This window comes from Rhodococcus sp. ARC_M6 (assembly GCF_022810305.1).
Lineage (GTDB): Bacteria > Actinomycetota > Actinomycetes > Mycobacteriales > Mycobacteriaceae > Rhodococcus_F.
This window is the reverse complement of the sequence record NZ_JALGQH010000022.1, coordinates 57,672-105,868: the sequence shown is the minus strand read 5'-3', so window position 1 is coordinate 105,868 and position 48,197 is coordinate 57,672. Positions and strand designations below refer to the sequence as shown.

Annotated in this window: 47 protein-coding genes and 1 pseudogene (1 of these 48 only partly in view); 25 read left to right on the top strand and 23 right to left on the bottom strand. The window is 60.2% G+C overall.

Annotated elements, in window-relative coordinates; translation table 11 throughout:
* Positions 1 to 197 (bottom strand): annotated as a pseudogene (locus tag MTX36_RS20920) (HNH endonuclease); the annotation flags it as partial.
* 142 nt (positions 198 to 339) lie between these two features.
* On the opposite strand from MTX36_RS20920, the gene MTX36_RS20915 reads away from it, so the two are divergent.
* Positions 340 to 780 (top strand): hypothetical protein, encoded by a 441-nt coding sequence (locus MTX36_RS20915; RefSeq protein ID WP_243621598.1) that lies wholly within the window; start codon positions 340 to 342, stop codon positions 778 to 780.
* A gap of 8 nt (positions 781 to 788) precedes the next feature.
* Here MTX36_RS20915 and MTX36_RS20910 read toward each other — a convergent pair whose 3' ends face one another.
* Positions 789 to 1,439, bottom strand: coding sequence for an alpha-ketoglutarate-dependent dioxygenase AlkB (locus MTX36_RS20910; RefSeq protein WP_243621597.1), 651 nt, complete (start codon positions 1,437 to 1,439; stop codon positions 789 to 791).
* Between the two features lie 88 nt (positions 1,440 to 1,527).
* On the opposite strand from MTX36_RS20910, the gene MTX36_RS20905 reads away from it, so the two are divergent.
* From MTX36_RS20905 to MTX36_RS20895, 3 genes are read left to right on the top strand one after another with little or no spacing between them, the layout of a single operon-like run.
* Positions 1,528 to 1,872: an ArsR/SmtB family transcription factor gene (locus tag MTX36_RS20905; protein WP_374230512.1), complete on the top strand. Its 345-nt coding sequence runs from the start codon at positions 1,528 to 1,530 to the stop codon at positions 1,870 to 1,872.
* A gap of 2 nt (positions 1,873 to 1,874) precedes the next feature.
* Positions 1,875 to 2,360 (top strand): SRPBCC family protein, encoded by a 486-nt coding sequence (locus tag MTX36_RS20900; RefSeq protein WP_243621596.1) that lies wholly within the window; start codon positions 1,875 to 1,877, stop codon positions 2,358 to 2,360.
* Positions 2,361 to 2,400: 40 nt separating this feature from the next.
* Entirely contained in the window at positions 2,401 to 2,829 is a 429-nt protein-coding gene (locus MTX36_RS20895; protein ID WP_094270328.1) for a VOC family protein, read from the top strand.
* Here the strand turns inward: MTX36_RS20895 and MTX36_RS20890 are convergent.
* Entirely contained in the window at positions 2,792 to 3,085 is a 294-nt protein-coding gene (locus MTX36_RS20890; protein ID WP_243621602.1) for an Ada metal-binding domain-containing protein, read from the bottom strand. The two genes, MTX36_RS20895 and MTX36_RS20890, sit on opposite strands and share 38 nt — an antisense overlap.
* Complete coding sequence (locus MTX36_RS20885; RefSeq protein WP_243621594.1) at positions 3,075 to 3,794, bottom strand: 2OG-Fe(II) oxygenase; 720 nt, start codon at positions 3,792 to 3,794, stop codon at positions 3,075 to 3,077. The genes MTX36_RS20890 and MTX36_RS20885 overlap by 11 nt, the downstream gene beginning before the upstream one ends.
* A 107-nt stretch (positions 3,795 to 3,901) precedes the next feature.
* Here MTX36_RS20885 and MTX36_RS20880 point away from each other — a divergent pair, with 107 nt between their 5' ends.
* From MTX36_RS20880 to MTX36_RS20860, 5 genes are all read left to right on the top strand, one after another.
* A complete protein-coding gene (locus tag MTX36_RS20880) occupies positions 3,902 to 5,311 on the top strand; it encodes an AarF/ABC1/UbiB kinase family protein (protein ID WP_243621593.1) in 1,410 nt (469 codons plus the stop codon).
* 78 nt (positions 5,312 to 5,389) lie between these two features.
* Positions 5,390 to 7,102, top strand: a complete 1,713-nt coding sequence (locus tag MTX36_RS20875) for a CdaR family transcriptional regulator (protein WP_243621592.1) — start codon at positions 5,390 to 5,392, stop codon at positions 7,100 to 7,102.
* A gap of 28 nt (positions 7,103 to 7,130) precedes the next feature.
* Positions 7,131 to 8,786: a GMC oxidoreductase gene (locus tag MTX36_RS20870; protein WP_243621591.1), complete on the top strand. Its 1,656-nt coding sequence runs from the start codon at positions 7,131 to 7,133 to the stop codon at positions 8,784 to 8,786.
* A 122-nt stretch (positions 8,787 to 8,908) separates the two neighbouring features.
* Positions 8,909 to 10,024, top strand: coding sequence for an NDMA-dependent alcohol dehydrogenase (locus MTX36_RS20865; protein WP_243621589.1), 1,116 nt, complete (start codon positions 8,909 to 8,911; stop codon positions 10,022 to 10,024).
* A 114-nt stretch (positions 10,025 to 10,138) separates the two neighbouring features.
* Entirely contained in the window at positions 10,139 to 10,996 is an 858-nt protein-coding gene (locus tag MTX36_RS20860; RefSeq protein WP_243621588.1) for a hypothetical protein, read from the top strand.
* 46 nt (positions 10,997 to 11,042) lie between these two features.
* On the opposite strand, the gene catC is transcribed toward MTX36_RS20860, so the two are convergent.
* From catC to catA, 3 genes are read right to left on the bottom strand one after another with little or no spacing between them, the layout of a single operon-like run.
* Positions 11,043 to 11,324 carry a muconolactone Delta-isomerase gene (gene catC / locus MTX36_RS20855; RefSeq protein WP_243621587.1) on the bottom strand — a complete coding sequence of 94 codons (282 nt, stop codon included), beginning with the start codon at positions 11,322 to 11,324 and terminating at the stop codon, positions 11,043 to 11,045.
* Between the two features lie 11 nt (positions 11,325 to 11,335).
* Positions 11,336 to 12,457 carry a muconate/chloromuconate family cycloisomerase gene (locus MTX36_RS20850; RefSeq protein WP_243621585.1) on the bottom strand — a complete coding sequence of 374 codons (1,122 nt, stop codon included), beginning with the start codon at positions 12,455 to 12,457 and terminating at the stop codon, positions 11,336 to 11,338.
* 30 nt (positions 12,458 to 12,487) lie between these two features.
* Complete coding sequence (catA, locus tag MTX36_RS20845; protein WP_243621584.1) at positions 12,488 to 13,327, bottom strand: catechol 1,2-dioxygenase; 840 nt, start codon at positions 13,325 to 13,327, stop codon at positions 12,488 to 12,490.
* A 197-nt stretch (positions 13,328 to 13,524) separates the two neighbouring features.
* On the opposite strand from catA, the gene MTX36_RS20840 reads away from it, so the two are divergent.
* From MTX36_RS20840 to aztD, 9 genes are all read left to right on the top strand, one after another.
* Positions 13,525 to 14,295, top strand: coding sequence for an IclR family transcriptional regulator C-terminal domain-containing protein (locus MTX36_RS20840; protein WP_243621583.1), 771 nt, complete (start codon positions 13,525 to 13,527; stop codon positions 14,293 to 14,295).
* Positions 14,296 to 14,477: 182 nt separating this feature from the next.
* Complete coding sequence (gene benA, locus MTX36_RS20835; RefSeq protein WP_243621582.1) at positions 14,478 to 15,890, top strand: benzoate 1,2-dioxygenase large subunit; 1,413 nt, start codon at positions 14,478 to 14,480, stop codon at positions 15,888 to 15,890.
* A gap of 11 nt (positions 15,891 to 15,901) precedes the next feature.
* Positions 15,902 to 16,411, top strand: a complete 510-nt coding sequence (benB, locus tag MTX36_RS20830; protein WP_243621580.1) for a benzoate 1,2-dioxygenase small subunit — start codon at positions 15,902 to 15,904, stop codon at positions 16,409 to 16,411.
* A gap of 35 nt (positions 16,412 to 16,446) precedes the next feature.
* The gene (gene benC / locus MTX36_RS20825; protein WP_243621579.1) at positions 16,447 to 18,054 is read left to right on the top strand and encodes a benzoate 1,2-dioxygenase electron transfer component BenC; all 1,608 of its coding nucleotides are present in this window, start codon (positions 16,447 to 16,449) and stop codon (positions 18,052 to 18,054) included.
* A complete protein-coding gene (locus MTX36_RS20820) occupies positions 18,051 to 18,833 on the top strand; it encodes a 1,6-dihydroxycyclohexa-2,4-diene-1-carboxylate dehydrogenase (RefSeq protein WP_243621578.1) in 783 nt (260 codons plus the stop codon). Before benC ends, MTX36_RS20820 begins: the two co-directional genes overlap by 4 nt.
* A gap of 56 nt (positions 18,834 to 18,889) precedes the next feature.
* Complete coding sequence (locus tag MTX36_RS20815) at positions 18,890 to 20,260, top strand: aromatic acid/H+ symport family MFS transporter (protein ID WP_243621576.1); 1,371 nt, start codon at positions 18,890 to 18,892, stop codon at positions 20,258 to 20,260.
* Positions 20,257 to 22,959, top strand: coding sequence for a LuxR C-terminal-related transcriptional regulator (locus tag MTX36_RS20810; RefSeq protein WP_243621575.1), 2,703 nt, complete (start codon positions 20,257 to 20,259; stop codon positions 22,957 to 22,959). Before MTX36_RS20815 ends, MTX36_RS20810 begins: the two co-directional genes overlap by 4 nt.
* A gap of 3 nt (positions 22,960 to 22,962) precedes the next feature.
* A complete protein-coding gene (locus tag MTX36_RS20805; protein ID WP_243621574.1) occupies positions 22,963 to 24,204 on the top strand; it encodes a benzoate/H(+) symporter BenE family transporter in 1,242 nt (413 codons plus the stop codon).
* A gap of 74 nt (positions 24,205 to 24,278) precedes the next feature.
* Positions 24,279 to 25,520 (top strand): zinc metallochaperone AztD, encoded by a 1,242-nt coding sequence (gene aztD / locus MTX36_RS20800; protein ID WP_243621573.1) that lies wholly within the window; start codon positions 24,279 to 24,281, stop codon positions 25,518 to 25,520.
* On the opposite strand, the gene MTX36_RS20795 is transcribed toward aztD, so the two are convergent.
* Together MTX36_RS20795 and MTX36_RS20790 are read right to left on the bottom strand one after the other, a co-directional pair.
* Positions 25,517 to 25,945: a hypothetical protein gene (locus MTX36_RS20795; protein ID WP_243621572.1), complete on the bottom strand. Its 429-nt coding sequence runs from the start codon at positions 25,943 to 25,945 to the stop codon at positions 25,517 to 25,519. The genes aztD and MTX36_RS20795 overlap by 4 nt on opposite strands.
* Positions 25,946 to 26,002: 57 nt before the next feature.
* Positions 26,003 to 26,950, bottom strand: a complete 948-nt coding sequence (locus MTX36_RS20790; protein WP_243621571.1) for a D-cysteine desulfhydrase family protein — start codon at positions 26,948 to 26,950, stop codon at positions 26,003 to 26,005.
* A gap of 53 nt (positions 26,951 to 27,003) precedes the next feature.
* Here MTX36_RS20790 and MTX36_RS20785 point away from each other — a divergent pair, with 53 nt between their 5' ends.
* Positions 27,004 to 27,687: a dienelactone hydrolase family protein gene (locus MTX36_RS20785; protein ID WP_243621570.1), complete on the top strand. Its 684-nt coding sequence runs from the start codon at positions 27,004 to 27,006 to the stop codon at positions 27,685 to 27,687.
* A gap of 12 nt (positions 27,688 to 27,699) precedes the next feature.
* Here the strand turns inward: MTX36_RS20785 and MTX36_RS20780 are convergent, their stop codons facing one another.
* The 3 genes from MTX36_RS20780 to MTX36_RS20770 are packed head-to-tail and all read right to left on the bottom strand — an operon-like array spanning position 27,700 to position 31,259.
* Positions 27,700 to 29,133, bottom strand: a complete 1,434-nt coding sequence (locus MTX36_RS20780; protein WP_243621569.1) for an amino acid permease — start codon at positions 29,131 to 29,133, stop codon at positions 27,700 to 27,702.
* Positions 29,134 to 29,187: 54 nt separating this feature from the next.
* Complete coding sequence (kynU, locus tag MTX36_RS20775; protein WP_243621568.1) at positions 29,188 to 30,453, bottom strand: kynureninase; 1,266 nt, start codon at positions 30,451 to 30,453, stop codon at positions 29,188 to 29,190.
* Positions 30,454 to 30,509: 56 nt separating this feature from the next.
* Positions 30,510 to 31,259, bottom strand: a complete 750-nt coding sequence (locus tag MTX36_RS20770) for a cyclase family protein (protein WP_243621567.1) — start codon at positions 31,257 to 31,259, stop codon at positions 30,510 to 30,512.
* Between the two features lie 55 nt (positions 31,260 to 31,314).
* Between MTX36_RS20770 and MTX36_RS20765 the strand changes: the two genes are divergently transcribed.
* Positions 31,315 to 31,806, top strand: a complete 492-nt coding sequence (locus MTX36_RS20765; protein WP_243621566.1) for an Lrp/AsnC family transcriptional regulator — start codon at positions 31,315 to 31,317, stop codon at positions 31,804 to 31,806.
* Positions 31,807 to 31,887: 81 nt separating this feature from the next.
* Here the strand turns inward: MTX36_RS20765 and MTX36_RS20760 are convergent, their stop codons facing one another.
* From MTX36_RS20760 to MTX36_RS20750, 3 genes are read right to left on the bottom strand one after another with little or no spacing between them, the layout of a single operon-like run.
* On the bottom strand, positions 31,888 to 32,742 hold the full coding sequence (locus tag MTX36_RS20760) for an acyl-CoA thioesterase II (protein ID WP_243621565.1): 855 nt from the start codon (positions 32,740 to 32,742) through the stop codon (positions 31,888 to 31,890).
* Positions 32,739 to 33,176 carry a cupin domain-containing protein gene (locus MTX36_RS20755; RefSeq protein ID WP_094270350.1) on the bottom strand — a complete coding sequence of 146 codons (438 nt, stop codon included), beginning with the start codon at positions 33,174 to 33,176 and terminating at the stop codon, positions 32,739 to 32,741. The genes MTX36_RS20760 and MTX36_RS20755 overlap by 4 nt, the downstream gene beginning before the upstream one ends.
* Before the next feature lie 50 nt (positions 33,177 to 33,226).
* Positions 33,227 to 34,060 (bottom strand): fumarylacetoacetate hydrolase family protein, encoded by an 834-nt coding sequence (locus MTX36_RS20750; RefSeq protein ID WP_243621564.1) that lies wholly within the window; start codon positions 34,058 to 34,060, stop codon positions 33,227 to 33,229.
* 122 nt (positions 34,061 to 34,182) lie between these two features.
* On the opposite strand from MTX36_RS20750, the gene MTX36_RS20745 reads away from it, so the two are divergent.
* Positions 34,183 to 34,578 (top strand): RidA family protein, encoded by a 396-nt coding sequence (locus MTX36_RS20745; RefSeq protein ID WP_094270352.1) that lies wholly within the window; start codon positions 34,183 to 34,185, stop codon positions 34,576 to 34,578.
* 60 nt (positions 34,579 to 34,638) lie between these two features.
* On the opposite strand, the gene MTX36_RS20740 is transcribed toward MTX36_RS20745, so the two are convergent.
* Together MTX36_RS20740 and MTX36_RS20735 are read right to left on the bottom strand one after the other, a co-directional pair.
* Positions 34,639 to 35,490, bottom strand: coding sequence for a PaaX family transcriptional regulator C-terminal domain-containing protein (locus tag MTX36_RS20740; RefSeq protein ID WP_243621563.1), 852 nt, complete (start codon positions 35,488 to 35,490; stop codon positions 34,639 to 34,641).
* Between the two features lie 57 nt (positions 35,491 to 35,547).
* Positions 35,548 to 36,909: an aromatic acid/H+ symport family MFS transporter gene (locus MTX36_RS20735; RefSeq protein ID WP_243621562.1), complete on the bottom strand. Its 1,362-nt coding sequence runs from the start codon at positions 36,907 to 36,909 to the stop codon at positions 35,548 to 35,550.
* A 301-nt stretch (positions 36,910 to 37,210) separates the two neighbouring features.
* Here MTX36_RS20735 and MTX36_RS20730 point away from each other — a divergent pair, with 301 nt between their 5' ends.
* From MTX36_RS20730 to MTX36_RS20715, 4 genes are read left to right on the top strand one after another with little or no spacing between them, the layout of a single operon-like run.
* Positions 37,211 to 38,833, top strand: coding sequence for an AMP-binding protein (locus tag MTX36_RS20730; protein WP_243621561.1), 1,623 nt, complete (start codon positions 37,211 to 37,213; stop codon positions 38,831 to 38,833).
* Positions 38,830 to 39,261: a thioesterase family protein gene (locus MTX36_RS20725; RefSeq protein WP_243621560.1), complete on the top strand. Its 432-nt coding sequence runs from the start codon at positions 38,830 to 38,832 to the stop codon at positions 39,259 to 39,261. The genes MTX36_RS20730 and MTX36_RS20725 overlap by 4 nt, the downstream gene beginning before the upstream one ends.
* Before the next feature lie 9 nt (positions 39,262 to 39,270).
* A complete protein-coding gene (locus MTX36_RS20720) occupies positions 39,271 to 41,649 on the top strand; it encodes a bifunctional salicylyl-CoA 5-hydroxylase/oxidoreductase (protein WP_243621559.1) in 2,379 nt (792 codons plus the stop codon).
* Positions 41,650 to 41,701: 52 nt separating this feature from the next.
* Positions 41,702 to 42,469 carry a S9 family peptidase gene (locus tag MTX36_RS20715; RefSeq protein WP_243621558.1) on the top strand — a complete coding sequence of 256 codons (768 nt, stop codon included), beginning with the start codon at positions 41,702 to 41,704 and terminating at the stop codon, positions 42,467 to 42,469.
* A gap of 30 nt (positions 42,470 to 42,499) precedes the next feature.
* On the opposite strand, the gene MTX36_RS20710 is transcribed toward MTX36_RS20715, so the two are convergent.
* The 6 genes from MTX36_RS20710 to MTX36_RS20685 form a co-directional block, all read right to left on the bottom strand.
* The gene (locus tag MTX36_RS20710; protein ID WP_243621557.1) at positions 42,500 to 43,126 is read right to left on the bottom strand and encodes an MBL fold metallo-hydrolase; all 627 of its coding nucleotides are present in this window, start codon (positions 43,124 to 43,126) and stop codon (positions 42,500 to 42,502) included.
* Complete coding sequence (locus MTX36_RS20705) at positions 43,123 to 44,211, bottom strand: S-(hydroxymethyl)mycothiol dehydrogenase (RefSeq protein ID WP_243621556.1); 1,089 nt, start codon at positions 44,209 to 44,211, stop codon at positions 43,123 to 43,125. Before MTX36_RS20705 ends, MTX36_RS20710 begins: the two co-directional genes overlap by 4 nt.
* Before the next feature lie 114 nt (positions 44,212 to 44,325).
* On the bottom strand, positions 44,326 to 45,363 hold the full coding sequence (locus MTX36_RS20700) for an ABC transporter ATP-binding protein (protein WP_243621555.1): 1,038 nt from the start codon (positions 45,361 to 45,363) through the stop codon (positions 44,326 to 44,328).
* Complete coding sequence (locus MTX36_RS20695) at positions 45,360 to 46,922, bottom strand: iron ABC transporter permease (RefSeq protein WP_243621554.1); 1,563 nt, start codon at positions 46,920 to 46,922, stop codon at positions 45,360 to 45,362. Before MTX36_RS20695 ends, MTX36_RS20700 begins: the two co-directional genes overlap by 4 nt.
* Positions 46,923 to 46,942: 20 nt before the next feature.
* Complete coding sequence (locus MTX36_RS20690; RefSeq protein WP_243621553.1) at positions 46,943 to 47,992, bottom strand: iron ABC transporter substrate-binding protein; 1,050 nt, start codon at positions 47,990 to 47,992, stop codon at positions 46,943 to 46,945.
* 126 nt (positions 47,993 to 48,118) lie between these two features.
* Positions 48,119 to 48,197, bottom strand: the 3' portion of a protein-coding gene (locus MTX36_RS20685; RefSeq protein ID WP_243621552.1) for a response regulator transcription factor family protein. 1,187 nt of this gene lie beyond the right edge of the window; only the last 79 of its 1,266 coding nucleotides appear in the window; its start codon lies beyond the right edge, outside the window — the gene reads right to left on this strand; it ends in the stop codon at positions 48,119 to 48,121.

Here is a 48,197-nt window from a genome sequence, read left to right as displayed (position 1 = left end):
TAACACAGCACTTGCTCGTCCGGATGAAGGGCTAACGCATCGACCGCGGCAACCCGGATGGCTTCCAGCCGTAGGATTTCCGCTGATGCCGTGATGGCGACTTCCCGCACGTCGCACGGCCGCAGTTTCCACAGCATGCCGCGCACATTAATTGCAGAACCAGCTACAACATCGGCAACTACGGTATCGACGCTCATCGGATCCCCCATCCTTGCCCCCAATTGTACTCGAACATCTATTCGAGTCAAGGGAAACTTCACCACCAACAGAGACCCGATGCCGACGCCCCAAACGGGGTAAATAGTCTTTTTTGACGACAGATCGTGAGACTCTGGAGTTATGCATGCTGCCGCCCCCGGAACCGAGGCACCGATCGAGCCCTACGGCTGGAAAACCATCGCAGCCAGCATTTTCATCGTGGCCGCAACGATCGTCACTGTGCTCTCCAACTGGACAGGCACCGCCCCGATTGCGCTCGGTTCGTTGACCGGAATCGTCGGAGGAACACTCCTGATCATGTCGGTGTCGAGAACTCTTCGAGAGAATGCCGGCCAACGAATTCCGCATTCTGGGCACCCGCCAGTACGGCCGCGCCGTGGCGATCTCCTAGCTGGAATCGGCCTTACGCTGGTCGGACTCGGGCCTTGGGCAGCATTCCGAGCATCCGACGCATCATCAGGAACTCCGCTGTTTCTTGCTCTCGCAGCTTTCGTGCTTCTCGTGTCTATTGTCCCGAAAGTTGTCCACAACAGACGCATTGAACCTGCGGGTGAAGCGTAAGACTTTCGTCACGACATACCCGTACATCGCAAAGTGATATTCAGCCGCCCGGCCGGCAATCCGCTATCCGGATCTGCACTCCCTGCAATCACTTTCGGCACACCGTGATACGCAAACCGTGATTGCCCACCGAAAACAAAAAGATCACCGGACTGCAATTCAAGATCGATGTACGGCTTGTTTCGACTCGACGTGTTCCCGAATCGAAAGATGCAACTCTGCCCGATACTCAGGGACACGACGGGTTCGTCAGTGCGCTCGTCTTTGTCCTGGTGCATTCCCATGCGGGCGTTCTCGTCGTAAAAGTTGATCAGCGCAGTATCTGGCATGTACAACCTTCCCGAATCTGCATACGCCTCGGTCACAGCGTCTCGACCCAACTCGATCAGCCAATCAGGGAGTGGCGCAACCGGAGCACCGTTCACGTCGTCGGCTGTGCGCGTGTATTTGTACGGTTGCCAGTGCCAGCCAAGGCAGACGGTTTGCACCGACATCTTGTGTCCACCAGGCACAACCGCCGAGCGCATCGGAACGGGCGCACTCGCCCACCGCCGACATTCGCTCACCAGCGTGCGCTGCAGACCCGAGCTGAGCCACCCTGGGACGTGGACGGCCCCGGGTGCCACCTCCATCCGAGGACGGGGAATCAGCGCATTCATGATTTCCACGCTACCCAAACTCTTGACGTCCTCCACCTCGACTCGTATCGTAATCAATAGATTGGTTGATAAAGGAGATGGTTGATAAGTGATCCTGGATCCGGCGGCCGACGAACGCCTCGACAAAGCGTTCATGGCACTCGCAGACCCGATACGGCGGCGGATCATCGCTCGCCTGAGCACGGGCCCCTTGACGGTCAACGATCTGGCCGAGCCGTTTGAGATCACCAAACAAGCTGTCTCCAAACATATTCAGGTACTGGAATCTGCCGGCCTGGTAACTCGCAGTCGCGATGCCCAACGGCGCCCGGTACATCTCAACGCTGCCGCACTCGAGGCTCTGACGGCCTGGATAGATCGCTATCGACTGGTCCACGAACAACAGTTTCGCAAGCTCGATCACATCCTGAACACCACGCAGAAGGAGAGTTAGCCATGGGCACCACCACCAACCCTGTCATCATCACGGCTCCTGAGGGAGTGCCGTTTATCGACATCACCCGCGAGTTCGACGCACCCGTCAGTGCGGTGTTCCGGGCACATTCGGATCCTGACCTGATCAAGCAGTGGCTCGGCCCGAACGGATACGAGATGGAGGTCGAGGAATACACCTTCGCCAGCGGCGGCCGATACAAGTACATCCACCGCAACCCCGCGGGCGAGGAGTACCGGTTCAACGGAGTGTTTCACGTGGTTCGCGACAACGAATTTGTCATCCAAACTTTCGAATACGAAGGCTTCCCCGACGTAGTCAGCATCGAATCCCTGACGTTCGAAGACCTCGGAAACGGCCGTACTCGCCTCTCCGGCCATTCCGTGTACCCGAGCCTCGAAGCGCGCGACGGCATGATTGCGAGCAACATGGAACTCGGCGTCCGTGAAGGTTACGAGCGTCTGGACAAGATCGTCACACAGCTCTGATCGACTATTTGCCCGAACACTCACTGCGAAAGGCACTCTCATGGACTGGACCCTCGAAGTTGTCATCGTCCCCGTCAGCGATCTCGAACGCTCCATCGCGTTCTACCGGGATCAGATCGGCTTCAACCTCGATCATCACACGGTGAACGAGCACATGACGGTCGCTCAACTCACCCCGCCCGGTTCGGGTTGTTCGATAGTCATCGGCAACCTCCCGTCACAGACCGAGATGGCACCGGGATCCTTGAAGGGACTCCAACTCGTGGTTGCCGACGCGGCGAAGGCGAGAGCGGAACTCATCGAGCGCGGGGTCGACGCCAGCGAGGTCACCGTCTTTGACGAGCGTGACGGCGGTACCTTCTTCGGTTTCGCTGATCCCGACGGCAATACCTGGGCTGTGCAGCAATTGAAGGTTCGCGGCGAAAAGCCGCTCATCCCTGTCGAGTACCGGGATCGGTTCGGGGCCTAGCGGGCGTCTTCCACACCACATACGCTTCGGGCATACACACTGCGCAGGGACGATAGCCGGCCGCAATCGCGGTCGGCTCATCTGCGAAGAAGACACGACTCGCCACGTAGCCGCCTCGCGCAATGGCCTGCGCTGCGCCGCGGCAGTCGAGTCTGCCGTAGATCTTGGTTTTCCGGTGTCCTCCCAACAAACCGGGAGTCTCGCTGTCGTATGGCTTGTTATCCGGCCCCCGGAGTACATACGTCCTATTCGGCATCATGAAGCACCAGCCCCAAAGTTCGACGAAAACCTGATCGTACGACGCTCACCCCATGCCGCACAGGCACTCTCGACCACCCACGAGATCCGAGAACGGGTCGATCACGGGTCGTGAAGATCAGTGCGTGGCCCTGCTCGAGAACTGTGACAGTACCTTTCGACTGTGCACGCGGACGCTGCTCGACAACCATGAACTCTCCTCCGGCGTGATCGACTCGCGGCCGATCCAGTCCGATTACCACTTGCAGCGGGAACACCAACTGTCCGTAGAGATCTCGATGCAGGGCATTCCAATCTCCCGGCCCGTACGTCAGAAGAATCGGCGTCGGCCGCGTTTGGCCGGCACTGTGGCACTGCACAATCCAATCGTCGAAAGCATCCGGCCAGGGCGCCTGGTCGCCGAGCTTGAATGCCCACTCCCGTGCCAACGGCAGGAGCTTTCGGTAGAACGCACCCCGTAGTGCCGTGATCGGTACTGGTACAGGCTCACCGAAGTATCGATATTCACCTTGGCCGAAGCGATATCGAGCCATGTCGATCGTGCTGCGAAAGCGACCAGCTTCCCCGTACCACGACGCGATCTCCGCGCACTCCGACGCAGTGAGCAACGGCCCGCCCTGCGCGCAGCCGATTGCCTCGATTTCGTCGATCAGTGCCGGCCAATCGAGGGAATCGACACGAACGGGCAGATCGCTGAACTGGTCCATACTTGATAGACGACCGGAAGGTGCAGTATGTGAGCCACCGGTCTTCCACTTCCGAGATTTAACTGTAACTTGGCATACTGACTACCCGCGAAGAATGAGGGAGAGCCGTGCCGGATCCAACGCAACGTCCTGTCGGGCCTTACTCGTCAGGCGTGCCCGCCGGTGCCCTCGACGTGCGCATGCCGGACTTGGAGCGCTTCGGCCTCCCCCAGTTGTGGCGATCGGCCATTATTGCAGTGGTCCTGTCGACGTCCATCATCTTGGCTTTGATCGTCTGGCCGTTCCGCAGACGTGGACGCACCATTGCCGACGCCGCTTCTGACGGACTGGTGGACGGCTTCATCACCCTCGGTCCGACGTTCGTCAAAATCGGGCAACTCGTTGCGTCGTCGTCGGGTATCTTTCCCGCCCCACTGGCCAATGCGTGCTTGCGTTGCCTTGACGACGTTCCGCCGTTTCCCGCTGACCAGGCACGTGGCATCGTCGAATCAGACCTCGGTTACTCGATCGCCGAACTTTTTGCGGAATTCGACGACCATCCACTCGCGGCTGCGTCCGTCGCCCAAGTACATGCGTGTGTCCTGCACGACGGACGCGAAGCCGTCATCAAGATTCAACGACCAGACATTTACGCGCGCATGTTGATCGATCTTCGGGCCGCGTACTGGGGTGCGAATATTCTGGAAAAGTTTGTCGAGTTTCTTCGAATTGCCAACGCTACTGCCATTATTCGCGATCTACATACGGCTACGATGACTGAGCTCAACAGTGCCGTCGAAGCTGATCGCCAAACAACCTTCCGAAACAACATCGGAACATTCGGCGACAACAAGGGCGTTACGACGCCGGAGGTGTACTGGGATTACTGCGGTCCCCGAGTCATCTGCATGGAACGTATGCGCGGAGTGCCTCTCGATCGATTTGTCGCTGGTCCGGACGGCGTCGACGAAGCCCGCATGCTCGTTCGTCGCGGCGTGAAAGTCTGGCTCGAATCCGTCATTGTCCACGGTCCTTTTCACGGCGACGTCCACGCCGGGAACCTGTGGGTGCTCGACGACGGCCGCATTGCGATGCTCGATTTCGGCATAGTCGGCGTTCTCCCCGAAACGTGGCGGACGATCCTCTCGGATATGTTCCGCGCAACGTTGATCGACGGTGATTTCGCCCGCGTCGCACGAGGTATTCGCGCCTTGGGATATGCCACGGACTACGAGGTGGACGACGACCAGCTCGGCTTACAGGTTGTCACCGCGCTGGCACCGATTCTGGGACGTGATCTGGGTGAACTCAAGCTGAGCGAACTCATCATGGCACTCGTCAACCTGGGCAAGCAGTGGGGTGTCGCGAGTCCTGAGGAGTTGGTCCTTTTCGGCAAGCAACTGGGGTACTTCGAGCGGTACGCAACGGCTCTCGCTCCTGGCTGGGTGATCGGCCAGGACCTCTATCTCTTCAAGAATGTCTTCCCCGAAGACGTTGCCACCAAAGCGCAGCAATTGGGTATCACAATCCCTGATTGACCGCTGTTGCACTCGATCATCGCCGACATTCCCGGCGCGGGCGCTAATCTGAAGCAACACTCGCGCAAGGAGCTTCCAGTGCATCCAGCACCCGTCACGATGACAGAGCACGAACCAGCCGACAATCGAGTCGGTACTGGTGCCGCAACCCTCGGTACGCTCGTCAGCTCTCTCGACAGTTCCGTGATCGAGTTGCTCGACAGCCCGGACGGTCTCGGGGTCGAGATACGCTCGATGACACTCCTCGAGACTGGCGATATCGAAGATTCGGAAACCATCGGGGCAATTGCCGATGTTTATCTGCCGGTCGGAATTTCCGTTGATGTATTGATCGCCTGGTTGCAGGTATTCGAAGGGCGCCAACATCGCCCGAAGCTGATGTTGGTCAAAAACGCGCGCCCAGAAGTTGCGCTCCGGAATGCGGCAAAGAAATCAGGGATCGCCCTTGCAGCCGTTCACCCGAAAGCCAGCTCCGGACATATCTATTCACTGATACAGAAGTTACTGACGCAGAGCACGTATCGCTCGCGCTCCGCCGAGAGTTCTGCGCCTACCGGCGATTCCGACCTGTTCACACTCTCCGAAACCGTCGCAGAACTGACCGGCGGTTTGGTGACAATCGACGACAACGCCCTCCATATTCTGGCGTATTCCGCAGGCCATGAGGGCGAGGACGATCTGCGACAACGATCGATCCTCGGTCGAGAATGGCCGAGCGCGTATACCCAATGGCTGGACGAGCAAGGAACCTTCGAACATCTACGACGCTCGGACGCCGTCGTAGATGTACCTGCTGAACCGAAAATCGGTGCCGCTCAACGATTGGCAGTGAGCATTCGACGTCCGGATCAAAGAGCTGAATCCACATCGGATACGCAACAACAGCATCTCGGAACGATCTGGGTACAGAGCACAGACAAGCCACTCGCCGACGATTCCGATGAGGTACTGCGGGGCGCGGCGGCAGTAGCGTCACGCATCCTGATCAGAACGCTCGACGCGTCCAGCCGCGAGAACACACAGGTCCAGCGCTTGTTCGGAGCCATGGGCGGCGGAATCGACGTCACATCCCTGGCCGACTCACTGTCATTATCCATCGAAGGCCCCGCAGCTCTTGTAGGTTTTTCGACCGATAAACAGGAACCGGCCGATCTACAGCGACTGACGAACTCACTGCGCCTGCACGCCAGCGCTTTTCGACGCGATGCCGTCACCACGCACATCGTCGACCGGGTGTATGTACTCTTCCCACACGCGGAAGAAGACGCGCTGATCGGCGAATGGGCCGCTGATACCATCCAGCACTTGGAAATTCGTTCGCAGGTTGTCGCGCGTGCTGCGGTCGCCGTGATGATTCCACGCTTGTACGGAGTCCCCGAGGCCCGCAGAGAAGTCGACCGCGTACTGGACGTTCCCGGGGACAAGCCTTCTCGGGTAACAACACTGGCGGCGTCCCGCACGGCGGTCCTGCTCGGCGAGATCCTCGATTTGGTGGGCAGTCACGACCGACTTCGTGATCCGAGGGTTGATCGACTACTTTCCTACGACGACAAGAACTCTTCCGACATGCAGTTCACACTCGCGACTTATCTCGCTGCATTCGGTGACGTGAAAAAGGCTGCGGCGCTGCTGAATGTTCACACCAATACGTTGAGATACCGCGTCCGGCGCGCCGAGCAAATCATGGGTATCTCGCTCGACGAATCGGATACACGACTCCTGACAGAGCTACAATTGGCACTCCTCGCTCGTGGCCCGGCCGAACCCGAGCGCCTGAGTTCCGATGCTTGAAATCTGATTTTCGCGTATGTTTCCTCAGATGACCCGCACCGCAGCGCAGCGCCCGAACCGCCGATCCGTTCTACGCAGTGCCGCAATCGGCCTCGGTGCAGTCGCTGCCGGTTCTACTCTGGGGCCGCTGTCTTCTCTCGGACCCCTGTCTGCGAAGGCAGGGGCCTCCCCAACCCAACTGACCGGCAAGACCGCAGTGGTAGTCGGCAGTGGATTCGGCGGCGCCGTCGCGGCGTTGCGTCTCGGCCAGGCAGGCGTGCAGACCACAGTCCTCGAACGGGGTCGACGGTGGCCGATCCAAGCTGATGGCAACACCTTCTGCACAGTCAACGAGCCCGACGGTCGATCCGCTTGGTTCAGCGACCACCCGCCCATCAACCAGTTGACCCGGCTACAGACCATCCCCCGGTATCCCGGTCTCATCGACCGGATCACGGGCAACGGCATCGACGCCGTCTACGGGGTCGGAGTAGGCGGCGGCTCCCTGGCCTTCGGGGCATTCACCCCGCAGCCCCGGCGCAAGGATTTCACCCAGGTATTCCCCAGTCAGATCGATTACGACGAACTCGACCAGACCTACTACCCGCGCGCCAAGAAGATGCTCGGCACCTCGCCGCTACCGGCCGATCTCCTCGCGGATCCTTCCTACAAGGGCGCCCGAGCTTGGCTCGATTACATCAAGGATTTCGGCGGAGAGCCTGTCCTGCATGACTTCTGCGTCGACTGGGATGTTGTGCGCGAAGAGCTTGCCGGTCGCAAGCCCGCTTCCTATTCCGCCGGAGAGGGCCCTTACGGCACCAACTCCGGCGCCAAGAACAGCGTCGATCACAACTATCTGCCGTCTGCCGAGGCCACCGGCAACGTGAGTATCCTTCCGCTGCACGAGGTCACGGAGATTCGCGAGATCTCCGGGCAGGACGGGTTCGAGGTTTCGGTCAAGCGGATCGACGAATCCGGCGCGGTACTCGAGACAAAAACTCTCGTCGTCGACTACGTATTCATGGCGGCCGGCTCCTTCCATACCTCCTCCTTGCTCGCGACTGCCAAAGCCAAAGGGTCGCTGCCACGGCTGAACGATCAGGTCGGCAAGGGTTTCGGCAACAACGGCGATTTCCTGATCGCACGCGGCTTGCTGCGCCGCGACTGCGGCGCCAAGCAGGGCGGTCCCGGTGTCGCCTTGATGTACGACGACGACAACCCTTACGGCCCGATCTCGATGTCCTGGGAGGCCTCACCGTTCCCGGACATCGCCGGCGGATCGATGATGGCAAATCTGATCCAGGTCATCTCCGACGAGCGCGGCTCGATCGACTACAACCCCGCATTGGGCCGGGCCGAGTTGAACTATCCGCACGGTGAGGCCGACAGCGACGTCGACGCACGCGGTCGCAACTTCGCGGGCCGTTTCCACGAGCGCACCGAGACCCGGTTCGGCTCCCCGGCAACCGGTGTCCCGATCTATACCCGGCTCGCGGACTTCGGATCCGGTTGCACCTGGCACGGTCTCGGAGGCATGGTGATGGGCCAGGCCGCCAGCTACGAGGGTCAGGTCCACGGCTACAAGAATCTGTTCGTCGTCGACGGATCTCTCTTGCCGGGGTCGTCGGCTCTGGTCAACCCAGCACTGACCATTACCGCTGTCGCGGAGCGGTGCCTCGATCACTTTGTCGAATCCCGCGCCTGAACCCGAACTCTCTTTCCTTCCATCACGTTTCCGATCAACGAGACAACTCGCCAAGTAATGGGCCATTCATGGGTACATAACATTCGTACCCGAATTGAATACCACTTATCTCAGGAGCCCTCTTGCGCACTCGTGGAGCCGTAATCCGTCAAGCGCCCGGCAAGTACGAGGTCGTCGACCTCGAACTCGATTCACCCCGTACCAACGAACTCACCGTCAAGATGGTCGCCTCCGGCCTATGCCATTCGGACGACCACATCGCCACTGGTGATCACGGTGTCGGCCGCTACCCCATCTGTGGTGGGCACGAGGGCGCGGGCATCGTCGTCGAGGTCGGCCCGCACACCCAAGGCTGGGCCGAAGGTGACCATGTCATCTTCTCGTTCCTCGCCGCGTGCGGCCGCTGCCGCTGGTGCGCAAGCGGAATCCAGAACCTCTGCGACAACGGCGCAGCCATCATGACGGGTGGCCGTCCCGGCGACGTCGAGAGCTTCCGCATGTCCTTGGACGGTGAGCCTGTTTCACAGACCTGCGGTCTGTCCACTTTCAGCGAATACACCACTGTCAGTACTCTTTCTGCTGTCAAGGTCGACAAGCACCTCCCCTTGGAAACACTGTGCCTGCTCGGCTGCGGCGTCGGTACCGGCTGGGGCGCAGCGGTCAACTCGGCCGAGGTCTACCCCGGCCAGACTGTGATCGTCATGGGTGTCGGCGGTATCGGGATCAATGCCGTGCAGGGAGCCGCTCATGCCGGAGCCGCCCACATCATCGCCGTCGATCCTGTCGAATTCAAGCGTGAAAGCGCCGTGAAGTTCGGTGCCACGCACGCGGTGTCGACGATGGAAGAAGCAACCGAGATCGCCCGCTCCTTCACCAACGGCCAAGGCGCGGACTCCGCCATCGTGACTGTCGGCGTCACCACCGGCGAACATGTGGCACAGGCGTTCTCGTCGATCCGCAAGGCCGGAACGTGCGTCGTCACCGGACTCGGCAAGATGACCGATATCGGGATACCAGTGAGCCTGTTGGAACTCACCCTCTACCAGAAGCGAATTCAAGGTTCCCTCTTCGGCGCATCCAACCCCACCGCCGACATTCCCTGGATGATCGATCTGTACACCAGCGGAAAGCTCAACCTCGACGGATTGATCACCAACCGCTACACACTGGACACCATCAACGACGGTTTCGCGGACATGCATGCCGGCCGTAACCTGCGCGGAGTCATCAACTTCTGACACTCCCGAGAAGTTGCGGAGCGTGCGGAAAGCGCCCTCCGCAACTTCTGTCGGTGGCAACCGAGACAATGGACACCGGACCGTGTCCACGGCCCCGGTTCAGGAGGGCAAACGATGACTGCGAACGGTTACGTAGACGTGCGGCCGCTGCGGCCTGATGCCTTGTTCAAGCAGATCGCGATGCCCGGGTGGGTTGAACTGCACGTCAGGCAGATCAACCTCCGTACCCCCTCCGCCACACGGTATGCCGCCTGCGCGGTGGATGCCTGGCAACGTACTCCAGAAATAGCGTCGGCCGAACCGGATCGCAGTCGTATGACCATCTGGGCGATACGCAAGGCCGAAAAGGCGACGCGCTTGGCACAGGAATCCGAGGCTGCAGCCACACTCGAGCGCCGCAGGTCACCTCGACTGTCCGACGAAGACATGAAAGCACTTCGCTCCATGCATGATTCAACCGAAGGCAAGTTGGCCTATTCCGCCGCGGTGGTCGCCGCCGATATCGAAAACTCCCCAGCCTGGACGGATCCGCACTTCGCACGCCACCACACTCATGTCGACCTCTTTCGCCAGGTCACGGATATAGCCCTCAGTGCCCGCGGTCTCCTGCGCGCCAAAGAGGAGTTGGGGCCGAAACCACCACAGGCCTTGGAAAAGGACAGCGACGTGATCGAGGTGTTCCGTCACCATACTCAATTGCACCAGCGCAGATTGGAGGCGATCACGCAACGGCTACAGGGATTGCTCCGCTATCGCGAGAACGTCTTAGCCTGCGAGACCATCATCGAGAAGCGGGAGTGGTTGGCCCAGCACGACCGCCGCAGGGAACGAGCTCAGTTCATTCCCGAGATCACAGATTCTCTTGCCGGTGAAGATCTTCAGCGCGCAACCGACGAAGTCGAATACAACACGGCAACTGCCCTGGGTGTCCTGGAGGAGAGCGCCCGACGCCTTTCCCACATCATGTCGTAGCAACCCAACCCATAACCGATTGCTACACATCTCGGGAGATCGCCGGCTACTTGATCGACGACCCGTGCTGCGTCAACGGCATGACCTCGATGGTCATGTACGGGAAGAGTGGCAGATTCCAGAGAATCTCGTGCAATTCGTCAGCCGACTCGACATCGAAGACGCTGATGTTGCTGAACTGACCCACAATTCGCCACAGGTGTACCCACTTGCCTTGCCGTTGCAGGTCTTGTGAGTACGCCTTCTCCGTAGCGACTGTTTCGGCTCGCACAGTCGGATCCAGATCGCGCGGAATATCGACGTCCATCCGTACGTGAAAGAGTGCCATGTTCTTTTCCTCTAGTTCCTGGTCCAGGACTTGACGGCGTCCATGTTCAGTTCCACACCCAGGCCGGGTCCGGAGGGGAGATGCAACTGTCCTTCGGAGTACTTCAGCGGTTCCTGCAGCAGTTCCTCGCTGAAGAGCAGCGGACCGAAAAGCTCTGTTCCGAAGTTGATTCCTGGCTCGGCGCAGGCGAAGTGCAGCGAGGCTGCGGTACCGATCGGACCTTCGATGGACGTCGCACCGTGGCATGCAATCCCCGCAGCTTTCGCGATCGCGACGATCTCGCGACTGCGCTGCAGTCCACCGCATTTGGTGGTCTTCAGCGCGATGACGTCAGCGGCCGAGCGACGGGCGATCTCGAGTGCGTCGTGCGGCGTCTGCACACTTTCGTCTGCCATGATCGGAATCGGTAACAGCCTGCTCAGCTCGGCAAGTACCTCAATTTGGTCTGCGGGAGTCGGCTGTTCGATCAACTCGACGCCACCTTCCGCCAACTGTGGCAGGTACCGCAAAGCGGTAAGTCGATCCCACCGCGCGTTGACGTCGACCCGCACTCCGGCCTGCCCGTCGAGCGCCTGCGCAATCTCGATGATGCGCGCCGTGTCAACTGCGGGATCGAGTGCACCCATCTTGAGCTTGAAGCTGAAATTCATTCGAGATTCCAGCTTTTCGTGAGCTTCTTCGATGATCTCGGCGGCAGGAGCGGCGCCCAACGCCCAAGTAACATCAACACTCTCACGAAATGCCCCACCGAGCAGCGTGTGTACGGGCACTCCCAGGCTACGGGCCCAGGCGTCGTGCAACGCCACGTCGACGGCAGCCTTCGCGAACCGCGCATTGGCCACGACCTTCTCGATATCGAGCATGATCGAGGTGATCTGATCAACTCGCCTACCGACAACCATTGGCGCAATGTATTTCTCGATGATGACCTGCATCGTCTCGACCGACTCACCTCCCCACCACGGTCCGCCGGGAACAACGCCTTCGCCGTATCCGACTACACCGTCGGACGTACGGATCGCGACTAGCAGGAGCGGTTGTGCGGTCATCGAAGTGGTGGCGAACTTGTGCGGACGCACCAGAGGAACGTCAAGGATGGCCGTCTCGATGGAGACGATCGACAGGTCGGTCATCGAATCACTTTCTCTTGTTGCGACACTGAATCAGGCCGGGTCGAGCACGAAATCGTAAGTGACTCGGTTAATTCCGTCGACACCCGGCTTCGGGTCCAGGATCAGCTCGGGCTTGGTGGCCGTGGCAACGTCGCTCTCGATCCACTCGCCACCGGAGAAGTACAACTGGGTGGTGACTGTTCGCTTGCCCGGAGCCTTCACCATGAGGTGCAGATGCGCCGGACGCCACGGGTGCCAGCCCGCCTTCTCGATGAACCAACCGGTGGGTCCGTCAGTCGGAATCTGATATGGCGCAGGCTGAATGGTGGTGATCTCGAAACGACCATCGGCGTCGGCTTCGATGGTTCCGCGCAGATTCCCATCCGGAATGTGCGGTGCGAAGTGAGAGTAGTAGCCCTCGTCGTCTGCGTGCCAGAGTTCGACCGTTGCGCCCTCGAGCCCCCTGCCCTCGAGGTCGCGAACCTGTCCCTCGAAGACAAGCTTGGATCCAATCTCGTTATCGCGCATGGGGAGTGTGCACTGGGCAGGCAACGTCTGCGAATCAGCCACGTAATAGGGCCCCTCGATACTGCCCTTGGTGCCACTCTGGCCACGATAGGCGACCTCTTCGACGTTGTGCTCGACGAAGACGTCCAGCCACAGCGGCCACTCACCGAACTGGCCGATGTCGATCAGCCATTGCTTGAGCACGCGGTACTCGGGGTATGTGATGCCGTGCTTGTCGATGACCCCGGCAAGTGCCTCGAGGACATCCTTGGCGATGGCCGAAAGACGTTCGGGAGACGTGGCCGCGGAGACTCGCTCCTGCAGGAACTTGTCGGTGGCGGCATTGCCCGAACCGGCTGCAGTGGGGCTCTCGGAAGTGGTCATGTGGTCCTCCTCGGGAAGTGAATGGCTGTTACCGGGCGGGCGCCGAACTGCTGGGCTGAGTCGACTCCCGAAGTCTGGTTGTACGCTGTGCGTACATCTGTTACGCTGTGCGTACGTAAGTACTGTGCGCCCAGTCACAAGGTTTGTCAAACTTCTCACCCGACCGGACGACATCTCCGCAGATGAAAGGCCATACCGTGACCGAGACAGATCGCGATTACATCCAGAGCCTCGAACGTGGTTTCGCAGTTCTCATGGCCTTCGACGAGAACCGCCCCAACCCCTCACTAGCCGACCTGGCAACCGAAACCGGGCTGTCCAGACCGGCAGTGAGACGCATACTCCTCACACTCCAGAAACTCGGGTACGTCACCGGAAACAACAGCCGATGGTCCCTCACCCCGCGGGTTCTGAGCATCGGCCAGCACTACTCCGCATCACACGCCCTCACCGAAGCTGCACTGCCGCGACTCATGGAAATCGCGGAGCGCACCCACGAATCAGCCTCTCTCGGCGTCCTCGACGGCGTGGACGTCGTCTACGCCGCCCGAGTACCGGTCCGACGCATCATGAGCATCAACGTGAGTGTCGGAACCCGAGTGCCGGCATACGCCACGTCAATGGGCCGCGCCCTACTGGCCTGGGCGCCAACCGAAATCGTTGACAACGTCATCGCCAACTCGACGTTCGCCGCACTCACCCCCACGACGATCACCGACGAAGGTGCATTCCACACTGCACTTCGCGTCGTACGCGAGCATGGATACGCCCTCACCTCCGAAGAGTTGGAAGGTGGCCTGATCTCACTCGCGGCACCGGTCCGCGACGCGAGCGGAAGCGTCATCGGTGTAACGGCGTGCTCATCCTCGGCGGGACGGACCACCCCGGAAGCTTTCCGCATCGAAGTGGCACCTTTCCTGGTCGAAAAGACCAACCAACTCAGCGTTGATCTGGGATATCGCGGCTGAATAGGAATCCGACGAACCCCACGCCCTTGGTCAGGACTAGGCATTTACCTAGTGTGACCCAGGCCACACAATGTCAAGGTTAATTCAGTACCGGACGCAGCCCCGTCCGGAAAGCGGGCCCAGCACCGATTTCGACAGCCCTCGGCTGTCAGCTGATCGCCCACTCGATCTGGAGGTTACCCATGACGGATATTTTGGACGCTGCCCACAGCACCAGCGAGTACTCGAGTATCCGCGCATTCCTCGACGACGCTCTCATCGAGGACCCGGAGACCGGCCGATACCAGGTGCGGCGCAGCGTCTTCACCGACGAGCAACTGTTCGAGCTCGAGATGACCCACATCTTCGAGGGCAACTGGATCTACCTCGCCCACGAAAGCCAAATCCCCAATGTCGGTGACTATTTCACCACCCACATGGGTCGTCAACCCATCGTCATCACTCGCAACAAAGAAGGCGAATTGGGTGCGCTGATCAACGCGTGCAGCCACCGCGGCGCGATGCTCTGTCGCCGCAAGACCGACAACCGCACCACGTTCACGTGCCCGTTCCACGGCTGGACGTTCAACAACTCCGGCAAGCTACTCAAGGCCAAAGATGCTCGTACCGGCGGCTATCCGGAACAGTTCAACAAGGACGGTTCGCATGACCTGACCAAGGTGGCGCGATTCGAAAGCTACCGCGGCTTCCTCTTCGGCAGTCTCAATGCCGACGTTCTCCCCCTCGAAGAGCACCTCGGCGCCACCACAAAGATCATCGACATGATTGTGGACCAGTCCCCAGACGGTCTCGAGGTTCTTCGCGGCGCCTCCACCTACACCTACGACGGCAACTGGAAGCTGCAGACAGAGAACGGAGCTGACGGCTACCACGTCTCGTCGACGCACTGGAACTACGCGGCAACCACCGCCCGTCGCACGGCCGGTGAATCGGCCAACGAGACCAAAGCTATGGACGCCGGCACCTGGGGCAAGCAGGGGGGAGGCTACTTCTCGTACGACTACGGCCACCTTCTCCTGTGGATGTGGTGGGGCAACCCCGAGGACCGCCCGCTGTACGAGCGCAGAGCAGAGCTGGAGGCCGAATTTGGTTCCAAGAAAGCCGAATTCATGGTCGGCGCGTCACGCAATCTCTGCCTCTATCCCAACGTGTACCTCATGGATCAGTTCAGCAGCCAGATCCGGCACTTCCGTCCGATCTCGGTCGATCAGACGGAAGTCACGATCTACTGCATAGCACCCAAGGGCGAAAGTGCAGATGCTCGCAGTAATCGCATCCGCCAGTACGAGGATTTTTTCAACGCATCAGGTATGGCCACTCCAGACGACCTCGAAGAGTTCCGCTCCTGTCAGAAGACCTATCAGGCCGGCGGCGCACCGTGGAACGATCTGAGCCGCGGCGTCACGCACCAGGTCGTCGGCCCCAACGATGTCGCGAAAGATCTTGGCATGGAACGAGTTCTCTCCAGTGGAGCCAAGACCGAAGATGAGGGCTTGTACCCGATTCAGCACGGCTATTGGCGCGACGCCATGCTCGCGGCAGTTGATGCCGAAGAAGCCGGCGCCCAGCGTACCGATTCCACCCGGACGAACTGAGGAACTCGATCATGACCACTGCAACCGACACCACGCTCACCCAGCACACCATCGAGCAGTTCCTCTACCGCGAGTCACGCTACCTCGACGACCGCGAGTTCGAGAAGTGGATCGAGTGCTATCACCCGGATTCCGAATTTTGGATGCCGGCCTGGGCCGATGACGGTGAACTCACCACCGATCCGCAAACCGAGATTTCACTGATCTACTACCCCAACCGGGGTGGTATCGAGGATCGCGTCTTCCGAATTCGAACCGACCGCTCCAGTGCGACCAGCCTTCCCGAGCCTCGGACGGGGCACAACATCAGCAACGTCGAGATGACCTCACAGCGCGGAACCCAAGTGGATGTGCGCTTCAACTGGTTCACCCTCTACTGCCGCTACAACAGTGTCGACACCTACTTCGGCACGTCGTTTTACACGATCGACTTCGCCGGCGAACAGCCGTTGATCATGAAGAAGAAGGTCGTACTCAAGAACGACTACATCCATCACGTGGTGGACGTCTACCACATCTGACCGGCACTTCTTCTTCACGAATCGAGCTGTTTCCCATGAGTTTTCAAGTTGCACTGAGTTTCGAGGACGGCATCACACGCTTCGTCGAATGCAATTCCGACGAGACCGTCGCCGACGCGTCGTACCGGGCACGAATCAATATCCCACTCGACTGCCGCGACGGAGCGTGCGGAACGTGCAAGTCCTTGTGCGAGTCAGGCAGTTTCGACGGAGGCGACTACATCGACGAGGCCCTCACTGACGACGAGGCCGAGCAGGGTTACTGTCTGCCGTGTCAGATGGTGCCCGAGTCCGATCTGGTTCTTCAGATTCCCACCACGTCCGCAGTTGCCAAGACCGCCGCTGGTTCGTATGTATCCACGATCACCGAGATAGTGCGACACTCCGATACCACCGTCGGGTTCACCGTCTCTGTCGAGAACCGCACCGATCTGGTGTTTCTGCCCGGTCAATACGTGAATATTCTTGTTCCCGGTACTGATTCGACCCGCTCATACTCGTTCAGCACCGGCCCTACAGCCGAGGATGCGTCGTTCCTGGTCAAGATCACCCCGGGTGGATTGATGTCGGACTACCTCAGCGAACGCGCACAGGTTGGCGACACACTCGAACTCACCGGGCCGATGGGTAGCTTCTTCCTACGCACCCAACAACGTCCGGCCCTGTTGTTGGCCGGCGGCACCGGCCTCGCGCCTCTGCTCTCGATCCTCGAGAAGATGCGTGCCGACGGCTCCGAGTTGCCTGTTCACCTGATCTACGGCGTGAGCTCCGACGCCGATCTCGTGGAGCTGGATACGTTACACAAGTACACAGAACTACTGCCGCAGTTCACCTTCGACTACTGTGTGGCCGATCAGGACAGCTCCGCCCCGAACAAGGGTTACGTCACCGGGTTCATCGAACCCGCACATCTCGACGACGGAAATGTCGACGTTTACCTGTGTGGTCCGCCGCCGATGGTCGAAGCCGTACGTCAGCACTTCAAGGACATGTCGATCACTCCCACGAACTTCTACTTCGAGAAATTCAATACGGCAGCAACTCCTGCACCGGCCGCGGCCACCGAGCCCACCGAAGCAGAGCGTGCAGCAGCTGTCAAAGCTGCTGCCGAGACCGGACTTCCAGCGGTATTGGCGTCCGTTGCAACGGACGATATCGGCTCGTACGAGATCGGTGAGGAACACCTACCCGTGGCCGAATCCGACGCGCAGTTCGATGCCCGGATGGCACTCGAACTTGGTGCCATGGAACTCACCATCGGCCGACTCACCCCAGCGCAGCTGATCGAATACCGAATCCTGGCCGAGAACTCTGCCGCGTCGATCGAACGCGATCGATTCACGGACGCAGCGGCATTCACCGAAACCAATGCGCTGTTCCACGACTTTCTGTTCCGTTGCACCGGCAACGAGATTCTCTTGCAGGCGTACCACCGCCTCGAGGTCACCGAGCTCATGAACCGGATACTGCGAACAGCAGATTGGGTCGACGAGCACGTTGCGGAAGATCACCTGCACATCGTTCGCGCATTCGCAGAGAACGATCGAACCGCCGCACGCGAGTTGATCGTCGCACACAGTGAGCATGCCAAGGCCACGATGCGCTGCGCCATCGCAGACAATCACCTGAGCATCGCGCAATGAGCCCGCGAATTTTCGCCGGCCGATTCGACAACCGCGTTGTCGTCGTGACGGGTGCCGCTCAGGGCATCGGGCGTTGTGTTGCCGAAAGAATCTCCGCCGAAGGCGGTTCGGTGGTTCTCGTTGACCGGGCGGAACTCGTACACGAGGTGGCCGGGGCTCTCGAGCGCTCGCATTCCGTTACTGCCGATCTCGAACAGTTCGAGGGAGCACAGAGAGCAATAGACCAGGCGCACAAGTACTTCGGTCGGATCGATGTGCTGATCAACAATGTCGGCGGAACTATCTGGGCCAAGCCGTACGAGCAGTACACACCGGAACAGATCCAGGCGGAAGTTCAACGCTCACTGTTTCCCACGCTGTGGACCTGCCGGGCAGCATTGCCCTACCTGATCGAACAAGCACGCGGCACCGTTGTCAACGTCTCGTCCGTCGCGACTCGCGGAGTCAACCGCGTTCCGTATGCGGCCGCCAAAGGTGGCGTCAGTGCTATCACGGCGGCACTGGCCATGGAAGTAGCGCAGTACGGAATACGTGTTGTAGCAACAGCTCCCGGCGGAACTGAGGCGCCGCCTCGCGTCGTGGCCCGCGGGCCCGGTGCACAGACCGAGGACGAGAAGGTCTGGTACCAGCAAATCATCGACCAGACGGTCGATTCTTCACTGCAAAAGCGTTACGGCACACTCGACGAGCAAGCCGCGGCCATCACCTTCCTCGCCTCTGACGAGGCGTCGTATATCACCGGCACGGTACTTCCCGTCGCTGGTGGTGATCTCGGCTGACCCGGACTCGAAGTCTCACACCCACTTCTTCCTGATCTCTCGAACGGAGATTCGCCATGTCGTCAACCGAACGTGGTTCCTGGGCAAGCGCCCGCCATCGCTCGTCAGTCCTGTGGGTGGTCGCGATCGCCGCGATCGCCATCCTGTTCGACGGATACGATCTCGTCGTCTACGGCACGATCCTGCCGGTTCTAATGGATGATCCAGGACAGATCGGCGCACTGTCCGCGTCACAGGCCGGCGCGTTGGGTTCGTACGCCCTTATCGGAGTGATGGTGGGAGCGCTGACGTGCGGCGCGATCGGTGACCACTTCGGGCGTCGAAAGATGATGCTGATCAACATCGTCTGGTTCTCGGTAGGTATGGCGCTGGCGTCATTCGCCACCAGCATCACCTCCTTCGGACTACTGCGATTCTTCACCGGCATCGGTGTCGGCGGACTCGTCGCCACGGCGGGCGCGATGATCGCCGAATTCGCGCCGCCGGGACGCCGAAACCTTTTCAACGCCATCGTTTACAGCGGCGTACCGGCCGGCGGCGTGATGGCCTCGATACTGGCGATCGTCCTCCGCGATGCCATCGGCTGGCGCGGACTCTTCCTCATCGGAGCGCTCCCCCTCCTCCTCCTGTTTCCGCTCGCGTGGTTCCGCCTTCCGGAATCACCCGTGTGGCTGGTCGCACGCGGACGCATCGACGAGGCAGAAGCCGTGTCCTTGAAGACCGGAATTCCCCTGCCTGTCAACGTAACTCGACCTAGCGGAGCCGCCGCGGAGAAAGTCGGTTTCCGCGCGCTCGCCAGTAAGCAATATGTCTGGGGCACAGCGCTCCTCGGCCTGATGAGTTTCGCCGGACTTCTCCTCACTTACGGCCTCAACACCTGGCTGCCCAAGATCATGGAGAACGCCGGGTACAACGCCAAGGGATCGCTCTCATTCCTGCTGGTGCTCAACGGTGGCGCCATTATCGGCGGCCTTCTCGCCTCCCGGATCGCAGACGTCACCGGACCTCAACGCGTCGTGGCCACAACCTTCGGGCTTGCCGCTCTTGCTTTGCTGCTGTTCACCTTCGGCTTCCCTCTGCCTGTCCTCCTGGCATCGGTGGCTATCGCCGGCGTCGGAACCATCGGAACGCAGGTCCTGATCTATGGATTTGTGTCCAACTACTACTCGACGTCCGCCCGTGCAGCCGGTGTCGCGTGGTGCGCAGGTTTCGGTCGCCTCGGCGGAATATTCGGGCCCCTCATCGGTGGGAGCTTGATCAGCGCAGGTATCAGCTCGGAATCAGCGTTCTACGTCTTCGCAGGCATCGCCGTACTGGGTTGCATTGTCACGTTCTTCGTCCCGAAGCAGAATCCGCATCTCAATGCTGCGGCGGTACCGGTAGAAAAGGAAAACAGCAGTGAGCCCGGCGTTACGGTGGTGGGGTGACCCATCGTGGAGTGCTGGTCGGCCGAGAGCGCGAACTCGCAGCTCTCGGCCTGGCCTTGTCGACGGCGCAGCAGGGGGCGCCGACGCTTGTGCTCGTAGAGGGGGAAGCCGGCAGTGGCAAGTCGACACTCGTCAACAGGTTCACCGAAGTAACGGCGCAGCACACTCTTCGGCACGCACGCGGGCTGGAGTGGGAATCGCAGACCCCTTTCGGTGTGGTTGAGCAGCTACTCGAACACCCGGTCTCCGTCGCCGATCCGGTGTCGGCGGCCAACGAGATTCTCACAGCTTCGGAAGGTCTCACCATCGTTGTGGTCGACGATGCTCACCACAGTGACGTCGAGTCACTCCAAGCCGTTACGTCGGCACTTCATCGCGGTCGGGACAGCCGGCTACTGATCATCTTCATCGCCGAGGAATCGTCACACCTGAGCAAGGCGGTCAGTCGAATTCTCGAGCTTCACTGGGCTCAGCGTCTACACATCAGCCCACTCGACGCCTCCGCTATCAGCGAGATCGCGCGGGTGCGCAACGGTATCGATCTGAGTTCCGGTGCCGCACGACAACTTCAGGAATTCACAGCAGGAAACACCCTGGATGTCATCTCACTTCTGGATGAGTTACCGCCGACGCATTGGTCCCGCTGGCACCGCACGTTGCCGCTTCCACGGCACCGAGCTGCGTCGATTGCTCATGACCTCGCGACGTGCAGCGATGATGGGCGCACGCTCGTCGAGGCAGCTGCCGTACTAGGCGACGGCACCATGTTGTCCCACCTCTCGCAGTTAGCCGACGTCGAAGACATCGTGGGCGCCCTGGACAGCGCCTGCGGGAGCGGGCTACTCACAATCCACGAACAGCGCGGCAGCACCGAAGTATCCTTTCGAGGTCCGATGATCTCGGCTGCGGTGAACGCGACGTTGGGGCCCGCTCGGTTGCACCAACTTCACCTGCGCGCGGCCGACATCGCCTGGGGCGACGGCGAGCGCTTGTTCCACCTCGCTGCCGCGAGCACCACCCACAACGAGAACCTCGCCTCGGATCTGGTCGGCTACGCTACATTACGAGCCGTCGAAGGTGCCTGGTCCGAAGTTGCCGACGCTTTGGTCACGGCCAGCCGCCTTACGGTCGACAAGAGCGAGCACGAAGATCGCCTCCTTCGGGGGGTTGACGCACTGACCGGATCCGGTGATATTCCGCGGGCAATGGTCTTCGCACCCGAAGTCGAAAGCATCACACGTAAGCCGCTTCGCGACGCCGTGCTCGGGTACCTCGCTATCCATCGCGGACGCCCCACCGAGGCCGACGGATTGCTGATGCGCGCCTGGGATAGTTGCCCGGCGAATCTCGAACCTGGCACGTCGGCGTTGATCGCTCAGCGCATGGTCCTGCATTCCCTGGCCAGGCTGGACGGAGCGGCCCTGGTCGAATGGGTTGACCGCGCAGTTGACTTGGTGGGCCCCGCCGATCCCGCTGCAGTCGAGTCCGAGGCAATCAAGGGGCTCGGGCTGGGTGCTACCGGGCACGCCACCCAAGCCCTGGCCGCATACGAAGAGCTCTCCGACCGGGTTCGCCCCGGAGCTCAAGCCCAGCGGTTCCAGATGGGTCGCGGCTGGCTCGAACTTGCACTCGATCACCCCGAATCTGCCCGCCGTGACCTGGAAAGCGCTGTATCCACCGAGTTCTCCAGCGGTTCGGCGCGGATCTCACTGTGGGCACAGGCCTGGCTCGCTCGCACCCAGTTCGCGCTGGGCGCTTGGGATGATGCCCTGACGACGGTCGGAAATGCGGGTGCCGAACTCGATCGATTCGAGATCGAAATAGTTCGGCCACTCGTTCATTGGTCCGGAGCTCAAATACATGCCTTGCGTGGAAACTGGGAACTGGCTCGCGACCACGTGCGTCGGGCGCACGCCGGTACCCACTCGTACGAGATCATGTATGTCCCTTCCCTTCTTGCGAGAGCCCAGTTCGCCGAAGCGGCAGCGGATTATCCCGACGTCCTTCTGGCGCTGGCGCCGCTGACATCGAGCAGCGCACAGCGATGGCTCGACGAACCCGGATTCTGGCCTTGGGTCGATCTCTATGCCAACGCTCTGGTCATGGTCGGCCGAGTGGACGACGCCGACGCATTCTTGCGACCGCACGAGTCGACAGCCCGAAAGCGTAAACACCGTTCCGCAACGGCCCGGCTCGGCTACGTACGTGGCCGAATCCATGGCGCGCGAGGCGAACTCGATGCTGCACGCGAATGTTTCGACGAGGCACTCATGGGCATCGCGGAGCTACCGCTTCCCTACGACCGCGCTCGGATCAACTTCGCCTACGGCCAGACACTCCGCAGGGCTGGGAAGCGCGGGGACGCCGATGTTGTCCTCCGCGCCGCTCGTTCGCTGTATCTGGCACTGGGCGCCGGTACGTACGTGGATCGTTGCGATCGAGAGCTACGAGCCGGAGGGTTGAATCTCTCTCGCGGAGACAAGGGAATCACCGACCTGACTCCGCAAGAGCGTGCGGTTGCCGACCTCGTCGCCGCAGGCAAGAGCAACAAGGAAGCTGCAGGTGAATTGTTTCTCTCCGTCAAGACTATTCAGTATCACCTCACCCGCGCGTACGCGAAGCTCGGATTGCGTTCACGCAGCGAGCTCGCGGCATTCTTCCGCGAGCGTGGACTCTCCGATCCGCACCAGAGGACCTGAAATATGACAAACACCCGCGCTGACCAAACGCCGGCACGCGTCGTAATAGAGCCTGTGCCGCAACCTGTTCACCGACTGCGGCAAGTCCTGCGTGACTTCGGCGGAATGTACGCCGCGAACGCCGTCATCGGTATCGTCTTTTCCGCGACGGGCCCGGTGGCCGTGATCCTGGCTGCAGGATTGGCCGGAGGACTGAGCCAAGCACAGTTGGCGTCCTGGCTTTTCGGCGCATTCTTCGTCAACGGAATCCTGACGATTACCGCGTCGTGGCTCTATCGCCAGCCACTGGCCTTCTTCTGGACCATTCCGGGAACCGTAGTCGTCGGCGCGTCATTGGAGCACCTGCCCTGGGAGCAGGTACTCGGCGCTTTCTTCGCCACCGGCCTTCTGATATTGCTTGTCGGATTGACCGGGTGGATCAGACCGATCATGTCCGCGCTCCCCATGCCCATCGTAATGGCAATGGTTGCAGGGGTTTTCCTTCATTTCGGCACTGATTTAGTCGAGGCACCGGCACACGACGCAGCCATCGCGCTACCGATGATTACGACATTTGTTGCACTCAGCGCGTTCACGAAAGTCGGCCGCTTCGTTCCTCCCGTCCTCGGCGCGTTGATCGTCGGCGTGATCATGATCGCCGTATCCGGGCGATTCAATTCCGGTGGCAACACCCACGAGTGGTTCGCGCATCCAGTCCTGACCACTCCACAATGGTCCTGGCAGGCAATGGTCGAATTGGTTGTGCCGCTGGCCATCACAGTCATCGTGGTTCAGAACGGGCAAGGCATCGCGGTGTTGCGCACGGCCGGGCATCAACCTCCCATCGGAACTGTGACAGTTGCCTGCGGCGCCTTCTCACTTGTCAATGCGGCAGTGGGATGTGTGTCGACCTGCCTCACCGGCCCGACCAATGCTCTGCTCTCGGCGTCCGGTGAGCGAACAAGGCAATACACCGCCGGCATTTTCTGCGGACTACTTGCTGTTGCCTTCGGCTTGTTCGCACCGACATTCGTGGCAATGATGCTGGCCACGCCCGCAGCCTTCATCGTCACTCTGGGCGGTTTGGCAATGCTGAAGCCACTGCAGGGCGCCTTCGTCATCGCCTTCGGCGGCCGATTCACTTTCGGCGCCTTGGTCGCATTTCTGGTGACGATCTCCGACGTCGAACTGCTCAACATCGGCGCCGCGTTCTGGGGCCTAGCATTGGGTGTCATCGCCTCGCGAATTCTCGAGAGCAAAGACTAAGTCGCCACTTGACATGCGATTATACGCATTATTTACTTTGACAACCATTTGCAATAAGGGCTAGATCTATAGTCATGCAACTCAACACCCGCACATCGCGGAGTCTCGCCCTTGCCACATCCGTAGGCCTCTCACTCACCCTCACAGCCGGATGTGCGTCGGACACCGACAACTCGCCACCAATGGAAACCGGTACCACAGCAACAATTCCCAAAGAACAGGCATCGGCAATGCCCCGCCTCGCTGTGTCCTATGACGGCGGCCTTCTCATTCTCGACGCAACCACGCTCGATACCGTGGGCGAAACGGAGATCGACGGGTTCACCCGACTCAATCCCGCCGGCGACGGGCGGCACGTCATGGTTTCCGCGGGCGACGCCTTCAAGGTTCTCGACACCGGCACGTGGTCCTCGACCCATGGTGACCATTCCCATTACTACACAGTTGATCCCGCGATGACAGACGTCGAATTCTCCGCCAACGAACCCGGACACGTCGTCAACCATGCCGGAAAAACCGTCCTGTTCAACGACGGATCAGGCCTCGTCGAAATTTTTGATCCGACGCAATTGGCAAAACGCCAACCGCGCGTCGAGACCGTCGCGACGCCGGAGCCTCACCACGGGGTAGCTGTGGTACTGGCCAACGGTAATCTGCTGACAACTATCGGAAACTCCGAGTCACGCAGCGGTATTGCCGTACTCGATGCCGACCGCAAGGAAATCCTGCGGAACGAGCAGTGCCCCGGCATCCACGGCGAAGCCGTTGGCGCGGGTGAAGCAATTGTCCTGGGCTGCCAGGACGGACTACTCGTCTACAAGGACGGCGCTATCACCAAGGTTCAGAGCCCAGACCCGTACGGCCGGATCGGAAATCAGGCCGGGTCCGAGGAATCGGAGATTATCCTGGGTGACTACAAAACCGACCCCGAGGCAGAACTCGAACGCCCGCAGCGAATTTCGTTGACCAATACGTCGACCTCGGAACTGAAACTGGTCGACCTCGGAACCAGTTACACCTTCCGGTCACTGGGTCGTGGACCACACGGAGAAGCATTGATTCTCGGCACCGACGGCGCTATCCACGTCATCGACCCACACTCGGGTGCGGTGATCAACAAGATCGCGGTAATCGGCGAATGGACCGAACCCACGGAGTGGCAAGACCCTCGCCCAACGCTCTTTGTCCGCGACCACACGGCCTACGTCACCGATCCCACTTCGAAGAAGCTGATCGCCGTCGACCTCGAAGACGGCAGCATCGCCGCACAGGCAACACTCGATCACACTCCCAACGAATTGACCGGCGTCAGCTAGCGCGGTTCCTCGGGGCCACCTGGTCGGCCCTCCTGCGTCGATCGCGGCTCTCCCGGTTCAGGAACGGCATGTTTCGACGTTGCAGGATCGATAGTGTCAGCATGGTCCTGGAGCCGATTCAACTCGTCCCGCGAACTGACTGCCTCCCTCCGATGCTCGGCCGCATGCTGTTGCAAGGCTGAAGCTTCCGCAGATTTTGCGTCGGCTTCAGCCTGCACCATGCGCGCTTTTGCCGCGCTCTCCTCGGCCCGCGCTTCCCGCTGACCGACCTGGAGCGACCTATCCGCCACGTCTTCACGAATCTCTTGCGCCTCGGCATGACGGCGCTCGTTACGCTTGTTTCGCGCGACCCACGCGAGCGCAGCCACGATCACGATCACTACGACCACGGCAACAATAATCCAAACAATGCTGCTGGTACTCATACTCCGAGTGGTACCCACCGGCGCAGTTCTCACACACGGCACGGAGTCGATTCGAAACTACTCAGGAGTCCCACCGGAAAGGAGCCTCGACAGATCGGGATGGCCGAACAGTCCGGGCATGCCGCCGGTGTGAAGGAAGACCGTCCGGGAACCCTTAGTGATCGCATTGTCAGCGACCAGCGCCGTCAAACCGGCAAACGCACGGCCGGTGTAGGTGGGATCAAGAAAGATCCCTTCTGTTCGGGCCAGTCGACGGATCGCGTTACTCGATCCGTCGGTCAACGTCGAATAGCCCTGCCCGACGTGATCACGCTTGATCTGCAGTTGTTCGGCACGAATCACTGGCCCGGGCATTTCGTCCAGTAGCGCGGCAACAAGTGCGCCAGGATCGCTCACAGCACCGACATCGACGCCGATCACGCGTTCCGGACCCAAATGGGCAACCAGACCGGCCATTGTTCCGCCGGAACCAACGGCCACCACGACACGGTCGAAGCCGTCGACTTGTTCTTCGATTTCACGTGCGCAGTCGACATACCCCTGTGCCGAGACCGCGCTCGTGCCACCGAAGGGAATCACGAACGGCACCCCTCCGGAACGAGCAACGTCCTCGGCGATACTCGCGACTACCGATCCGCTCTCGCTGCCTGCCCAGACGATCTCTGCTCCGGCGATTTCATCGAGCACCAGGTTTCCCTGCGTCGTTTCCGGCCGAGCACCACCGAGCACCAAGATGCACTTCAGCCCAAGCCGAGCAGCAGCGGCGGCCGTCAATCTCGCGTGATTACTTTGCGGCGCACCGGAAGTGATCAGAGTCGTCGCACCGGACGCCAATGCCTCGGTGCAGCTGTACTGCAATTTTCGAATCTTATTGCCGCCGCCGCCCAGTCCGGTAACGTCGTCACGTTTGATCCACAGATCATTCGGTCCGAGTCCCAATGACTCCGCTGCCCGGGGGATGCGTTCGAGCGGTGTCGGCCAGCTGCCAAGCGAGATCGGGATCATGAATGTCATCGTAGCGGGCCGGACTGTTCGGCCATTTATGGTTTAGTCGAAGGATGGGCACCTCGAAAACAACCGTGGCCGACGTACCGCTGACCGTCAGCACACCGGATCCCGCGGTGTCACTAGGAAAAGCTGTCGTCGTCCTCCAAGAGGCGTGGGGCGTCAACGCACATATCGAGAGCATTCTGACGCGTCTCGCCGACGCCGGGTATCTTGCGGTCGCTCCGCACCTCTACCATCGCGGATCTCAGACGTCCTTCACTGATTTCCCTTCCGCTAAGGAAGCTCTCATGGCGTTGAACAGCAAAGACATCAGCCACGATGTGGGTGCCACCGCCGCATACTGCAAATCCGAGGGAGCCGATACGATCGGCTCCCTCGGATTCTGTATGGGTGGAACAGTGTCACTGTGGTGTGCGGCCGAGCCCCTCGTCGACGCGGCCGTCACCTATTACGGCGGTGCAGTAGCCGAATCTCGATGGCAAGGTATCCCGGCCGGTTCCGAACTCGCTGCGCAACTGAAGGTCCCGTGGCTCGGACACTACGGGGACCTCGACCCGAGCATTCCGCCTGAATGCGTCGAGCAGCTACGGTCACACGCTTCGAAACTTGCTCAGGTGTACCGATATCCGGATGCCGACCATGCCTTCAACAACGACACCTCTAGCCACTATGACCCTGAAGCCGCCGATCTCGCCTGGTCGCGCACGATGGAGTTCTTCGCGAAGACGCTGTGAATCCCTGGCAGATCAGGGAACTCGCTTGACGACAGTCCCGGTGATTTCATCCTCGACCTGATCAGCATTCAAAGCTTGACTGCGTGCCCGCCGTGAACGAGTGAGGTAGAAGATGGCGATGGCAGCCAGTACAAACGGCACACCGAACACCAAGGTCATCTTGAAAGACTCAACCCACAAGGTTGTCAACATGATCGCGACCATCAGGCCACCACCGAGAATGGTGCCGACGGGGAAACCCGGAATCGTGAAGGACAGTTTTGTTCCCTCTGCCTGCATCCGCTTACGGAAGAACCAGTGTGTGACGAAGATCAGCAACCAAGTCGCCATGGCACCGAACATCGACAGCGAGATCATCAATGTGAACGCCTGCTCCGGAAAGAGCACGTAGACAACGGTCGCGACAGCGATACCTGACGTCGACAGCAGCAACGCATTGACCGGTGAACCGTTAGCACGCACCTTACCCAGAATCTTCGGGGCATCACCGGCGCGGGAGAGGCTGAACATCATGCGCGAGGACACGTACAGCTGACTGTTCATTGCCGACAACGCAGCGATGATGACCACGAAGTTGAGAACGCTGTCTGCGCCCGGAATGTTGATAACCTGCATCACTGTAACGAACGGGCTTCCGCCACTGAGAATCTTGTCCATCGGCGCGATAGCCACGATCAGGCCGAGGGTCGCGATGTAGAAGACGAAGAGACGCACGATCGTGACACGGAAGGCCTTCTTGACGGCTACAGCCGGGTTCTCCGCCTCGCCGGCCGCGATCGCGATCATCTCGATACTGAGGTAGCTGAAGATCGATACGATCACGGCAAACCACATACCGGAGAAGCCATTCGGCAGGAATCCGCCACCACTGGTGTAGTTGTGGAACCCGTAGTCGGGGTTTCCGCTGCCGAACACAACATAGGCGGCCATGATGATGAAAGCCACGATGGCAAACACCTTGATGGTCGAGAACCAGTACTCCATCGTTCCGAACGCCTTGACGTTGAACATGTTCACACCGATCAGCACTGCGGAGAACAGCACGATCCAGATCCACTGCGGTATGTCCGCAAACCAGAACTGCATGTATTCACCGATAGCGGTGACTTCGGTTCCCACCGCGAGGACAATGCATGACCAATACAGGTACCGGACGAGAAAGCCGATAAGCGGGCTGACGTAATACTCGGCATAGGCTCCGAACGATCCCGAAGTTGCGTGCGCAACAGTCATTTCCGCCAATGCGCCCATCAGGAGCAGCGCGATCAAACCGCCGATGGCGTAACTGATGATCACGCTCGGGCCTGCAAACCCGATCGCGAACTTACTACCGAGGAACAGCCCCGTTCCGATCGCACCACCAAGTGCAATCATGCTCATCTGACGCGCGCCGAGCTCTTGTTTCAAGCCGGATTCACGTTGCTGAATGTTTTTGAAATCACTCACGAATTGTTCCTTAGGAAAGGCGGTTCCACCGGACCGCAGGGGTTCTTCAGACGATCAGGTGACTGCATCGCGCTCGCGGAACTCTGCGGTGTCCCACGTCTTGTTCTCGAGGATGTCACGAAGAACATCCACTGCGTTCCAAACATCGACATAGCCGATATACAACGGTGTGATGCCGAAACGGAGGACACCAGGTTCGCGGTAGTCGCCGATGACACCGCGGCTGATGAGCGCCTTCATGATCGAATATCCCTCAGCGTGAACAAAACTCACGTGGGATCCCCGAGACGCGTGATCGCGAGGAGTGATCAGCTTCAGATCGAACCCGCCACAATGCTGTTCGACCAGATCGATGAACAAGTCCGTCAATGCCAGAGACTTCTGGCGTACGGCACTCATGTCTGCGCCCAAGGCAATGTCGAGGCCACATTCCACCAGCGACAGTGACGTCATCGGCTGCGTGCCGATGAGGAACCGCCGGATTCCGGAATGTGCCTCATATCCGGGCTCCATCGCGAAAGGCCTTGCATGGCCCCACCATCCGGACAGAGGCTGCTGACCCAAATGCAGGTTACGCTCGTTCACCCAAATGAATGCCGGCGATCCGGGTCCACCGTTGAGGTACTTGTACGTGCATCCGACCGCAAAATCGGCGTCGCAGCCGACCAGATCGATCTCGAGGGCGCCCGCAGAATGTGCCAGGTCCCAGATCATCAGTGCGCCGCGCTCATGCACCTGCGCGGTGACTGCAGACATGTCGTACAGATTTCCGGTGCGATAGTTCGCGTGGGACAGCATCACGACCGCGGTATCGGAGTCGACGACGGTCGACAGTTCAGCCGGGTCATCGATCAAACGCAGCTCGTACCCCCGGTCGAGGAAGCCGATGATGCCTTCCGCGATATAGAGATCCGTTGGAAAGTTGTCACGCTCGGACACGATCACCCGCCGGCCGGGCTGATTCTGCTCCGCAATGGTCAGCGCTGAAGCGAGCGCCTTGAACAGGTTGATCGACGTCGAATCGGTGACCACCACTTGACCCGTGCCGGCACCGATCAACGGAGCCAGCTTGTCCCCAAGCCTGGTCGGCAGGTCGAACCATCCGGCCGTATTCCAACTGCGGATCAGGCCGATTCCCCACTCGTCACGAATCACGCGTTCGGCACACGCCGCTGCGCTGCGCGGTTTTGCACCGAGCGAATTGCCGTCGAGATAGATCACGCCTTCGGGAATCTCGAACTGGTCGCGGAACGCGCGCAATGGATCGTCAAGGTCGGACTGCACGCAGTCCGCCTGCGAGGGGAATTCTGTCGCTGTCATGGTGGCCGTTCTCCTAGTGAAGATGTGGTGTCGAAACAATCAGGTCAGGGTCTTGATCAGGGCAGGGTCCGCAGCACGGCCCGTACCGGACTCGCATCGAGGTTCCGAAATTTCAGTGGCAGGGCAATCAGCTCGTATCGGCCCTCGGTTACCTCGTCGAGGCAGAGTCCTTCGAGAATCGACATTCCCCGATCGTTCGCTGCATGATGCGCGTCCATGGACTTACTTGCCATCGGGTCGAACGATGCTCCGTCGATTCCGATCAACTGGCCACCCCGGTCCGCGAACCAATGGATCATTTCCGCGGCGACACCGAAAAAATTGCTGTCCCATTGGGTCGGATAGTGCTCGTAGGTTCGAAGGATCAGCCGCGGCGCCGATAATCCGCCGATTCGGGCCAGCGCAATCTCGAGGTCGGCAATGCCGGGTGCGTCCTCACAAGCCGTCAGATCGAGCACCAGCGCCTCACCCAGGTAAGGCTCGAGCGGGACGTCCCCGATCGATGCACCGTCGATACGGGTGTGTGCCGGTGCATCCGCATGCGCGCCGACGTGTGGCGTCGTGCAAAACTTGCTGACGCTGACCACGTCATTGCCGTTCATATCGAGGGTCGAGACCCGAGAGAACGCGGTATCACCGGGCCAGACCGGAGAGGTCTCGGAGATAGCCGGACTGATGTCGATCAGTTCCCTGACCTGGCGCGGATTGTTCACTGGATGCATCGAGACCTCTCCGCGCAAGCGCAGGAACTGTGACGAGAATCGCCAATTCGATAATTCGGGGTGCTCGGCAAAAGTTAGAATCATCGACACCTGCGGTCAATAGTCACTGAACATCTTGGATGACAGAGGGAGAAATTGAATGATAAATGCGATCGAGAGCGCCGCAGCGATGGTTCGATCGAATCATGTTCGGCTGGATGAGATCGATACGTCCATCATTCGGGAGCTGGTTCACGACGCCCGAATTCCCAACAACGCATTGGCTGAGAAAGTCGGAATTGCCCCTTCTACCGCGCTTGCCCGAATGCGTGCGCTCCGCGAATCGGGTGTCATCAAGGGCTTTCACGCAGATATCGACCTGGAGATGCTCGGCCTCGAGATCTCCGCCATGGTGTCCGTTTTGATTCACTCACATGCCCGAAGCCGAATGACTGAAATAGCCGAGCGGATCAGCAAATTAGACTCAGTTCAGCGCGTATTTCTCATCAGTGGAGATCGCGACCTATTAGTTCACATTTCGTGCGAATCACCCTCCCGGCTCAGAGACTTCGTGAGCGCCCACCTCAATGATCCCGCTATCGCAAATACACAGACCAACTTGATCTTCAGCGAACTACAGCACCATCACTAGACACGAAACACCCACGCACGGAGACGACGACTGCCCGGCGACCAATTCGGCCGCCGGGCATGAATATTCGTATCAGAGAGGCTACTTCGGTAGCGTGACAAGGCCTTCTTGAGTCACCGTTGCCAGCAGCACGCCTTCACTCGAGTAGATCTTTCCGTGCGAGAGCCCCAAACCGTTTCCGGCAAAAGAAGATTCCTGAACCAGAGCGATCCACTCGTCGACGCGACCGTCGTTGTGCCACCACATTGCATGGTCGAGGCTCGCGGTGATCACACCGGGGTCCGCCCAGGCAGCACCGTTATTACGAAGGATCGGTTCGAGCAGCGTGTAGTCACACAGGTATGCCAGCGCGGCGCGATGGACGTTTGGGTCATCGGGCAACTGGTCATAAGCCTTGAGCCACACCGTCTGCCGACGCGTACGCTCACCGGCGGCGGAAGTGTAGATTGCTTCAGGCGAATGCCGGATGTCGAAGCTACGGTCGTTGGCCCAGTACTGCGCGTCGCGCACCGTGGAATCACCGAGCACCTCTCCGGCAGTCGGTAGATCTTCCGGATTTCCCAGGTCAGTCGGCATCGTATCCTGATGCCGCACACCGTCGGATGCCACATGGAAGGAAGCCAGGCCCTGAAAGATCGTCTTGCCCGACTGGACTCCGCGCACCGCTCGCTGCGAGAACCCTCGGCCGTCCCGCAACCGGTCGACCTCGTAGACCGTCGGCTCGTGGACATCGCCGGCGCGTAGGAAGTATCCGTGGAACGAGTGGACACTGCGATCGTCGGTCACCGTCTTCATCGTCGCCGCAACAGCCTGTGCGACAACCTCACCGCCGTAGGCTCGTTCCGACGGGATCGCTTGGTGGCGGGCGATAAACGCATTCTCTCCGGCGGGTTCGAAATCCCAGGACGAGAGCATCGGCTTACTGGTGCGACTCATGCGCGTCGGTACCCTTCGAGTGAGGCGTCATCGACGTCAGGGAGGTTGATCACGATATTGTCCGGAGTGCGGGTCGTCAGCCAGATCAACTCTTCGGTCACCGACATGTTGACCTCGACGTGAGGCATGAACGGCGGAACAAAAACGAAGTCACCTTCGACCATGTCGACAAACTCGGTGTAGTTCTCTCCGAAGTAGATTCGCCCGAAGCCGGTGAGGACGTACCCACCGGTCTCAGCCTCACCATGATGGTGTGGGAGAGAACGGTAGCCGGGTTCGTTGGTCACTTTGCCGTACCAAATCTTGGTTGCCGGGGTGTGCTGGATGCTCACTCCCGACACCCGATGTGCTCCGCCCGATTGCGCGGTGCCCTGGTACTCGTGGCCCTTCCTGGTCACGACAGGGACAACTTCGGTGACAGAATCGTTCGACATGCGCTGCGCTCCTTCGTACTTGAATGTTTTGGAAACTCAACCCGACGGGATTACCCGAGCCGGACCGTGTTGGAAATCTTGCCGATTCCCGAGATTTCGACCTCGACAACCGAGCCGTCGGCCAGGAAGGTCGGCGGTACCGCACCGGCACCGACACCCCCCGGCGTACCGGTCAGCACCAGATCTCCGGGTGCAAGCTTCGTGAATTGGGATATGTAGGAAAGTAATTCGGCGGGGTCGAAAACCAGATCATCAGTTGTGCCCGTCTGAACGACTCGCCCGTCGACTGTGCAGGTGATCGAGGCTCCCGACGCCGGATCGAATTCATCGGGCGTGACCATCACCGGCCCGAGCGGGGTTGTTGCGTCAAACGCTTTGCCTTGCAACCACTGCAATGTTCGACGCTGCCAACTGCGCACCGAGATGTCGTTGGCCACTGTATATCCGGCAATGCCGCGTCGCGCTTCGCTCACGTCCGCTTGGAAGAGGTTCGCGCCGACTACGACGGCAAGTTCCGCCTCCCAGTCGACATCGGTGGCGTATCCGGGAAGGACTACGTCGTCGTTCGGGCCGGCCAAAGTATCTGCGAACTTCGCAAAAAGCGTCGGAAACTCGGGTTCCTCGCGATTCATCTCGCGCACATGTGCTCGATAGTTCAACCCGCAGCAGAGAATCTTCTTCGGATCCGGCACCACCGGCAGCATCTGCACCTGGTCGAGGTTGATTTTTTCGCCCGATTCCATCGCGCGACTGACCAATTCGGCAAACTCCCCCTCACCGAGAAGTTTGCCGACATCCGCGGAGTCGATCAACCTCGCTCCGTCCGGCGTCATGACTGCCGCGCTGGTCTGGCCGTCCGAAAGGCGAACCGAAATTAGCCGCATGCCCCCATGCCTCCATATGTCGAATCGAGTGACAATCTGTTGCGCTTTGATTACGATAGTCAATGTAACACCATATTGGGGGTTGCGACAGAGTTTCCTCCACCTACTCAGGGGACACAGACATGACCATTTCTCGGATCAATCCGTCCACGATGCTCAAGCCTTCGGGATTCGCCCATGCCGTACGGGCAGACAACGCGGTCTACCTCGCCGGTCAGACCGCGCTGAACATCGAAGGAAAGATCGTCGAGGGTGGGATCATCGAGCAGTTCAAGCAGGCGATGTCCAACACCCTGACGTCGCTGATCGAGGCCGGCGGCAAACCGTCAGACCTGGTCAGCGTCACGATTTACCTCACCGACATCCCGGACTACCAGGCCAACGGTCGCGAGATCGGCCGCCTGTGGCGCGAAATGGCCGGCACCGAGTACCCCGCAATGGCGGGCATCGGCGTGACATCACTGTGGCAGAAGGAAGCTCTCATCGAGATTCAGGGCATCGCACACATCTCGGAGTAACACATACTCGGATAGAGGTGCGCGAGAGGGATTTTCGTGCACCTCACCCGGGCGAATCGATCAACCGTGAATTGTCGCGAGGGCATGCTCACGGGCATGTCCGCTCAATGCGGTATTCAGTTCCCGGAACAACTCCTCGGCCACGACGCTGTTCCACCCTTCCGGCAGCAGATCCAGTGGCAGTCCCGGGTCCCGGTACGGGAGTCGTCGCCACATGGTCAGCATCGCCACGTAGTGCGCAAACGCTTCTCGGGGCGTGAAACCACCCTTGCTGCATTCCGCAAGGATCGGCCGATACGCGTCGATGAACTCCGCATACAGCGCAGTCAACTCGTCGAGATCCCACCAGTCTCGCACCTTGGAGCGCAAGTCTCCGAACGCGACGTGGTTGCCGCTGAAAATATCTACGTACCCATGTAACTGCCTGCGTTCCAACGTCTCTCGCACTTCACGCTCGACATTTCCGGGCGCAATCCACACACCCGGTGCTGCGGTACCAAATCCCAATCGAGTCAGCACCGTGCGCAGTGCGTGCCGGTTCTCTCGCTCCGACTCGGGAACCGAGAAGACCACCAGCAGCCATCCGTCGTCGACGGTGGCGCGGCGCCGACCGAAGATGCGAGCATCACCTTCTGCGAGTACATCCAGTAACAGCGGCGACATCGAGTAACCGGCCGCTGTTCCGTGCCGTGAACTCAGGAGAATCTCCCGGCGCTTGAGCCGCGAGATCGACGATCGAACAGCGGGTCCGTCGACACCGAGTTCGGCCATCAACCGCACCAACGACGCTACCGACAGCCAGTTCTTCTCGGCGCGGCCGTACAGGCCGAACAGCGTCACGATCAGCTGACGAGGCGCCGGATCGCTCGTCCGAGCATCACCGTCTGCATGTTCTTTCGTCACGACCGTCATACCGCCACGATAGTCCGTCGTGGCGGCATGAACGTGGTCGGTGCCGCGCTCACCGGGTCAGCTCGCGGATGCACCGGATCGATCGGATGCGGCCATCACTCCGGACTGGCTGACGCCCGCTTTGCGAGGTATCGAAGCCACGATTGCAGCCCCCAGCACGGCAACCGTGCCGAAAACATAGAAGTTGACCTGATACCCGAAGGCCAGGTCCGCGATCACGCCGCCGATAATCGGACCGCAAATCGCACCGATACGCCCCACACCCAGTGACCACGCAAGTGCATTGGCGCTGAGTCGCTGCGGATAGTGAGTGGCACAAAAGCCGCCCACCAGAATCTGCGTTCCCACACTGCCCAGTCCGGCAAACGCCACGAAGACAAACAGAAGTGCCATCGGAAGATTCACGCTCAAGAGCATCACAGCACCGAACGCAACGATGAATGACGTGATCACAACCTTCTGGATTCCGATCCGGTCCGCGATGTACGACGCGCTGATCGATCCCACAATTGCTCCCAAGTTCAGAACGAGAAGGAAGGCGAGCGCACTGCCCAGCGCGTATCCGGCAGACCGCATGATCTGCGGGAGCCACGTGTTCAAGCCGTAGACCAGGAGCAACCCGCAGAAGTTCGCAAGCGCGAACAAGATTGTCGACCGGATCCAGCGCGGCGTGAACAGCTCACGCATACCGGACTGCGCCGCACCCGTATCCGATTTCACTGCAACGGGTTCCGGCGACACCACATCTTCGTAGACCACGCCGAACTGTGCTGCGGTAGCTCGCGCCTCGTCGTCTCGGCCCGTCCGGGCAAGGTAAGAGATTGACTCCGGAAGGAACTTGTAGGCGACCGGCAGCAACGTCACCAGCGGAAGAGCTCCGAGCAGGTACAGAAACTTGAAGTTGATATCCGGAAGCAATGTCATGGCCGATACCGCCGCGATCACGCCGCCAACCGAATACCCGCTGAACATCACGGCATTCGCGAAGTTACGACGTGCTTTCGGCGCAAATTCCACAGTCAGTGCAATACACGTGGGTACAACACCACCCAGTCCGATACCGGTAAGGAAGCGCAAGACCCCGAATACGTACTCATTGGGGGCAAAAACGGTGACCAACATGCAGGTCGAGAACCATACGATCGAGGCCAACATGATCCGTCGTCGCCCGAGCCGGTCGGTCAGAAATCCCGCGGCCATGGTGCCGAGCAGCATGCCGACCAGCGCCATACTGCCGATCAGGCCGGCACCGCCGGAGTCGAGATTCCAATCCTCGTAGGCAATCAGCGTCGGCACTGTAGATCCGTAGACGACCAAGTCGTATCCGTCGAACACAATGGTGGTGAAACAGAGGATCAACACCACCAGTCCGGTGCGCTTTCGGGTTTCCGATCCTTGCGATAATCCTGGTCGCGTCATATGCCTACTCCTTGGTCGTGGGACTCGAGAACAGAGGCGAACGGTGCGACGCGGCCTTCGTAGTAGCCGACGGTAGTGGAGACAAGGTCTCTCACGCGAACACACCGGATGGCATCATGTGATGCGCGCCACCTGACGAGGAATCTATGCCTTTTTCGTTGCGTACATCAATTCAACGCAATATTGCAGGTCAAGTGTGTCTCATTTGCGAATTCTCTTGAAGTTTTTATTTCGTTTCTATTGCGGTCGTTCAAACAACGGCATACATTGAAGTTCTCAACCCACACCCGAAAGGTCGAGAATGGCACGCACCGCATCGGCTCACGTCGACACCTTCTGCCGTGATAACTTGCCGCCGCAATCACAATGGCCCGAGTTCCTCTTCGAACTCCCCAGCCTGCAGTACCCCGAGCGCCTCAACTGCGCCACTACACTCCTCGACGACACCGTTGCGACTCTCGGCGCCGACCGCCCCTGCCTTCGCACCGCAACTGAAATCTGGACCTACGGAGACCTTCTGCGTCGCTCCAATCAGATTGCCAGAGTGCTCGTCGAAGACTTCGGCGTCGTTCCCGGCAATCGAGTACTGCTGCGAGGCAGCAACAATCCGTGGATCGTGGCGTGCTGGTTCGCAGTAGTCAAAGCAGGGGCTGTCGTTGTCACGACCATGCCGCTGCTTCGAGAACCCGAGCTGCGCAAACTGATCGCAATCACCACCCCGACTGTCACCATCACCGACAGCGCTCTCGCCAAAGATCTCCTTGATGCCGCGGACACAATCCCGGTCATCACCTGTGGCGCAGACGAATCCACCGATCTACGCGTTCGTGCATCGTCAAAACTCGACACCTTCGAGAACGTCGATACAGCAGCCGACGACGTAGTACTGCTGGCCCCCACATCCGGCACCACCGGTGTCCCCAAAGCGACAATGCACTTCCATCGCGACGTACTGGCCAACGCGGATACGTTCTCGAAGTACATCGTCAAACCCACTTCCGACGATATTTTCACCGGGACACCGCCTTTGGCTTTCACCTTCGGCTTGGGCGGACTCGTCATCTTCCCGATGCGCGTCGGCGCATCCACACTCCTGATCGAACGGGCAACGCCGAGCGAACTTGCCGACGCCCTGGTCAAACACAACGTCAGCGTCCTCTTTACCGCTCCCACTGCATATCGAGCCATACTGCGCGAGGGGAAAGCCAAAGCCCTACAGGGTGTCCGGCGTCTAATCTCCGCTGGTGAACACCTACCAGAAAGCGTGTGGCGCGAGGTCAAGGAACATACTGGCAAGTCAATCATCGACGGCATCGGCGGCACCGAGATGCTTCACGTCTTCATCTCCGCTGCCGACGACGACATCAAACCGGGTTCCACGGGACGCGCCGTGCCCGGATACCTGGCCGAGATTCACGATATCGACGGAGAACCCGTACCGGACGGCAGCGCCGGACTACTGGCAGTCAAAGGCCCCACCGGCTGCCGCTATCTATCCGATCCCCGTCAGCTGAGCTACGTGCGTAACGGATGGAACATGACGGGCGACAACTACATTCGAGATACAGAAGGCTACTTCTGGTATCAGGCCCGTAGTGACGACATGATCGTCTCCTCCGGCTACAATATCGCGGCACCAGAGGTCGAATGGGCCATCGACCAGCACCCTGATGTTCTCGAATCAGGTGTCATCGGTCTCCCTGACGACGAGCGCGGAATGATCGTCCACGCTATCGTCGTTCTTGTTCCCGGCGTCCCCCGTGACGACGCCAAGATCAAGGAACTGCAAAGCTTCGTCAAAAAGACTGCGGCACCGTACAAATACCCGCGTGGAATCACCTTTGTCGACGAACTCCCCAAGACTCCGTCGGGCAAGCTTCAGCGATTTCGACTCCACGAACGCGCTGCGGAACCTCAACCATGACCACCGCATCCATCATGATCGATCGGGTCGTCGACTGGCAGGACACCGATGCGGCAGGCCACTATCACCATTCGACGGTCATCCGGTGGGTAGAAGCAGCCGAGGCCGCACTGTACGAGCAGTTGGGATGCCTTCACCTCTTCGGGGTCATCCCCCGCATCAAATACGAGGTGGCGTACCGCGATCGACTGTGGCATCAGGACCGCGTCCACATTGAGCTCACGGTCTCTCGAATTGGTACCAGTTCAATGACTTTCGATTTTCTGATAGATCGCGACGGAACAGTCGCCGCCGCCGGCGCCCTCACCGTCGTTCATACGGACGGGGCCAAAGGCGGATCCAGTCCGTGGCCCGAAAAGATTCGAGCAGGCTTTGCGACCGGCGGACGGCAGCAACCTTCGCTCACACACACGACCACAACGAACTAAGGAAATCCCATGCGTATTGCAGTAGTGGGCGGTGGCCCCGGCGGCTTGTACTTCTCGGCCCTCATGAAGCAACTCGACCCCAATCACCAAGTGACGGTGTGGGAACGAAATGCGCCGGATGACACCTTCGGCTTCGGAGTCGTATTCAGTGACGAGACGCTGGGCGGAATCGAACACGCCGACGTGGCAGTCTATGAAAAGATGGCCGAGCAGTTCGCGCGCTGGGACGACATCGACGTCCACTACCGCGGAACAACTCTCACGTCGGGCGGACAAGGTTTTGCCGCGATGTCACGCAAAGAACTACTGCGCATTCTTCAAGAGCGGTGCCTGGATCTCCAGGTGGATCTTCGATTCCGGACTCTCGCACCCCCGGTCGAGGAATTGAGTCGCGACTACGATCTTGTGCTCGCAGCCGACGGCATCAATTCCGCGATCCGAAGCACGTATGCGGACACATTCAAGCCGTCTCTCGATCAGCGCCACAGCAAGTTCATGTGGCTCGGAACAGACAAGGTCTTCGAGGCCTTCAAGTTCTACGTCAAGGAAACGCCGCACGGCATCATGCAGATTCACGGCTACCCTTTCAGCGATCAGGGAAGCACGTTCATCGTGGAGATGCATGAAGATGTCTGGGAGGAAGCGGGATTCGACGCGTTTGCCGCTGCAGAGTTCGGCCCCGGCGAGAACGACGAGAAGTCGATCGCGATGATCACCGAAATCTTCGCCGACGTCCTCGACGGACACAGTGTTCTCGCGAACAACTCGAAGTGGATCAACTTCACCACCGTCCGGAATGAACACTGGCGCCACGAGAACGTCATCCTTCTCGGCGACGCCGCACACACCGCTCATTTCTCCATCGGGTCGGGAACCAAACTGGCGATGGAAGATTCGCTGGCACTCGCGGCATGCCTGCACGAGCACGACACCCTCGAATCCGGTCTGGAAGCGTACGAGATCGAGCGACGTCCCGTCGTCCTGTCGGTGCAGCGCGCCGCCCAGGCCAGTCTCGAGTGGTTCGAGAACATCGACCAGTATGCCGATCAGAACGAGCAGCAGTTCGCCTTCAACCTGATGACCCGCAGCCGTCGAATCACCTACGACAATCTCCGCCTGCGCGATCCGGGATTTGTCGAGGCCATCGACGACTGGTACGCGGCCAACGAGATCGAAATCGAGCACACCACCGAAACTACCTCGCGCCCACCGATGTTCCACTCGTACAAGATGCGCGGCCTCGAACTCGAGAACCGCATCCTGGTCTCCTCCATGGACATGTACTCGGCGGTCGACGGCCTGCCCGGCGACTTCCATCTCGTGCACCTGGGCAGCAAGGCTCTCGGCGGCGCCGGCCTCGTCATGACGGAAATGGTGTGCGTCAGCCCTGAAGGTCGCATCACTCCCGGTTGCACGGGCCTGTACAACGCAGAGCAAGAGGAGTCATGGAAGCGCATCGTCGACTTCGTTCACGAGCGGTCCACCGCGAAACTCGGTGTTCAACTCGGCCACTCGGGACGCAAGGGGTCGACGAAGCTGATGTGGGAGGGAATTGATCAGCCTCTCGAAGAAGGAAACTGGGACGTACTCAGCGCGTCGGCATTGCCCTATTCGCCGGCCAACCAGGTCCCGCATGAAGTCACCGCCGCTGAGATGGACGTCGTTCGACAGCAATTTGTCGATGCTGCCATCTCCGCCGACCGTGCCGGTTTCGATCTCCTCGAACTTCACTGTGCGCACGGCTACCTGCTGTCGTCGTTCCTCTCACCTCTCTCCAACACCCGCACCGACGAGTACGGCGGAAGCATCGAAAACCGACTTCGATTCCCGCTCAGCGTCTTCGATGCCGTCCGTGAAGTCTGGCCGGCCGAGAAGCCGATTTCCGTGCGCATCTCGGCGGTAGACTGGGCCGAAGGCGGCAACAACATCGACGATTCGGTGCGTATCGCTGAGGCATTCGCCGAGCACGGCGTTGATGTCCTCAACATCTCTTCGGGACAGATCGTCAAGAACGAGTCGCCGGCATTCGGCCGTAGCTACCAGACACCTTTTGCCGACCGCATTCGAAATACCGTGGGACGCAAGCATGGCGTCGGAGTTATTGCAGTGGGCGCGATTTCATCGCACGACGACGTCAATTCGGTCCTCCTTGCCGGCCGTGCAGATCTGGTGGCTCTAGGTCGCCCGCACCTGTACAACCCGGCGTGGACGCTTCATGCAGCAGCGGAGCAGGAGTACTCGGGACCCGGGGCCGTGTGGCCCGATCAGTTCAAGGCCGGTAGCCGCAAGCCACCGAGCGGCCGCACCGACGGTCCGCCGCCCCGGTTGACCTTGATCCGAGACGGAGTGTCGGAGACTCGGCATTCCCGCTGGATTCCGAAGGGCTAGCCAGACCGACAATCCCCCATTGGATAGCCACGCCCGAGAATGAGATGGAACGATGACAGCTCGAGAGACCATTCGCTACGGCGAGCTGCCGAGTCAATTCGTCGAGATCTGGCGAGCTGCAGGCAGCAGCTCGCCACGGGGTGTGGTGATCGCGCTGCACGGTGGATGGTGGCGAGACCGACACGATCTGCATCTGATGGATCCGATCTGCGCTCACCTGCATCGCTCGGGTTGGACAGTTGCCAACGTCGAGTACCGACGTACCGGCGATGATTCCGGGGGATGGCCCGTAACGATGAACGACGTTGAGGATGCAATCGCCGCCATCGGTGCTGCCGAACTCGAACCGGACGGGTTACCGACTGTCGCCATCGGCCATTCCGCCGGTGGACATCTGGCGTTGATGTCGCTCGCTCAAGGGCTGATCGAATCGGCAGTTGCGTTGGCACCGATCACTGATCTTGCGCGGTGTGTCCGCGAAGAACTCGGCGAAAGCGCAACCCTGCCCTTCATGGGTTCGGAGCCCGATACCGATCCGCAGGCCTACCTCGATGCCTCGCCGATCTCGCAGGCTGCCCACGGTCACCGACGCCTGATCGTGCACGGATGCCAGGACGATCGAGTACCGATCGAACACAGTCGCAACTACATACGCGTCGCGATGACCGACGACGAGCCGGTTTCCTACCTGGAGATGATCAACACCGATCATTTCGATGTGATCGATCCCGATCATGCGAACTGGCAGGCCACCGAGGCGTGGTTCGATATTCAGCATCCACAGGCCAAAGCGAAACCCGGTAGGCACCAGGCGTATTGAACGCTGCCTACCGGGTCTCGTGGAGATTGCTCAGGATCCGGCGCGGATCCATTCTTCGAGATGCGGCGCCTCGGTGCCGATGGTGGTGCCGTCGCCGTGGCCGGTGTGAACCTTGGTCTCGGCGGGGAGCGCAAACAATCTGTCCCGGATCGATCCGATGATGGTCGGAAAATCGGAGTACGAGCGTCCGGTTGCTCCGGGACCACCGGAGAACAGGGTGTCACCACTGAACAGTTCGCCGGCTTCCGGTAGGTAGAGGCACGTCGACCCCGGCGAGTGGCCTGGCGTGTGCAAGGCAAGAATATCCGTGCCCGCCACTACAATTCGCTGATCGTCTTCCAGGCTCAGGTGCTTGACACCGGGATGCGTCATCTCCCAGAGGACGTCGTCAGCCGGGTTCAGGTAGATCGGGGCGTCGAGCTTCTCGGACAGCTCAGGGGCAACCGTGACGTGATCATTGTGTCCGTGAGTGCACACGATGCCGACAACCTTGCGACCGGCGACAGCGTCGATGATGGGCTGCGCGGTGTGCGCGGCGTCGACGATGACCACCTCGTTGTCGTCACCGATCAGCCAGATGTTGTTGTCCACCTCCCACGTTCCGCCGTCGAGGCTGAATGAACCGGAAGTGATGACACGATCTACACGCAAGGTCACAGGACCACCACCGAGCGGAGGACCTCGCCGCGGTGCATCGTCTCGAAGGCCTTCTCGACCTCGTCGAGCTTGATGCGTTCACTGACGAACTTCTCGAGCGGCAGACGCCCCTGCTGGTACAGGTCGACCAGGAACGGGAAGTCGCGCTCGGGCAGGCAGTCTCCGTACCAGGACGACTTCAATGATCCGCCACGCGAGAAGAAGTCGATGAGCGGCATCTCGAGCTTCATATCTGGCGTCGGAACACCCACCAGCACTACGGTTCCCGCGAGGTCACGTGCGTAGAAGGCCTGCTTCCAGGTCTCGGGTCGTCCCACGGCGTCGATGACGACGTCAGCGCCGAAACCGCCGGTCAGTTCCTGAACGGCCTCGACGACGTCGTCGACCTCGGTTGCATTGATCGTGTGGGTGGCACCAAGTTCCAGGGCCCACTCCAGCTTTCGCGGATCGCGGTCGATCGCGATGATCGTTCCGGCGCCGGCCAGGCGTGAACCCATGACGGCGGCGTCGCCGACACCACCACAGCCGATCACTGCCACCGAGTCTCCGCGGCTGACATTGCCGGTATTCATGGCGGCACCCATACCGGCCATGACGCCGCAGCCGAGGAGACCGACCACTGCGGGATCGGCGGAGGCGTCCACCTTGGTGCACTGGCCTTCGTGGACGAGGGTCTTGTCGGCGAAGGCCCCGATACCCAGGGCCGGCGTCAGTTCGGTGCCGTCTTCGAGGGTCATCTTCTGCTCGGCGTTGAACGTGTCGAAGCAGTACTGCGGGCGTCCACGCTTACACGCACGGCACTGTCCGCACACCGCGCGCCAGTTGAGAACAACGAAGTCGCCGACCTCGACGTGGGTGACATCGGCGCCGACGCTCTCGACGATTCCCGACGCCTCGTGTCCGAGAAGGAACGGGTATTCGTCGTTGATTCCGCCGTCACGGTACGTCAGGTCGGTGTGGCACACGCCGCACGCTGCGATGGCAACAACCACCTCGTTTGCACCGGGATCGGGAATCGTGATGAGAACGATCTCGACGGGGGCACCCTTGGATCGGGCGATGACGCCGCGTACCTGCTGTGGCATGGCTCTTAGCTCCTGGCTCGATGAATAAAACGCACTATGAGATTAGCCCGAATATCCGAACCGGAACCCTGGCCGAACTAACTGATCGACCTAGCCTAAATACCAAACTACCGCTCATGGCGCATACGCGATGGCAGCACCGAGAACACGAATACCCACTCGATCACCGGCCGCCAGTTCGCTCGTTCCGAATCTGCGAACCGTCACACGCTCAGCGAGGTCGCCGTCGACATGGATCCCGACCAGTGCCTCCGAGCCCAGATACTCGACATCGACGACGGTCCCCGACATTGCCGTCACGTCGGTCGTCACTTCGATCTGCTCCGGCCGCAGCATGATGCGCGCAGCGCCGCTGATTCCGGCGGAGTTCGGCGATACCGCGATGGAACCGAGCGCACAGGTTGCGGTCGATCCTCTCACTACCGCCGGCAGAACGACGGCGTCGCCGATGAATTCTGCGGTCGGAACGTCGACAGGAACGTCGTAAATTTCACGCGGTGAACCGAGTTGGGCCAGACTGCCGGCGCGCATCACGGCAACATGGTCGGCGAAGGACAACGCCTCGGATTGATCGTGCGTGACCAGGATTGTCGTGATGCCAGCTTTCGCCAAAACCTCGGCCACGATCCGACGGGTGGTTACGCGCAGTCCGGCGTCGAGGGCGGAGAACGGCTCGTCGAGCAACATCAGTTCGGGCTCACGAGCAAGTGCACGCGCCAACGCAACTCGCTGCTGTTGCCCGCCGGACAATTGGTCGGGACGACGCGATGCATAGGACTCGTCCAGCGAGACCATCTCGAGCAGCTCCGCGATCCGCGACTTTGTCCGGGCCCGCCGAGGCAATCCGAAACCTACGTTGGCCGCGACGTTCGCATGGGGGAACAGTGCACCGTCCTGAGCCACGTACCCGACTGTTCGCCGGTGTGCGGGCACCCATCCGGTGCCGGCGACGGCGCGCCCGTTCAGCGCAATACTGCCCTGGTCCGGCTTCTCGAAACCGGCGATGATCCGGAGCAGTGTCGTCTTGCCACAACCCGAAGGCCCGACGATGGCGGTCGTGGATCCGGATTCGACGGCAAAGCTGATACCGCGCAACACCTTCGTCGTTCCGAACGACTTGTCGATCCCGGCAACTTCGAGTGCGTATGTCATAGACCGGCAACCTTTTTGGACTGAGTGAAGAGCAGATACGTCATCGGTAGAGACAGCACGATCATCATGAGCGCGTACGGAGCGGCGGCGGCATAGTCAATTTCGCTGCTCAGCGACCAGAATCGCATGGACAGCGTGCGAGTTCCCGTGGGCGCGAGCAGCAGAGTGGCGGTCAACTCGTTCACGATTCCGAGAAAGACCAATGCGCCACCCGCTGCTGTCGCGGGAGCAGCGAGACGCAGTGTGACGCGGAAGAATGCCGAGAACGGTGAAATGCCCAGGGACTGAGCCGCTTCTTCGAGTCCCGTCGGTGCCTGCGAGAGCCCGACTCTCAGATTCACCAGCGCACGCGGCAGGAACAACAGGCAATAGGCGGCGATGACCACGCCCACGGTCTGATAGAGCGGATGCACGTATCTGATGGTGACCGTCACCAAGGCCAAGGCGACGACAATGCCGGGCAAGGAACTCGAAATGTACGTTGCGCCTTCGAGGAAGCGGCTGAAGCGCCCCCGATGACGAATCGAGATCCAGGCGATCGGGAACGCGAGCACACACGTAACCACAGCGCCGGCAAGCCCGAAGCCCAGAGTCTGACCGAGCGCCGACGCCAGTTCGTCGAACTTCCACACGTCGCGCCCGCCGAGAACGGTCCACCGCAGAACACTCGCAACCGGAACGCCCACGGACAGAATGATCGTCGCGGCAAGGAAGACGAGCGCGATTGGCTGGTACCGCCAACCCAGATCAGCCGGCGTCATACGCCTGGCCGAACCGGAACCGATTCGCGCATATCGCGCGCTACCCCGGACGACGGATTCGATCACCAGGAGAGTCAGGCAGAACAGCACCAAAACGCCGGCGAGCATCGTCGCGGCGGCTCCGTTGAACGTCGATTGGTACTGCTCGAAAATCGCAGTGGTGAAGGTGTCGAACCGGATGAACACGAAGGCGCCGTACTCGGAGAGCAAATGCAGCGAAACCAACAGCGCACCACCGGAGATAGCAAGCCGTAGCTGCGGAACGACTACACGGAAGAACACGCCCCACGGACCGAGTCCGAGCGCGCGGGCAGATTCCTCCACGGCGGGATCCAACCGTCGCAAGGTCGCCGCGACGGGAATGTAGACCAGAGGAAAGTAGGACAGCGTCGCGATCAGCACACCGCCGTGCAGTCCCCCGAGCGACGGAATGGCCGTCACCCAGGAGTAGCTGTTGACAAACGCCGGAATGGCAAGTGGGGCAGCAAGAAGAACAGCCCAGATCTTGGCCCCGAAGACGCGGGTGCGCTCCACCAACCAGGCGGCGACAACACCGACGATCACGCACAGGGGCACGGTGACAACCACCAATTGCACCGTATTGACCAGCAATTCGAGCACCCGCGGCCGGAACAGCAACGCCGAAGCGGTATCCCAGCCTGTATCGATACTCTGCGCGATCACGTAGCCCAGTGGAACGAACGAAACCGCAACCACCACAATGGCGGTTACGGCCAGGAGAAACGAGGGTCGGTTCCGACGTGCGGTCGGGCGAGCCTGTGCTCGCTCCGACCGCACGCGGTCCTTCAATCCGAGATTCAGAGCAGACCAGCTTCGGTCATCAGCTGCGTCACCTGCGGGCTGTTCAACTTCGCCGGATCGATCTTCGGCGCCTGCAGATCTGCCAGGGGAACCAGCTTCGCGTTGGCCGGAACATCGCTGCCGACCGTGTACTCGAACGACGTACCGTTCTGGAGAACTTCCTGGCCGGACTTGCCGGTGACGAACTTCAGGAACTGCTGCGCTGCATCCTGCTTCGAGCTGGACTTCAGAACACCGCCGCCGGAGACACTGACGAATGCGCCCGGATCTTCGTTCTTGAAGTAGTGCAGTGTGACGTTCTTGCTGTTCTCACCGGTCTTGGCCTGATCGCCGAACCAGTAGTAGTGGTAGATCACGCCGCCGGGGATCTCACCCGCGTTGACGGCCTTCATGACCGTGCCGTTGCCCTTGTACGTGCGGACGTTGTCCTTCATGCCCGCGAGCCATGCCTTGGTTGCGTCCTCACCCTTGAGCTCGAGGAGGGCACTGACGATCGCCTGGAAGTCTGCTCCCGAAGGCGAAGCCGCCCAGCGGTCCTTCCATTCCGGGTTCTGCAAGTCCAGGAGCGACTTGGGCAGCTGATCTTCGGTCAGCATGTCCTTGTTGTAGGCAAAGACGGTGGAGCGTGCAGCGATGCCGGTCCACTTGCCACTCGACGGGCGGTACTCGCTGGGAACCTGCGCGATGGTGTCAGCCTTCACGTCGGTGAAGAGGCCGGCGTTCTCGACGAGGGTCATCGCGGGCGAGTTCTCCGTGAGGAAAACATCAGCCGGCGACTTGTCACCTTCGGCAACCAACTGATTGCCGAGCTCGGTGTCACTGCCCTGACGCATCTCGACCTTGATGCCGGTTTCCTTGGTGAAGGCGTCGGCCCACTCCTTGGTCAGCGACTCATGCTGAGCGTTGTAGACCGTGATCGACTCGGGAGCACCCGCTTCACTGGTTTCCGTCGTCTTGTCCGAATCCGAACTCGAGCACGCGGCAACTGCCAAGACTGCAGCCGTAGCCAACGCAATCCCTGAAATCCGTCCGAATCGCTTGCGCATATCCATCCGTCCTGTAGTGGCCGGGACCACTCCCGGCTGCCTTCGTCGGGTGATGCTACCCCTAGGGTTGGCATACCTAAGACAGGGTGTAGGTAAACGAGATTTGCATTTAACCTGGTCAGATGTTCAATGTGCCGGCTTGATGCCAGCTTCAGTACCCACGGCAGCGGCAGCGCCACGGCTCTCGACGCCTAACTTTTTCAGC

What these genes read in the sequence shown, in the direction of transcription:
- kynU (WP_243621568.1), bottom strand. Translation starts at nt 30,453, where the DNA reads ATGACAGCGACAGAATTCCCCTCGCAGGCGGACTGCGTGCAGTCCGAC.
- benA (WP_243621582.1), top strand. Translation starts at nt 14,478, where the DNA reads ATGACGGATATTTTGGACGCTGCCCACAGCACCAGCGAGTACTCGAGT.
- MTX36_RS20700 (WP_243621555.1), bottom strand. Translation starts at nt 45,363, where the DNA reads ATGACATACGCACTCGAAGTTGCCGGGATCGACAAGTCGTTCGGAACG.
- MTX36_RS20820 (WP_243621578.1), top strand. Translation starts at nt 18,051, where the DNA reads ATGAGCCCGCGAATTTTCGCCGGCCGATTCGACAACCGCGTTGTCGTC.
- MTX36_RS20750 (WP_243621564.1), bottom strand. Translation starts at nt 34,060, where the DNA reads ATGCGGCTAATTTCGGTTCGCCTTTCGGACGGCCAGACCAGCGCGGCA.
- MTX36_RS20890 (WP_243621602.1), bottom strand. Translation starts at nt 3,085, where the DNA reads ATGCCGAATAGGACGTATGTACTCCGGGGGCCGGATAACAAGCCATAC.
- aztD (WP_243621573.1), top strand. Translation starts at nt 24,279, where the DNA reads ATGCAACTCAACACCCGCACATCGCGGAGTCTCGCCCTTGCCACATCC.
- catA (WP_243621584.1), bottom strand. Translation starts at nt 13,327, where the DNA reads ATGACCACTTCCGAGAGCCCCACTGCAGCCGGTTCGGGCAATGCCGCC.
- MTX36_RS20735 (WP_243621562.1), bottom strand. Translation starts at nt 36,909, where the DNA reads ATGACGCGACCAGGATTATCGCAAGGATCGGAAACCCGAAAGCGCACC.
- MTX36_RS20770 (WP_243621567.1), bottom strand. Translation starts at nt 31,259, where the DNA reads ATGATTCTAACTTTTGCCGAGCACCCCGAATTATCGAATTGGCGATTC.
- MTX36_RS20740 (WP_243621563.1), bottom strand. Translation starts at nt 35,490, where the DNA reads ATGACGGTCGTGACGAAAGAACATGCAGACGGTGATGCTCGGACGAGC.
- MTX36_RS20730 (WP_243621561.1), top strand. Translation starts at nt 37,211, where the DNA reads ATGGCACGCACCGCATCGGCTCACGTCGACACCTTCTGCCGTGATAAC.
- MTX36_RS20715 (WP_243621558.1), top strand. Translation starts at nt 41,702, where the DNA reads ATGACAGCTCGAGAGACCATTCGCTACGGCGAGCTGCCGAGTCAATTC.
- catC (WP_243621587.1), bottom strand. Translation starts at nt 11,324, where the DNA reads ATGGCACTCTTTCACGTACGGATGGACGTCGATATTCCGCGCGATCTG.
- benB (WP_243621580.1), top strand. Translation starts at nt 15,902, where the DNA reads ATGACCACTGCAACCGACACCACGCTCACCCAGCACACCATCGAGCAG.
- MTX36_RS20795 (WP_243621572.1), bottom strand. Translation starts at nt 25,945, where the DNA reads ATGAGTACCAGCAGCATTGTTTGGATTATTGTTGCCGTGGTCGTAGTG.
- MTX36_RS20725 (WP_243621560.1), top strand. Translation starts at nt 38,830, where the DNA reads ATGACCACCGCATCCATCATGATCGATCGGGTCGTCGACTGGCAGGAC.
- MTX36_RS20910 (WP_243621597.1), bottom strand. Translation starts at nt 1,439, where the DNA reads ATGAATGCGCTGATTCCCCGTCCTCGGATGGAGGTGGCACCCGGGGCC.
- benC (WP_243621579.1), top strand. Translation starts at nt 16,447, where the DNA reads ATGAGTTTTCAAGTTGCACTGAGTTTCGAGGACGGCATCACACGCTTC.
- MTX36_RS20790 (WP_243621571.1), bottom strand. Translation starts at nt 26,950, where the DNA reads ATGATCCCGATCTCGCTTGGCAGCTGGCCGACACCGCTCGAACGCATC.
- MTX36_RS20815 (WP_243621576.1), top strand. Translation starts at nt 18,890, where the DNA reads ATGTCGTCAACCGAACGTGGTTCCTGGGCAAGCGCCCGCCATCGCTCG.
- MTX36_RS20720 (WP_243621559.1), top strand. Translation starts at nt 39,271, where the DNA reads ATGCGTATTGCAGTAGTGGGCGGTGGCCCCGGCGGCTTGTACTTCTCG.
- MTX36_RS20805 (WP_243621574.1), top strand. Translation starts at nt 22,963, where the DNA reads ATGACAAACACCCGCGCTGACCAAACGCCGGCACGCGTCGTAATAGAG.
- MTX36_RS20760 (WP_243621565.1), bottom strand. Translation starts at nt 32,742, where the DNA reads ATGAGTCGCACCAGTAAGCCGATGCTCTCGTCCTGGGATTTCGAACCC.
- MTX36_RS20900 (WP_243621596.1), top strand. Translation starts at nt 1,875, where the DNA reads ATGGGCACCACCACCAACCCTGTCATCATCACGGCTCCTGAGGGAGTG.
- MTX36_RS20785 (WP_243621570.1), top strand. Translation starts at nt 27,004, where the DNA reads ATGGGCACCTCGAAAACAACCGTGGCCGACGTACCGCTGACCGTCAGC.
- MTX36_RS20885 (WP_243621594.1), bottom strand. Translation starts at nt 3,794, where the DNA reads ATGGACCAGTTCAGCGATCTGCCCGTTCGTGTCGATTCCCTCGATTGG.
- MTX36_RS20705 (WP_243621556.1), bottom strand. Translation starts at nt 44,211, where the DNA reads ATGCCACAGCAGGTACGCGGCGTCATCGCCCGATCCAAGGGTGCCCCC.
- MTX36_RS20915 (WP_243621598.1), top strand. Translation starts at nt 340, where the DNA reads ATGCATGCTGCCGCCCCCGGAACCGAGGCACCGATCGAGCCCTACGGC.
- MTX36_RS20860 (WP_243621588.1), top strand. Translation starts at nt 10,139, where the DNA reads ATGACTGCGAACGGTTACGTAGACGTGCGGCCGCTGCGGCCTGATGCC.
- MTX36_RS20690 (WP_243621553.1), bottom strand. Translation starts at nt 47,992, where the DNA reads ATGCGCAAGCGATTCGGACGGATTTCAGGGATTGCGTTGGCTACGGCT.
- MTX36_RS20895 (WP_094270328.1), top strand. Translation starts at nt 2,401, where the DNA reads ATGGACTGGACCCTCGAAGTTGTCATCGTCCCCGTCAGCGATCTCGAA.
- MTX36_RS20870 (WP_243621591.1), top strand. Translation starts at nt 7,131, where the DNA reads ATGACCCGCACCGCAGCGCAGCGCCCGAACCGCCGATCCGTTCTACGC.
- MTX36_RS20745 (WP_094270352.1), top strand. Translation starts at nt 34,183, where the DNA reads ATGACCATTTCTCGGATCAATCCGTCCACGATGCTCAAGCCTTCGGGA.
- MTX36_RS20765 (WP_243621566.1), top strand. Translation starts at nt 31,315, where the DNA reads ATGATAAATGCGATCGAGAGCGCCGCAGCGATGGTTCGATCGAATCAT.
- MTX36_RS20755 (WP_094270350.1), bottom strand. Translation starts at nt 33,176, where the DNA reads ATGTCGAACGATTCTGTCACCGAAGTTGTCCCTGTCGTGACCAGGAAG.
- MTX36_RS20850 (WP_243621585.1), bottom strand. Translation starts at nt 12,457, where the DNA reads ATGACCGACCTGTCGATCGTCTCCATCGAGACGGCCATCCTTGACGTT.